Below are 43,882 nucleotides of genomic sequence, written 5' to 3'. Positions count from 1 at the left end.
CGTATACGGCCACGCTCGCGATCCCGGCATCCCGACAGGCCCGGGCCACGCGGACAGCGATTTCGCCACGGTTGGCGATGAGCACCTTGCGCACGGCGACTCCTCGGTTCGAGTTGGGTTGTCAGGGGCTGGCGGTCAGTCGATGCCGCGCACGATGTGGTCCTCGCTCTCCTGATCGTCGTCACCGGCGAGCAGGAGCGGCGGAGCGGAGGGGGCCACCTCCTGCGGGGTGTCGACACAGGAAGGGTTCGTGTGCTCGAGAACAGGGTTCATCGTTCCTCCGTGCTCCGCTGGATTTTTCCGTGTGAGGAATGTCTCCGGGGTGGCCGCCCGCGTTACCTGACGCCGGTGTGCCCGAGTATCCGTCGGTCGTGCCGGGGTGCGCCGAGCGGCCCCGGAAACATTTCCGGCGCCGGGCCGTAATCGCGGTGTTCCCGGTGGCGGTGAAAGATGTGTGAGGTCACCCGCCCTTCCGCGGGCGGGTCAGCGGTACCGCCGGCGATGCTCGATCGGCATCATAGAAAAAGCCGGGCCACTGACGGGAATTACGGCGATGGGATGTACCTGCCCCATAGTGGATCTCATCCTCTTCGGTCGGACGGGGGCCGTCAAGGGTGCCCGACAAAGTCCTGATCGCGCTGTTGAAATAACCGCCGGAGCTGAAACGTGACCGCCTGGACTAAGGGCTGCTTGAGCCATGCTCTGGCCATGTGAGACACCAGTGGACAATCCGGACATTCGGGCGGGCCGAGCCACCCTCCGTTTTGGCCAAATCGCCGGTTGAGCATTGAAAGGAAACCAAGGTGTCTTGAGACTGGTGATGCGTACACAGGGATCAGAAGTGGCTGACCGCCGTCGATGTCGGGCTGCCGAGGGAATGTGAATCGTGCAGCTCGCCGGCTGGTGCTGCCAAAAAGAGGGGGAGGGGTTCGGTGTTCGTCCACGTCTGCGCCGCTCGTCCCTCTACGGCTTCCCTTGCTTTCTCGGGGCACCCGCTTAGCGCAAGAATTCTCATTTCTTGACTGATCCTTAGTCGCAATCCAGGGTGTGTATAACGGGGAGGTAAGTTAAATGCGTGTGCTCGTTGCGCGAGGTGACGACTCAAATTCTCATGTAGGAACTCTGAAGCGATACGGGCATGAGATTATCCTGGCCCGCTCGGCGCAACAGGCGTTAGCCATGCACACGCAGGCGGACTTCATCATTCTCGATCTGCGGCTGACCGATGCCGACGGACTCGAGGTCTGCCGGGAGATCCGCCGGGTCAGCGACACGCCCATGATCGTGGTGGCCGAGCAGGGCGACGAACTCGAGCGGGTCCTCGGCCTGAAGGCGGGAGCGGACGACTGCGTCGACCGCGGGTGCGGCATCCGCGAACTGGTGGCGCGGATGGAAGCCGTCACCCGGCGCAGCAGAGCGCGCCACACGCCCTCCGGCAGCGTCGCGTACGGGCCGCTGCGCATCGACCAGTCGTCCCGCGCGGCCTGGCTCGCCGGGAAGCCGATCAATCTGACCCGCAAGGAGTTCGACCTGCTGCTCACGCTCGCCTCCCGGCCCGGGGTCGTGCTCACCCGCAAGGAGCTGATGTCCCGTGTGTGGAACGACCGTTGGGCCCGGGGACGGACGATCGACACGCACATCAACAGCCTCCGCGGCAAACTCGGCTCCAGCGACTGGATCGTGACGGTCCGTGGGGTGGGCTTCCGGTTCGGCGAGTCCGCCGCCGAGCCGGAGCCTTCGGCCGAGATGGTGCAGGCCGGGCACTACCGCGCCGCTCCGCAGGTCGTGCCGCCGGCCCGGGCGGTCTGACCCGCACGCCCCCCTCCTACGGGGCGGCCCGGCGGCCGCGCTCGGCCAGGGACTGCCGGGCATCGCCGACGTGGTAGAGCGTCCGGCCGGACCTGCTGCGGCGGCGCCACCCCTTCTCGCTCGCCAGCCGGTAGACGGTGCCCCGTGGTGCCTGCCACAGCCGGGCGATGTCCGTCGCGGACAGCCACAACGGGGTGGTCGCCGCGGCGGGCCGGGGCGCGTCGCCGTCCGCGTCGGCCGGTTCGGCGCCCGGGGTGAGCCACTCGTGGAGCGCCCGGCGATGGCCGGGCGTTTCGGTGCAGACGACCTCCGGAGGCTTCCCCGGGTCCCGCGCGACCCAGGCCACCAGGACGCCACCGCACCCCGCCACCGTGCATCCGCCGACCGACATGCCCCGCTTGGGCGGCGCGTCCACCACGCGGGCCGCCGCCCGCATCAGCCCCGCCACCTCCTCGGCGAGGTCGACGACGGCCTCGTGCCCGCGGAGCCAGTCCAGGTGGCGCAGCAGGAAGCCCGCGAGGGCCCGCACCTCGCGCCGCGGTGTGGCGGTGCGGCGCTGCTCGGCCACCACACCACTCCAGGAGGCGAGGACCCGGGTGATCGCCGCGCGTGCCTCCACGGCCCCCGTGTTGAGCGGCATGCCGGGCATCGCCCTGCCGGAGGTGCGCTCCTCCCAGCGCCGGGTGCGGGAGCCGTCGAGGACGCGCCCGCACTCCTCATGGATGTCGGGAAGTGCCACCAGTGCACGTGCCAGCGCCGCCGCGCAGTCGGCACACAGCCGTTCGCTCCGTGTTCCCCCGGCCGTTCCGGCCGTTGTCCCGCCCCGGCTCTGTCCGCAATGGAGGCCCGGGCAAAGGCCCCGTCCACCCATGGCTCGCCCCGTGCTCTCCTGTCGCATCCGTGACTCCCTTCGAGGGGTTTCTCCGCACGCCGAGAATCGTGCCCACCCGATCTCTGCTGGTGAACGGACGTGTGAGAGGCCTGACGGGGGCCGGCACAAGATTTTTCGCGGCCGGCACGGCTTAACGGTCGCTGCGTGAAGAGCGCATGCTTCCCTGACAGAGCACGGCGGCGCCGCTTACAGGGAATTGACAGTCACGGATGCGGAACGCCGCGGAGCGGGAGCGATCCGGAAGGGGTCCGCCGAGGCTCAGTCGCCCGACGTCAGCCGGTGGTCGAGGACCCGCTCCAGCAGCGCCGTCAGCTCTTTGCGCTCGCCGGGCTGCAGCGGGGCCAGGAGGCTGTCCTGCGCCTCGGCCAGGGCGCGCTCGATGCGCTGGAGCTGCTGTACGCCGACCGGCGTGATGGTGATGGTGTTGCGCCGCCGGTCCGCGGCGTCCACAGCGCGTACCACGTAGCCGCCGCCGACGAGTTCGTTGACCGCCTCCACGATGTAGCTGCGGTCGATCCCGCAGCGCCGGCCCAGCTCGGCCTGGCTGAGCGGGCCGAACTCGTCCAGCGTCGCCAGCAGCGCGAAGTGGTACCGCCGGGCGTCGGCGGAGGCCAGCGCCCGGGAGACCAGGCGGGCGGTGTGCGTGGCGATCTGGGTGACGAGCCAGCTGGGCGTGGTCCGCAGCCGGGCCGGAGTCTGGGAGATCGCCTTCGTGGTCACGGCACGATGCTACCAGCAGCGATGGCATATCTGTTGGCCAGGCCCACGAATGTGTTACGTTGGCCAGGTCAACGAATTGAGGGGCGCGGCCGGTCCCGTCCGCGTCGTCCGTCCCATCCTTCGCCCTGCCTTGGGAGCGAGTTCATGATTCTGGTCACCGGCGCCACCGGCAATGTCGGCCGCAATGTCGTACTGCAGTTGTTGGAAGCGGGCGAGACGGTCAGGGCGCTCACTCGTAACCCGGAGAAGGCCGCACTCCCCGACGAGGTGGAGGTGGTCGCCGGCGACATCGCCGACCCGAAGAGCCTGCCGTCCGCTCTGAAAGGCGTGGACCGGGTCTTCCTGTTCCCCGTCTTCGGGCAGTTGGACGGGTTCCTGGGGGTCGCCGGGGAGGCCGGTCTGGAGCACATCGCGATGCTGTCGTCGTCCGCCATCGAATTCGACGACCCGGGGTTCATCGGCCAGGTGCACCTGGAGTGCGAGCAGGCCGTGACGGGGTCCGGCATCCCGCGCACCTTCGTCCGGTCCGGTCTGTTCATGCTCAACGACCGCGGCTGGGCACCGCAGATCCGTGAGTCGGGCGTGGTGCGCACGGCGTACGGCACGGCCGCGGCGGCCCTCGTCGACGAGCGGGACATCGCGGCGGTCGCGGTCGCCTCGCTGCTCAAGCCGAACGACGGCAGCGTGCACACCCTCACCGGCCCCGAGTCCCTGACCCAGATCGACCGGGTCCGGATCATCGGCGAGGTGCTCGGCAAGCCGGTGCGGTTCGAGGAGCTGCCCCGCGAGGAGGCCCTGAGCCACCTCGTCCGGCAGATGCCGCCGGACGCCGCCGAGTTCCTCCTGGACCAGCTCGCCTCCTGGCAGGGCGTCACCGCCGAGGTGCTGCCCACCGTCGAGCAGGTCACCGGCCGTCCCGCGCACACGTACGCCCAGTGGGTCGAGCACCACGTGGCCGACTTCTCCTGACACTGTCCTCGTTCCTCGGCCCTCGGTCGCCGGCTGTTGCCGGGTCGCGCGGCGAGAGCGCGGCGCGGAAATCGCGGGGTGCGGGGCGGGTGGATTCATTCCCTCGTCCCGTGCACCGCGTTTTCCCATGCCTGGAAAACGCCGACCCGGAATTCCAGGCCGGTGATTTCCGCGAGCCCGGGTGCCTTTCGAGCGGCTCGGACCAGAAACGTGTGACGGGCGGTGAGAAAACTCCGCTGCCCGGACGGACGTGGCGCCCGTCCGGGCAGCGGAGGAAACAGCGGGCGGAGGAATGCCGTCCGCGCCGGGTCAGGAGAGATCGGCCGGCGGAATGTTGTGGTTGATCCGGAACAGGTTTCCGGGGTCGTACGCCGCCTTGATCCGGCGCAGGCGCGCGTAGTCCTCCGGGGCGTAGCCGCGGGCGACGTCCTCGACCGCGCTGTCACTGCTGAACATGAAGGTCGGCAGCAACCGTCCCGTGTCCCACGGGGCCAGGGCGTCGAGCACTCCCTGCTCGGCCTTGCGGGACCGTTCGGCGGCCTCCGTCTCCGGCGGCGCCGGCATGCTCATGAACAGGTGGCAGCCGGCTTCGGGCGTTCCGAGAGCACTGGGTACGGCTCCGGGCCGGGCCAGCGCGCCGCCCAGGTGACGGATCTCCACACCGCCCGGCGGCAGGTGACCGTGGTCGTGACCGGCCGCCTCCAGCAGGGTCTGCACCCCGTCCGCGTCGAGGTCCCGCAGCAGCGCCGTACGGGCCCAGGCCGGGGTCGGGTGGACCGGGTCGTGGTAGATCTCGCCGACCCGGGTGTACGCCATCTCCTCGACGGCGTCCCGGTCGGGGCCGAGCGCGCGCAGCGGCGCGACGAGCCGCTCTCCCTGCTCGGGTGTGCCGGTGAAGGCGATCCGCACGTGGATCACGAACTTCCCGCGGTTGGGTTCCGGCACCGCGGGCAGGTCCGGGAAGCGCAGCAGGATGACGGAGGAGGTCATCTCCTCGGGCTGCTCGCCCAGCCAGTCGAAGTAGGCGGGCAGCACCTCGGCGGCACGGCTGCCGGGGAAGAAGAGGCCGCCGCCGTAGACCCGGGTCACCGGTAGCAGGTCGATCTCCGCGGCCGTGACCACGCCGAAGTTGCCCCGGCCGCCGCGCACCGCCCAGAACAGGTCCGGCTCGGTGTCGGGGGTGACCGTGCACACCGTGCCCTCCGCCGTGACCAGGTCGAACGAGCGCACCCGGTGCGTGGCGAAGCCGTAGGTGCGGCCCAGCACGGGCAGGCCGCCACCGGTCAGGTAACCCATGACGCCGACCGCGGGCGCGGAGCCGTTGAGCGGGGCGAGGCCCGACTTCGCGCCCTCCGCCACCACGTCGCCCCAGGCCAGGCCGGCACCGATCCGTGCGGTGCGGGCCGTGGCGTCGACCGACAGCTCCCTCATCCGCCGGGTGCTGACGACCACCGCGCCGTCGGCCGGGACGGAGACGCCGTGTCCGGTGCCGACGACGGCGACCGGGGCGCCGATCCCGGAGGCGTAGCGCACGGCGGCGGCCACGTCCGCCGGCGACTCGGCCAGCACCACCGCGGACGGCGCGTGGGTCACCGTCCGGTTCCAGCCCGAGTGCGCCTCCTGGAATTCTTCGTCCTCGGGGAATAACGTCCGTCCGGTCAGCTCGAAGGGCAGTCTTCCGGGGGAATGGGTAGGCACGTCGAACCCTTTCGTCTATGCCGTGGAATATCAGCCCCGCAGACGTGCCCGGTCTGCGGGCGACGAACTGGGCTCGATCGTTGATCGTACTGTCTCGCCGCTGGTTCGAGAAAGAGCGCCGGACGGTTTTCCGCCCACATTCCGGGGGTGCTCAACCGATCGTCCGGTGGAGCAGGCACTCCTCCAGAAAGGCGAGCATTCTCAGGTGGTAGGCCCGGGCGCCCCAGCCGAGGCTGACGTTGTGACCGGCGTCCGGCTGCCGGTCGATGCTGACGGGTGCGTGGCGCAGCAGGCCGCCGAGCTCGGACAGTGCCGGTGGATCGTGCCGCCACCGGTGCTCGTGCTCGGCGAAGGTGAACCGGACGGGTACCCGCACGTCCGGGGCCAGCCGCTCCAGCACCCCGGGCCAGGCGGGCAGTTCGGCCGCCTCGCGCGACGGCATCGCGCCGCTGAACGACTGCGCCAGGGTGAACGTGCGCGGGGGGTAGAGCCTCAGCGGACCCCAGTTGTTGTCACGCAGCCTGCGCCGCCACTGGCCCGGCCCACCCGGGCCGGGGTGGTCGGTGAACCGGTGGCCGCAGCCCGACACCGCGAGCCCGGCCAGCGGCAGTTCGTGGTGCCTGGCCGCGAGGGTGAGAGCCACCTTGCCGCCGTAGGAGTGGGCGAGGACGAACGGATTCGTTCCGGTGGGCCGGGAGGCGAGGAAGCCGGTCAGTGCCCCGCTCAGCACGGCCGCCTGCTCCACCAGCGGCAGCCCGTCGGGCAGCTGCGCGGCGGAGAGGCCGTAGCCCGGCCGGTCGACGGCGAGCACGGTCAGGCCGAGTTCGGCTCCGAGTGTGAGCAGGGACAGGCCGGGTGCGGCGGTCTGGTGGAAGTACGGAGCGCGCATGCCGCCGCCGTGCACGGCCACGACGACGGCCCGCGGCACCGTGTGGCGGGGCTCGGACAGCAGAGCGGACAGCCGGAACCTGCCGGACTTCAGGACGATCTTCCGTACCGCGACGGCGGATCGTGGCTCGACGGCGGCCGGCGCCGACTCGCGACGGGTGCCGGCGGACGGGGATGTCATGAGCGGAATCCTCCTGGGGCCAAGGGGTGGACGGCTGCCGCCGGACCGCACGGGACCAACACCCGGCACGGGCCGCGGGGGATCACCGCGGCCGGGGCACGGCGGGCCGGTACGGGTGTGCCGCGGACACACCGGCCGGGGCACGGAGAGCCGGGACGGCGCGCGGCGGCCACAAGGGCCGGGGGTATGGCGGCCGGCACAACCGTGCGGGGGTCACACCGGCCGGGGCACGGCGGCCACCATGGGCGTGCGGGCGCCGTGCGCATAGGGGTGACGGGCGCGGCCCTCCCGCAACACCCGTCCCCACCAGCCGAGTTCGTCGAGGAGCAACTGGGCCGCTGCGCTGCTGCCGGCCGGGTCGGTGGGCCGGCCGTCGGCGTCGAAGAGCTGCCCCACGCCGTGGAAGCTGACCGTGTCCCGGACGGGAACCGCGTGCAACTCGCCGAAGACCTGGTGCAGTTGCTCGACCGCCCGCAACCCGCCGGAGCGGCCGCCGTAGGAGACGAAACCGACCGGCTTGGCCTGCCACTCGCTGTCGTGCCAGTCGATCGCCGTCTTCAGAGTGGCCGGAAACGAGCGGTTGTACTCGGGGGTGACCACCACGAACATGTCCGCCCGGTCCAGTCGCGGAGTCAGGCGCGCGAGGACCTCGCAGACCTCCGGCGGCGGCGCCGGCACCGGTTCGGCGGGCAGGGGATGCTCGGCGAGGTCGACGACGTCCGTCTCCAGACCGTCACACCGGCGCGCCTCCGCGGCGAACCAGCGGGCGACGGCCGTGCCGCTCCTCCCCGGCCTGCCGCTGCCGACCAGGACGGCCAGCCGCAAGGGCTTGTACCACATCATCAGCCTTTCCACGACGGGGCGTACGAGCGGGACGGTCACGTGAAGTCGGCGATGTGGTCGGCCGCCCACTCGGCGAAGCCGCGGGCCGGCCGGCCGAGGTACGGCTCCACCGGTGAGATCTCGTGCGGACGGTCGACCAGGGCGGCGAACATGCGCAGCCGTGCCTCGACGGCGGCGGGCGGGACGCCCACCTCGGCCATCTCCCTGCGGGTCTCGTCGTGGCTGATCTCTTCGAACCGCACCGGTTTGCCGATCGCCTCGCCGATGAGCCGGGCCCGGTCCGCGTAGGTGATCGACTCCGGGCCGCTGAACATCGGCTTGGCGCCGAGCAGTTCGTCGGTGAGCAGGGCGCGGGCCGCCAGCTCGGCGATGTCCTGCTCGTGCACCGGCGCCGAGTGGGCCCGGGCGAACGGGCCGCGGACCACGCCGGTGGTGCGGATCGGCCTGCTCCACTCCAGCGCGGTCACCGCCAGACCGCCGGCCGGTTGCAGGGCGGTCCACTCCAGACCGGACTCCTCGATCTGGCGCTCCAGGTCGCGGTGGCGCACGGCGATGGAGTTCTTCGGGTCGTCGTCGCGCGCGGAGTACGAGGACAGCGCGACGATGCGGCGCACGCCGTGTTCCCTGGCCCGGCGGATCACCTCGGCGGGTCCGTCGGGGAACGCCGCCAGCACGAAGAAGACCGACTCGATCCCCTTCATGGGCAGTTCGTCGGTGCGTGCCACTTCCACGCCCTCGGGCAACCGGGCGAGTTCCGGGTTCCGGGTCAGCGCGCGCACGCCGGCCCCGGCCTCGAGGAGGAGGTCGACCAAGGGGCGCCCGACGTGTCCGGTGGCGCCGGTGACCAGTATCACGGGAGTCTCCTGAATGTATGTGTTGGGGAGTTGCAGGTGTCTGTCGACATCGGTTGCGGAACGAGGGGCCGGTGGCGTGCCGGTGCCGGGAGCCTCGGCACGCCACCACTGCGCCTGGTCCTCGACCGGGCCGGGCCTCTCAGCCGGCCAGGCCGCGCGTGTAGTCCAGGCCCGCGGGCTCGAACTGGACGACCGCATGGCTGGCCACCGAGCGGACGTCGCGCCAGAACCGCTGCAGCGGGTGCCGGTCGTCCTGGGCGCGGGTGCCGCCGGCGCGCAGCAGTGCGTCCACCGCCTCGACGAGCAGCTCCAGGGCCAGCGCGCAGTCGCGGCGGCTGCGCTGCACGAGGGCCGGGCCGAGCTTCCCGCCGTCGGCGACCTCGGCCACCCTGAGCAGCAGCAGCTGGGCCGCGTCGATCAGTCCGGCGGCGCGGGCGTAGCCGATCCGGTAGGCCTGCCCGGACGCCTCTCGCGGGCCGGTCGCGGGGACGGCGGTGGCGCCGACCGCCACCCGCAGCGCGCCCAGGGCCGCGCCGAGCGCGGGGGCCACGAACGTCAGGCCGTTGACGGCCAGTGTGGGCAGCGGCGGTCCCGGCACCCCGACCGCCTGGCCCTTCATGGCGTTCTCGCGCAGGCAGGTGCGGTACTCGGGGACGTGCACGCCGTCCAGGACGAGGGTGTGGCTGCCGGTGCCCCGCATGCCCAGCGAGTGCCAGGTGTCGCGGTAGGTGAAATCGGCGCGCGGCACCAGGAAGAACAGCGGCGGCCGGCCGCCCGCGCCGGGAGGTCCGGCGGGGGCGGGACCGGCGAGCAGGGCCCAGTCGGCGTACTCGACACCGCTGACGAACGTCCACTCGCCGGACAGCAGCCAGCCGTCGTCGACCGGTACGGCCGTGCCCAGCGGCTTGTTGACCACGCACACCCGGGCGTCGGGTCCGTCCGCCCAGACCTCGGCCTGCGCCTTCTCGGGCAGGCAGGCGACGTACCGGGCGGCGAAGGCGAACAGCGACGCCAGCCAGCCGGTGGAGGGGCACTCGGCGCCCAGCACCGCGACGGAGCGGACGAGTTCCGTGAAGGTGCCCGGATCGCCGCCCCGGGCGGCCGGCACGAACCAGCGGGCGAACCCGGCGTCGGTGAGGGCCGCGATCACCTCCGGCGCGACACGCCGCTCGGTGTCGGTGAGCCCGGTCCGCGCCGCGGCCAGCACCGCCGCGTCACGGACCGGTTCCGGCGGCCAGACGGGCGCGGCCGCGGGGTCCCGTTCCGGACGGTCCGTCAGCAGGTCGCGTCCCTCGGGGCTCTGCAGCCCGGCGGTGGTCTCGAAGGAGGTGAGGTGGACGACCGCACCGTCGGCGGAGTGCACCGTGGCGGGCCCGGAGCCGGTGTAGGAGCGGTCCGTGCGCACCGCGTCGACGCTGACGGACACATAGCCGGCCATGCCGGTGACGGCCGGGTCGAGGGTCTCGACGAACGAGTACCGGAACCCCCGCTCGGTGGGCTGCCAGGTTCCGCGGCCCGCGCTGAACGGGGTGACGAGCGTGAGGGTCCCGTCGGGCAGGAAGGAGATCGTGAACGGGTCGGTTTGGTCGTCGTGCGTGGCCGTACCCGTCCATACCCCGGCCGGGGCCGAGGGGGCGAGGGCGGGGGCTGCGTGGTCGTGGATGCCTGTGGTCATGCGTCACCATCCCTGGAAAAAAGTACAGGCGGTCATTTATGATCGGGCGTACATTTCTGCGACCGGCGGGCCCTCCCGCGAGGGGCGGGAGCGGCCGGCGCCGGACGAGTTGGAGGAGTCGTGTCCGTGGAGAACCAGTCCGTGGCGGCCGCCGAGGCGGCCCCGGCGGACCCCGGCGGGCGTCAGGGCTTAGCCCTGACGGTCCTCGCCACAGCCCAGGTCATGATCATTCTGGACAGCACGATCATGAACATCGCGCTGCCCAGCATCCAGCGCGACCTCGGTGTCAGCAGCAGCGCCCTGGCCTGGATCGTCACCGCCTACACGCTGTCCTTCGGCGGTCTGCTGCTGATCGGAGGGCGCGCCGGCGACATCTACGGGCGCCTGCGGACGTTCCGGCTGGGCATCGTCGTGTTCACCCTGGCGTCCCTCGCCGGCGGCCTCGCACCGAACGAGGGCGTGCTCATCGCCGCCCGCGCCGCCCAGGGCCTCGGTGGCGCCCTGGTCTCCCCGGCCGTCGTCGCGCTGATCGCTGCGACCTTCGCCGAAGGGCCCGCGCGCAACCGGGCCATGGGGGTCTACGGCTCGATGAACGGCGTCGGCTCCACCCTGGGCCTGCTGCTCGGCGGGGTGCTCACCGCCTACCTCGACTGGCGGTGGGTGCTGCTCGTCAACGTCCCCGTCGGCGTGGCCGTCGTCCTGGGCACCCGACTGCTGGCCGACCCCGGCCGGCACGCCGGCCGGCTCGACGTGCCCGGCGCGGTCACCGGAACGCTCGGCCTGACCTCGCTGGTGTACGGGCTGACCCGGGGCGGCGAACAGGGCTGGGGCGACGCCGCAACCGTCGCGTCGCTCGTCACCGCCGTCGCACTGCTCGCCCTCTTCCTGCTCGTCCAGGCGCGCAGCGACCATCCGATGATGCCGCTGAGGCTGCTGCGCGACCGCAACCGCAGCGGCGGCTACGCCGCCATGCTGCTCGTCGGCGCGGGCATGTTCGCGATGTACTACTTCCTCACGCTGTACATGCAGCAGGTCCTCGGGTTCTCCGCCATGCGCACCGGACTCGCCTACCTCCCGCTGAGCCTCGGCATGTTCGTGTCCGGCGGCTTCCTCGCCCCGCGCCTGGTGGGCCGGCTGCCCACCCGCGCCGTCACCGGCCCGGGCCTGGGCTTGAGCACCCTGGGCGTGCTGTGGTTCAGCACCCTGACGCCGGACTCGGCGTACCTCACCCATCTCGCCCCGGCCATGCTGATGACCTCGGTCGGGCTCGGCCTGTGCTTCATGCCGCTGACGGTCCGCATCGTCAGCGGAGTCGCCCCGCAGGAGACCGGCATCGCCTCCGGGCTCCTCACCACGGGCAGCCAGGTCGGCGGCGCCCTCGGGCTGGCCTTCCTGCCGGGGATCGCGGCGACCGCGGCCGACGATCGGCTGGCCGGTGCCCCGGACGCGCTCCTCAGGGCGCTGGCCTCGCACGACCAGGGACTGCTGGACCGGGCGGCCGCCGCCCTCACCCACGGCTACGGCACCGCGTTCCGCACCGTCGCCGCCCTGTACGCCGTGGCCCTGGTGACGGTGGTGGTCGCGGTCACGGCCAAGGGGCCACGGGCCGGGGCCCGGCCGAAGGAAGCCACGGAGCGCGCGGACGCATAGCCGGCCCGCACGCACGTGCCAGCGAACGTTCCCGGACAAGGAGGCAGCGCATTGATCCCCAGCGTCTACGAGACACCGCAGCACAAACCGACGGCGAGCACCCCGGCGGTCGTGCCGCGGCCCGACGGCAAGGGTGAGCGGACTCGTCACCGCATCCTGCTCGCGGCCCGCCGCACCTTCGGGCAGTACGGCTACGAGCGGGCGACCATCCGCATGATCGCCGATGCCGCGGACGCCCACAAGTCGTCGGTGATGCAGTACTTCGGAACCAAGGAGCAACTGTTCCGGGAGGCGGTCCGGTTCGAGATCCCGATCGGCGAACTGACCACGCCCGACCCCGTGGAGAGCGCCGAGAACTATCTGCGCGCGATGCTCGGCCGGTGGGCGGCCACCCCGGACAGCCCGATGGCGGTCCTGGTCCGCACCAGCATGACCAGCGAGGTGGCGGCGGAGGAACTGCGCCGAGTGGTCACCGAACAGTCCGTCGACGCCATCGCCCAGCACATCGACGAACCCGACGCGCGGATCCGGGCGGGCCTGTTCTCGGTGATCATGTTCAGCATTGCCAGCGGCCGCTATCTGCTGCGCGTCCCGGACGTCAGCGAGCCGGACCTGGAGGACATCGTCAGGGTGGCCGCGCCCGCCATCCGCGCCCTGATCGCCGCCGAACCCACACCGACGGTCCCCGACGCGGCGGTGGGGCGGGAGCACAACGCGAACGGATGAGAGGGAGCCCGGTCCGCGTCCCCGGGGCACGGCCGCCGGCCATCGCCCGGGGAACGCGGATCCGACGCCGGTGTTCCGCAGCGGCCCTCGCACGGGGCACCCGTGAGGCGAGGACGGCGAAACGCGGGGCACCCGTGACGCGAGGACGGGGAAGAGTGTCACGCGTGCGGCGCCGCTTCCCCGTCGAGGACGCCCAGCCGGGCCAAGCGCTCCAGCGCCGCCTGCCACGTGGCCCAGCAGTCCTGCCGCTCGCCGGGGAGCACGGAGACGACCTCGCTGCGGCCGGAGCGCACGGACGGGTGCCGACGGGCCGGAGCGGACAGGGAGACGCCCGGTCCCGTCTCGACCAACGTGTGGTCGGCCGAGTCCAGCAGCCGCGTCAGGGCCTGCCAGTACAGCACCGGCTCGGCCATCTGGCCGGCCCAGAACGCCGGGTCCACCGCCTCGCGTGCGGTGACGGTACGCCCGGTGCGCGCCGAGCGGATCGGTATGCGCGGCGGATGCAGCGGTTCGGCGGCCAGCGCCTCTTCGAAGGCCAGCGCCGCCTCGCGCAGGACGGGGGAGTGCCAGGGCTCCGTCGCCCGCACCCGCCGGGCCACCAGACCCGCTCCGCGCAGCGCCTGCTCGGTCCGTGCCAGGGACGGCTCCGGACCGGCCAGGACCGTCTGCGCGGGCGCGTTGACCGCGCCGACCGCCACTCCGCGGTGCTCGCCGGCCACGTCGAGCCAGGGCCGTATCCTCTCCGGCGCGGCGGCGACGGCCAGCATCCCGCCGGCGGGCGCGGCGGACAGCGACCGTGAGCGGGCCAGCAGGATGCGGGCCGCGCTCGGCAGGTCGAACACCCCGGCCAGGGCGGCGGCCGCCAGCTCGCCGATGCTGTGCCCGAGCAGTACCGCCGGACGCAGACCCTGGTCCTGGAGCACCCGGCCGACGCCGTAGCCGATGGCGAACAGCAGCGGCTGGGCCCGCCGGCCGTCGTCCACCGGAAGCACGGGCGAATCACCGAACCAGTCCTCGCGGATCCGGGCGCCCTGTTCACCCATCAGGTCCAGAACCTCGTCCACGACGAGGCGGAAGCGCGGCTCTCGCCGGTACAGCGGTATTGCCATGCGCGGGTACTGCGCCCCTTGCCCGGGGAGCAGAAGCGCGACGCGGCGTTCGGCCATGAGGGTCTCCGTCACAGGTCTGTTGGGAAAGCGGAAAAGCGGTCTGCACGAGAGGGACGCGGGCCCGCGAGGGGGCCCGCGTCCGGGACGGCCTTCAGTGCCGCCAACTGCGCGGCGAGCCGAATGCGGGCCGCCGCTCCGGCCGTTGCCAGCGGACGGCGGGACGGTGCGCCCGCTCCTGCTCTCCGCCCGCCCGGGTCAGCGCCAGCAGCACCACCAGGACCGCGGCGATCTCCTCGTCGGCGGGCCGGCCGCGCTCGACGCGCAGCACGTCCCCGAACGACGTCGACATGGTGAACTCCCTTCGCTCGCACGGCTTCCGGCGATCGTGGGCACGGGAGGCGCGCACGCACCGCCGGCGGGTCACTGCGGCGGATTGCCGTGCTTGCGGTGCGGCAGCTCCGCGTGCTTGGTGCGCAGCATGCTCAGCGAGGCGATCAGGATCCGCCGGGTCTCGGACGGGTCGATGACCTCGTCGATCAGGCCGCGTTCGGCGGCGTAGTACGGGTGCATCAGTTCGGCCCGGTACTCCTTGACCCGGCGGGCGCGCACCGTCTCCGGATCGTCCGCCTCGGCGATCTGCCGCCGGAAGATGACGTTGGCCGCCCCTTCCGCGCCCATCACCGCGATCTCGTTGGTCGGCCAGGCGTAGGTGAGGTCGGCCCCGATGGACTGCGAGTCCATGACGATGTACGCGCCGCCGTAGGCCTTGCGCAGCACCAGCGAGATGCGGGGCGTGGTCGCGTTGCAGTAGGCGTACAGGAGTTTGGCGCCGTGCCGGATGATGCCGCCGTGCTCCTGGTCGACGCCGGGCAGGAACCCGGGGACGTCGAGCAGGGTGACGATCGGGACGTTGAAGGCGTCGCACAGCTGGACGAACCGGGCGGCCTTCTCCGAGGCGCTGATGTCCAGGACACCGGCGAGCACCTGCGGCTGGTTGGCGACGATGCCGACGACCTGGCCGTCCAGCCGGGCGAGCGCGCAGATGATGTTGCGCGCCCAGTGGTCGTGGACCTCCAGGAGATCGCCGTCGTCGACGATCTCCTCGATCACGCCCCGCATGTCGTACGGCCGGTTGCCGTCCTCCGGCACGAGCCGGAGCAGCGCTTCCGTGGGCCGGCCGGGCGAGTCCGACGGTACGGTCACCGGGGGCAGTTCGCGGTTGTTGGACGGCAGCAGCGACAGCAGGTAGCGGACCTCGGCCAGGCAGGTCTCCTCGTCGTCATGGACGAAGTGCGCGACCCCGGACGTCCCGGCGTGCACGTCGGCACCGCCCAGGCCGTTGTGGCTGATCTCCTCGCCGGTCACCGCCTTGACCACGTCCGGGCCGGTGATGAACATCTGCGAGGTGCCGCGCACCATGAAAACGAAGTCCGTCAGGGCCGGCGAATAGGCCGCGCCCCCCGCGCAGGGGCCGAGCATCACACTGATCTGCGGGATGACGCCGCTCGCCCGGGTGTTGCGCTGGAAGATGCCGCCGTAACCGGCGAGCGCCGAGACACCCTCCTGGATACGGGCGCCGGCCCCGTCGTTCAGCGAGACCAGCGGGGCACCGGCCGCGATGGCCATGTCCATGATCTTGTGGATCTTGGTGGCGTGGGCCTCGCCCAGCGCACCGCCGAAGATCCGGAAGTCGTGCGCGTAGACGAAGACCGTGCGTCCGTCCACCGTGCCCCAGCCGGTGACCACACCGTCGGTGTACGGCTTCTTCGCCTCCAGCCCGAAACCGGTCGCCCGATGCCGGCGCAGGGACTCGACCTCGTGGAACGAGCCCTTGTCCAGCAGCAGATCGATCCGCTCGCGAGCAGTTAGCTTCCCCTTGGACCGCTGAGCCTGCGTGGCCTGCTCGCTCGGCCCGCGCAGCACCTCTTCCCGTAACGCGTTCAGCTCCTCCAGGCGGGAGAACATCAGGCCGCTCCCTCGGACGCCGCCGGCCGCACCAGGGCACTCACGGTGGTCTTCACCTGCTGCGCGTCGGTGGTGCGCAACGTCGCCACACCCGGCACGATCCGCGTGCACAGGCCGCTGAGCGCCTTGCCCTGGCCCACCTCGACGAACCGGTCCACGCCGGCGGCCGACATGCGCCGCACCGCGTCCGTCCACAGCACCCGTCCGGTGAGCTGGGCCCGCAGGAACTCCCTGGCCTCGTCCCCGCTGGTGACCAGGGCTCCGCCCGTGCCCGAGTACAGCGGTACGACCGGGTCGCAGAACTCGACGTCCGCCAGCACCGCGGCGAACTCCGGGGCCACCCGGCCCATCAGGCTGCAGTGCGCCGGCCCGCCGATCCGCAGCACGACGACCCGGTCGGCACCCGCCTCGCCGACCAGCTCCACGAGCCGGTCGACACCCTCCACCTGACCGGAGACGACGACCTGGGTGGGATCGTTGTGGTTGGCGATCTCCACCACGCAGTCCGTCTCGCCGGCCGCCCGCGCGCACAGCTGCTCCACCTGAGCCAGACTCAGGCCCAGCACGGCCGCCATCCGGCCCGGCACGGACTCGGTGACCGACGCCATCAACTCGCCACGCACCTGCACCACGCGCAGCGCGTCCTTCCAGTCCAGGACACCCGCGCACACCAGCGCGGCGAACTCGCCCAGGCTGTGCCCGGCCACCGCGTCCGGAGCGGCCCCGTGCGACCGCAGCACATCGAGCGCGGCCACGCTGGTCAGCAGCATGGCCGGCTGGGTGACGCGCATGTCGGCCAGTGCCTCGGCCGGGCCCTCGAAGCACAGCGCCGAGATCGGCATGCCGAGCAGTTCCTCGGCGGGCCCGTAGTAGGTGTCGGTCAGATACGGCCACTGCTTGGCGAGGTCGAGTCCCATCCCGACCCGCTGCGAGCCCTGACCCGGGAAAACGAAAGCGGTCCTGCCCATACTGGGCCCTCCTTGCGTGAACGGCACGGTCGAGCGCGGACGGTCCGGGGTCACAGGAGCGTGCCGCCCGTGGCGTCGATGAAGGCGCCCGTGATCCAGCGAGAGGCGTCGGAGGCGAGGAAGGCGACCACGTCCGCGATGTCCGTGGGCTCGCCCACGCGGCCGAACGCGGACAACTGGGCCATGAACTCCACGGCCTGCGGATTGTCGAAGATCTCGCCGCCGTTGTTCGTCACCCCCGGGGCCACGCTGTTGACGGTGATGCCGCGCCCGGCCAGGTGCTTGGCGTAGTGCCGGGCCAGTGTCTCCACGGCGCCCTTGGTCATCGCGTACGCGATCTCCTCGGGGTTGGCGAACCGGGTGAGCCCCGAGGTGATGTTGATGATCCGGCCGCCGTCACGCATGGTGCGCAGCGCCCGCTGGATGACGAAGAACGGAGCCTTGGCGTTGACCGCCATGAGCCGGTCGAAGATCTCGGGGGTGGTGTCCTCCGGGGAGACGCCACCCATGATTCCGGCGTTGTTGACCACGATGTCCAGCTCGACACCGCCGGTGTGCTCCTTGAGCCCTTCCTCGACGCCGTCGAACAGGGCGTCCACGTCACCGGCCGCTCCGAGCGGCGCCCGGACCGCGAAGGCCCGGCCGCCGGCGGCCCGGATGCCGTTCACGGTGTCCTCCGCCGCCTCCTTGGCACGGGCATAGTGCACGACGACCAGCGCGCGCTCGGCGGCCAGCCGCTCGGCGACCGCCCGGCCGATACCGCGGCTGGACCCCGTCACCAGGGCGGTCCTGTTCTCCAGCGTTCCCATCTTCTGCCTCCTGGATCGTGGGGCGAGTACCGATGTGACGGTCGGTGCGGGGGCCGTGCGCCCGGCAGCCGGAGCCGCCTGCGCACCGCCCGGAGTCGTACGCCGTCCCGCGCGGGCCACGGCGTCCGGCGTGCGGGGCGAGCCGAACCAGCGGTGCAGCGCGCCGACGGCGGCCTCGTGACCCTCCGGGCGGGCCCAGACCACATGCCCGTCGGGCCGTACCAGGACGGCGCCGAGCCGGGCCGGTTCGCTGTCCGGGGCCGCGGTGGCCACGACCACCCGCACCCGGTCGGCCCACAGCGCGGCCTGTGCGCGCAGCCGGGCATGGCCGGGCGCGTCGGGGTCGACGTCGAGCAGCAGCCCGCGGCCCGGGCGCAGCAGCTCCGCCGTCGTGGTCACCGCGCCCGGGCCGGTGACCAGCTCCGCCGGCGCCAGCCGGGCCCCGGACCAGGGCCGGTCGGACGGTCCGGCGGCGGGGCGCAGGTCCACGCCGCTGATCCGGCCCGCGAGGTGCCGTACGGCACCGTCGTGGCGCAGGAGTTCGGCGAGGACCGCGCGCAGGTCGGCGACCTCGTCGCCGCCGAGCAGGACCGCCGACTGCGCCGCGATGTTGCCGAGGACCTGCCGGCCGACGGCGTGCCGTTCGTCGTGGTAGGTGTCGAGCAGCCCGGCGGCGGCCCGGCCGGTCACCTCGGCGGCGAGCTTCCAGCCCAGGTTCATCGCGTCCTGCAGGCCCAGGTTGAGGGCCTGGCCGCCGACCGGCATCTGTACGTGCGCGGCGTCCCCGGCGAGCAGGACCCGTCCGGCGCGGTAGCGGGCGGCCTGCCGCCGGGCGTCGCCGAAGGCGTTCAGCCACAGGGGGGTGCCGGCGCCGATGTCCTCGCCGGTGACCTCCCGCCACGCGGCGGCGACCTCGGCGAACTCCGGGGCCGCGGCCCTGTGCACGGCGGGCCGGCCGAACCGGTGCACCATGACCCGGGTCACGCCGTCGGGCCGGCGGCCCGCGATGGCCAGCCCGGCCGGGAACCGCTCGAAGCGGCGGTCCGGGACGTCGATGCCGGCCACGTCCGCGCGCAGCAGCTCCCGGGTGGCGTCGGCGCCGGGGAACTCGACCCCGGCCAGCCGCCGCACCGCACTGTCCTCGCCGTCACACCCGACCAGGTAGGAGGCGCTGATCCGCAGCGTGCGCCCCTCGGCGGTGCGCGCGACGGCCAGCACCCGGTCGTCGTCCTGCACCAGCCCGACCAGTTCGTGTCCTGACCTGACCTCGGCGCCCAGCGCGGACGCCCACTCCCTGAGCACCTCGCAGGTGCGGGTCTGCGGCACCTTCCACTGGCCCGCGTACGGGCTCTCGACACCGCCCAGGTCCATCGGGATGCCACCGAAGTGGCCCCGCGGATCCCGTGGCGGAGTCGGACCGATGCGTTCCAGCAGGCCGCGCTGGTCGAACAGTTCCATGGTCCGGGCGTGCAGGGTGGTGGCGCGCGACTCCTGCGACGGCTCGGTCAGCCGTTCCAAAACCATCACCTCGGCGCCGCCGAGCCGCAGTTCACCGGCGAGCAGCAGGCCCACCGGGCCCGCGCCCACCACGACGACCTGCGTGTCCAGCGGCGCGTCCGGGTTCGTCCGCACGTCGTTCATCCCCGCCCTCCGTCCACCGCGGCCACCCGCCGGCCCTCGTCGGTCGTGCCGCGGCGCCGGGCCTCCCGGCGGGCCGCGTGGTCCCGCGCCTCGTGCCAGGTCGCACGGGCACGCAGCAACTGCCGGTACCGGGCGACCTCGCCCCGCCGGTCGACGGCCAGCACGCCGGTGAGCCGGTCGCCCGTGCCCAGCAGGGCGACGAAACGGCGCGCGGCCGGGTCCCCGACGATCTCGACCCGCTCCGCCTCGGGGATCCCGAGGAACTGGATCCGCACCCCGTACCAGTCCGACCAGAAGTAGGGCACCGCCGCATACTCCTCGCGCGCCTGGCCCAGTGCGTTGCGGGCCGCGACGGCACCCTGCTCGGCCGCGTTGGTCCAGTGCTCGAGGCGCATGGACCGGCCGAACAGCGGGTTGTGCCAGCGCAGCACGTCACCGGCCGCGTACACGCCGGGTACGCCGGTGGCGAGGTCGCTCCCGCACACCACGCCGTCGCCGAGCGTGACTCCGCTGCCGCGCAGCCACTCGACGGCCGGTTCCGCGCCGATACCGACGACGACCAGGTCGGCCGGCAGCGCGGTGCCGTCCCGCAGGACCACGCGCTCCACCCGCCCGGCGCCCTCGACGCGCTCGACGGCGCTCCCGAAGCGGACGCGACTGCCCGCGTCGGTGTGCAACTCGGTCAGCAGACACCCGAGTTCGGGTCCGACCGAACGGCTCAGCGGCGAGCGCTCCGCGTCCAGCAGCGTCACCTCGGCACCGAGCGCCCGAGCCGCCGACGCCACCTCCGCGCCGATGAACCCGGCGCCCACCACCACGACCCGGCGGGCCGTGCCCAGCTCGCCGCGCAGGGCCCGCGCGTCGTCCACCGTCCGCAGCGTGTGCACGCCGGCGAGCGGCACGGCCCCGGGCAGCCTGCGGGCGCGGACACCGGTGGCGACGACCAGCCGGTCGTACGGCACCGCGCTGTCGCCGACGCGGACGGTGCGGGCCGAGGCGTCCAGCTCGGTGGCGGGAGCGCCCAGCAGCAGCCGTACACCCAACTCATCGGTGTACGAGGCCGGTTCGCGGTAGTGCGGGACCGGTGACCCGGCGAAGGCGGCCGGGGCGGCCAGGAAGGACTTGGAGAGTACCGTGCGGTCGTAGGGCAGGTGCGGTTCCGCGCCGACGAGGGTGATCTCGCCGCCGAACCCGGCCGCCCGTGCGGCCTCCACGGCCCGCAGCCCGGCCAGCGACGCGCCCACCACGACCAGCCGGCCGGGCCCGCTCACCGTGCGCTCCGGGCGACCGGCGCGCGCAGGACGCGCAGCAGGACCGCCGGACGCAGCAGCGCCGTGCCCGGGTCCACCAGGGACAGCACCCGGATCAGGGCGTGGCTGACGTGGGCGTCCCGCGAGGCGGCCCGTTGCACCCGGCCGATGTAGGCCTGCGTGATACGGGTGCGCGGCGAGCGCCGACCGGGCACGCCCGGGAACCGCAGGTCGTTGATGGCGTTCGTGTCCCAGACCGGACCGACCACCCGCCGGCCCACGTCCCGCAGATAGGGCAGCGGCGCCGGGTGGCCGTCGCGGCGCAGGTGGTCGCGCAGCACCTCGGCGCCCAGTGCGGCCACCGTCATGCCCTGGGCGTAGACCGGGTTGAAGCTGCACAGCCCGTCCCCGGCGACCAGCAGCCGGTCCGGGAACCGCGCCATCCGCTCGTAGCGCCGCCGCACGCTCACCGGGAAGCGGTGGGCGACCGGGTCGTCCAGCGGTTCGGCCACCTGCGTCAGCTCGTGGAGGTCCGGCACCGGAAGCGACTTCAGGTACGCCTCGAACCCGGCGGGGTCGACGGGCGGGAGGTCGCCCAGGATGCCGTTGACCGTCACCTGGATCCGCCCGTCCTCGATGTGCGCGCAGATCCCGCCCCGCGGATTGTCCGGGGACGCGACCACCACGACGGCCCGGCCGTGGTGCTCGGCGCCCGGCCGCAGCCGGTACTGGCGGGTGGCATAGCCCACGCCGGTCTCCAGCCGGTCGGTGGCGACCTCGGGGTAGCCCAGTTCGGTCAGCCAGACCGGGGTACGGCTGCCGCGCCCCATGGCGTCGACCACCAGGTCCGCGGCGATCTCCCGCTCGGTGCCCTCCGCGCGGTCACGCACCACCGCTCCGGTGACCCGCCCCTTGTCCGGCGTGGTCGTCAGACCGGTCACGTCGTGTCCGTCGGCGATCACCACCCCCGGCAGGGCCCGGACCCGCTCCCGGATGTGTGCCTCCAGGAACGGCCGGCTGGCCGCCAGCGTCACCAGATCGCTGCGGGTCTTGCGCAGCGACAGTCCGCCGAAGTACCAGTCGCCCCCGGCGACCGTGTCGTTGACCCGGGCCCCGGCCGCGGTCATTCCGGCGGCCAGGCCGGGGAACAGCGACTCCAGGATCCGCAGACCCCTGGGTTGCAGACCGTGGATCTGCCGGCCCTGGGGAACGCCGCGCCGGGCGGCGGTCCCCTCCAGCGCGTCACGGTCGACGACGGTCACCCGCGGATACCTGTCGGCCAGCACCCGCGCGGTCAGCAGTCCCGCGAAACCTCCGCCCAGGACCAGGGCGTGGTCGCCGGTGTGCCGTGCCATCGCCCTCACCTCCCTGCTCCGTGTGTCGTCTCGGCGGTGTCCATCCCGGTCACTCGCTCCGGACCCGCAGGGCGCCGATCGGGCACACCCGCGCGGCGCTCGCGGCGTCCGTTTCGTGCTCTGCCGGTACGGCCGCGGAGGCGTCGAAGAGGACGACGAGGTCCCCCTCGTCGTCCAGCCGGAAAAGCTCCGGCGCAGCCTCTTCGCACAGGCCGTGGCCCTCGCACCGGGCGAGGTCGACGGACAGCTTCATGTGTGTGCGCTCCTAGTCGTCGATGCCTGGTTGCCGCGGTTGCCCTCAGGAGTGCAGGACCACCGGGAGGGACTCGATGCCCCGGATGGTGTTGTGCAGCCGCCACACCGGGCGGCCGACCTCGATGCGCCGCACCTTGCGCAGCAGCGCGTCCATGAGCGAGTGGCCCTCCAGGCGGGACAGCGCCTGGCCCACGCAGCCGTGGATGCCGTGCCCGAAGCCGAGATGCTCGGCCGCCTCGGGCCGGGTGATGTCGAACGTCTCCGGGGAGTGCCAGTGCCGTTCGTCCCGGTTGGCCGACCCGTACAGCAGCTGCACCCGGGTGCCCGCGGACAGCGGGACGCCGCCCAGCTCGCGGTCGACGGTGAGCATCCGGGTGAAACCGCGCAGCGGGGACTCCACGCGGACGATCTCGTTGAAGGCGTTCGGCGCCAGCGAAGGATCGGAGCGCAGCAGTTCCCACTGGCCGGCGTGGGCGCCGAACAGCCACAGCATGCTCGCCAGCGCGCTGACGGAGGTGTCCATCGAGGGCGCGAGGAAGTCGCCGAGCAGAGCGGGCAGCAACTCGTCGGCGATCTTCCCGGCCTGCGCGTCGGCGACCAGCTGGGCACCCCAGGTGCCCGGCCGCAGATTGCCCGGCACGGACATCCGGTGCAGGAACTCGCCCATCTCCTGCAGGAGCGGGAAGCCCGCGGCGGTCCGTTCGTTGAGCGGACCGAAGGCGTTGAAGCCGGCCGAGGCCCAGTCGAGGAGCCGTTCGCGGCCCTCGTCGAGGGGCCAGCCCAGCAGGTCCGGCACGATGGCGAGCGGGAAGGCCTGCCCGAAGTCCCGCACCGCGTCGAACTCGCCCCGGGCGACCAGCTCGTCGACGAGCCTGTCGGCCCAGTCCTGGATGTAGGTGTGGAACTCGCGCAGCGCCTTCGGCGTCAGATGCCGGGCGACCAGGCCGCGCACCAGGTCGTGGTAGGGCGGGTCGCTGGTGAGGCTGCTGCCGTGCTGCGCCTTGTTGAGCTGTTCGGTGATGCCGACGCCCTCACCGGAGATGAAGGCCTCGTGGTCGTGCAGGGCGTCGTACACCTCCTGGTAGCGGGCGACGGCGTACACCTCGTACTGGTCCAGGCGCACCACCGGGCCCAGCTCGCGCAGCCTCCGGTAGGAGTCGTAGGGATCCAGGATCGACTCGTCCGTGTACAGGTCGATGTCGGAGCTGGGGATGTCTGTGGTCAGCACGGGGACTCCTCGAGTCCGGGGCGGGACGGGTGGCGGCGGGCCTCGGCGTACGCCTTGGCGTGGCCGAGAGTGGCGCGGCTGTTGCCGCTGAGCGCGGTGCGCACGAACTCCTGGGCCTGCGCGAGGCCGGCCTCGGGACCCAGGACGGCGGTGATGTTGGCCGTGTTGACGGCGACCGTGTGCTGGGAGGTGACCTGCACGCCGCCCGCGTTCTCCGCCAGCAGCCAGTAGCCGGTGTGCAGGGTCATCAGGGCGGGCAGCACCGACTGCTTGTAGACGATGCGGTGGTGCGGGAAGCACACCCGGACCGACTTCGTCGTGTGGGTGGAACCGTCCTTGGTGCGGGTGTCCATCTCCAGGGTCTGCAGGCCCGGCGACGGCTCCTGCAACCGCACGGCGGCCACGTGCGGCAGCCGCTCGGTCCACAGCCCGGCCTCGTTGAGGAAGTCGTAGACGTCCTTGGCGGAGCCGTCGACCTGCACGCTGTCCTCGAACGACACCAGCGCGCCGTCGGCGGTGACCAGCTCCAGGCTCTCCTTCAGCGCGGCCAGTTCGGAGCGCGAGTTGCGGTCCACGGCCTCGTCGATCCAGGCCAGGCCGGCCGGATCGTCGTCGACGGCCCGGTAGTCGTGCAGCAGCCGGATGCGCGAGGTGCTCGCGGAGAGGGGCTCGATGATCCAGCTGCCGCCCATGGAGGCCACCGGCGCGGCCGACAGCTCCTGGCGGAAGTCGATCCGCAGCTCGTCGGGCCGGATCGTCCGGCGTGACGTCCAGTTCTTCGGTTCGCCGTTGGCGGTGGCCCAGATGCGGATGCGTTCCTCGGCGCCGTCGCGTTCGATCGTCTCGGCGTGCACGGTCGGCGGGAAGACCTGCGGCCAGGTGTCCACGTGTGACAGGAACCGGTAGACGGCACTCGCTTCGGCGAGCACGGTGATCTCGTGCTCGACCGTCTTCGGGGACTGCTGCGCCATGGATGACTCCTTGGTGGTTGGCGCCGGCGGGCGGTCAGAAGTTGCCGAGACCACCGCAGACGTTGAGCGCCTGCGCGGTGATGGAGGCGGCGGTGTCGGTGGCCAGATAGCCGACGAGCCCCGCGACCTCCTCGGGCGTGGAGTAGCGGCCGAGCGGGATCTTGGCCTGGAAGCGCTCCAGGATGGCGTCCTCGGTGGTCTCCCAGGCCGCCGCGTACCCCTGCCGCACGCGCTGGGCCATCGGCGTCTCGACGTAGCCGGGGCACACCGCGTTGACCGTGATGCCGGTGGGCGCGAGCTCGTTGCCGAGCGCCTTGGTGAAACCGACCACGGCGTGCTTCGAGGCGGAGTACGGCGCCGCGAGGACGACGCCCTGCTTGCCCGCGGTGGAGGCGATGTTGATGATCCGGCCCCGCGCCTTGTGCCGCATGCCGCCGGTGGTCAGCACCTCCCGGGTCATGCGGAAGACGCTGTGCAGATTGGTGTCGACGACGTCGAACCACAGCTCGTCGGTGAGGTCGGCGGTGACGCCGCCGCCGCTGCGGCCGGCGTTGTTGACCAGGACGTCCACCGTCCCGAACGTGTCGACGGCGGCCTGCACGAAGGCGTGGACGTCGTCGGCGGACCGCACGTCGCAGGCGCGGCCGTCGACGGTCAGCCCCTCCTCGCCCAGCTGCTTGACGGTCGCCGCCACGGACTCCGCGCCACGGGCGCACAGGAAGACGCGGTGCCCCTGCTCGCCGAGCGCTCTGGCGACGGCCAGACCGATGCCGCTGGTGGCACCGGTGACCAGGGCCACTCGCTGATCTGTGGACATGAACCCTCCGGGGGGGGAAGAAGTAGGGGAGTACGCCGGAGGGCGGCCGGTGGGCACCGGCCGCCCTCCACCGTGGGGTGCCTCAGGCGGTGCGCAGCGTCAGCAGCTGCCTGTTGAGTGCGTCGACCAGCTGACGCGGCGTCTCGGCGTCGACGAAGACGGTGTCCTCCAGCTCGATGCCGTACTCGCGCCCGATGCGGGCACCGGTCTCCAGCAGGGCGAGCGAGTCGTAGCCGAGGTCGCCGAAGGTGACGTCGTCGATGTCGCCGTCCAGGTCGACGTCCTCGCCGGCACCCTCGCGCAGGATGCGTCGCAGGACGTCCATGGTGAACTCGTGTGCGGACACGTGCCGTTCCTCTCTGTGGTCTGGCGTGGGAAGAGTGGGCCGCAGGCCCGGGCGGCTCAGTCGGCGGCCCGGACCACCATGGCCGAGTTGAACCCGCCGTAACCGCGGGCGATGACCAGTGCGGTGCGCACGGCGGCCGACCGGGGCGCCCCGGTCACCAGGTCCAGCTCGTGCGCGGGATCCGGGGTCACGTTGACGGTCGGCGGGATCAGCCCGTCCCGGACGGCCAGCAGCGCGGCGGTGACGTCCAGGGACGCGGCCCCCGAGTAGAGCCGCCCGGTCATCGTCTTGGGCGCGGTGACGGGGACGCCGAAGGCGCCGAACACCTCGCGGAGCGCCTCGGCCTCCTGGCGGTCCAGCTCGGGTACGCCCGCCGCGTCGGCGAACACCACGTCGATGTCGCGGGCTTCGGCGCCCGCCTCCGCCAGCGCCAGGCGGATCGCCCGGCTCAGCGCCGGTGGCCGGTCGCTGCCCGGACGCGGGTCGGTCGTGGCGGCGTACCCCGCGATCTCCCCGTACACGTGGGCGCCGCGCTCACGGGCGTGCTCGGCGTCCTCCAGGACCACCAGGGCGCCGCCCTCTCCGGCCACGAAGCCGTCGGCGTCGCGGTCGAAGGGGAGATAGGCGCGGCCGGGATCGGTGCGGGTGCTCATCCGCCCGGCGGCCATCTGCGCCACCCAGCCCCAGGGGCACAGGGAGCTGTCGATGCCGCCGGAGACGATCAGCGTCGTGCCCTTGCGGATCTGCCGGCGGCCCTGCGCGATCGCGTCCAGGCCGCCGGCCTGGTCGGAGACGACCACGCCGCTCGGCCCGCGCATGCCGTTGCGGATCGAGATCTGGCCGGTGTTGACGGCGTAGAACCAGGCGTAGGACTGGTAGGCGCTGACGTACTTGCTGCCCTTGCTCCACAGGTTCTCCAGCTCGCGCTGGCCGAACTCGAAGCCGCCGGAGGAGGCCGCCGTGATCACCCCGGCCTCGAAGTCGGGCAGGTCACCCGGTTTGACGTCGGCGTCGGCGAGCGCCCAGTCGGCGGCCACCAGCGCGAGCCGGGTCATGTGGTCGGTCTGCGGGACCAGACGGCTCGGCAGGTGCTCCCTGGAGCTGAAGCCGGGCACCTCCCCGGCCAGCCTGGCCGGGTAGCCGGAGGCGTCGAACCGGCTGACCGGCCGGATGCCGCTGACACCCTGACGGGTGGCGGCCCACCAGGCGTCGGTGCCGAGTCCGTTGGGTGCGGTGACGCCCACGCCTGTGACGACGACGGACCGGGTCATGCTGCCCTCCTGTCGGGCCGGGCGAGGACCATCGCGCTCTGGAAGCCGCCGAACCCGCTGCCCACGGTGAGCACCGAGTCGGTACGCCACTCGCGGGCGTGCAACGGCACGTAGTCCAGATCGAGTTCCGGGTCGGGGTGGTGCAGATTGGCCGTCGGGGGCACCACGTTGTGCTCCATGGCCAGGGCGGAGGCGGCGATCTCGATCGAGCCGATCGCACCCAGCGAGTGCCCGATCATCGACTTGATGGAGCTGACCGGCACCCGGTAGGCGTGCTCGCCGAGGGTGGTCTTGAAGGCCGCGGTCTCGTGCCGGTCGTTCTGCCTGGTGCCCGAGCCGTGCGCGTTGACGTAGTCGATGTCCGACGGGTCGAGCCGGGCCTGGTCCAGGGCCACCCGGATGGCCTCGGCCATCTCCGCCCCGTCGGCGCGCAGACCCGTCATGTGGTACGCGTTGCAGCGCGACGCGTACCCGCAGATCTCCGCGTAGATGTGCGCCCCGCGCCGCCGGGCGCTCTCCAGCTCCTCCAGGACGAACCCGGCCGCCCCCTCGCCCAGCACGAACCCGGTGCGGGTGGCGTCGTAGGGCCGGGAGGCGTGCTCGGGGTCGTCGTTGTACGTCGACGTCGCCTTGATCGCGTCGAAGCAGGCGACGGTGATGGGGGAGATCGGGGCCTCCGTCGCGCCGGTGACCGCGATGTCCGCGCTGCCCTCGCGGATCAGCTCGACGGCGTAGCCCACGGCGTCGATGCCGGAGGTGCAGCCGGTCGAGACGACCGTGGCGGGGCCCTCGGCACCCACCGCCCAGGCAACCTCGGTGGCGATGGAGGAGGGGACCAGATGGTTGTACAGGTGCGGCGGGGCGTAGGTGTGGTCGACGAGACCGAGCCGGCCGTCGTCGCTGACCACCCGGTACTCGTTCTCCAGGCTGATGGTGGCGCCGACCGCGCTGCCGATGGCGACCGCCACCCGCGCCGGGTCCGCGGCCGCGAAGTCGAGGTCGCTGTCGGCCACCGCCTCGCGGGCGGTGACCACGGCGAACTGCGCTACCCGGTCCATGCGGCGCAACTCCTGCGGCTGCAGACCGTGCTGGCCGGGGAAGAAGTCCACTTCGGCCGCGACCCGGGAGCGGTATCCCGCCGGGTCGAAGCACGAGAGCGTACGGGTGGCCGTACGCCCCGCGGTCAGCAGGGCCCAGAAGTCCTTCGCGCTGGTGCCGCCCGGTGCCACCACACCGATGCCGGTGATGACGACGCGTCGGGTCACTTGGATTCAGCCTCCTTCGGCTTCCACAGGTAGAAGCGCTCGGCCATCGCGTCGGACGGCGTCTGCCATGCGGGGTCGTACGGGTCGATGAACGGGCGCAGATCGGCACTGATCCGCTTGAAGCGAGGATCGGTCTTGGCCGCCTCGATGGTGTCTCCGCCGCCGTCGTGGTCGAAGTCCTGCAGATGGAAGTACAGGCCCTGGTAGGCGAACAGCTGACGGCGCCGCGTGCCCATCAGGTGCGGCATCTCCGTGTCGTCGAACTCCCGGAAGAGCCGGGCGACCTCGGCCCGCGACTCGGGGGCCATACGGGCCACGATGAGGGTGCTGTGCATCCGTGTCCTCTTCTCTGTCGGTCTCTGTCGGGTGCTTGACGGGCGGTACGCTCCAGCGCCTCAGCGCGGCAGGCCGAACCACCGGTACAGGGAGCGCGGCAGGTCGCCGTCCCCCGGTGAGGTCCAGGCGACATGGCCGTCGGGGCGCAGCAGCAGGGCGCCGACGCCGGTCAGCGGGCCGCCCTGGGCCGGTTCGTGCGGCCGGCCGGTGAACACGTCGACCCGCCCGTGCCAGGCCGAGGCCACCCGCCGTACGCCGGGGTCGTCGTCCAGGTCGAGCAGGACGCCGCGGCCGGCCCGCAGCAGCTCGGCGGTGGTGGTCTTGTCGCCGCCCTCCGCCACCAGCTCCTGGAAGGGGAGGCGGCGGCCGAGCAGCGGGTGGTCGCCGGGGCCCACGTCGTAGCGGATCTCCAGACCGGTGACCATCTCGGCGAGATGGAGGCTCACCTCGGGCAGCTCGATGAGTTCCCCGAGCAGGTCGCGCAGCGGCTGCACCTCGTGCCCGCCCAGGAAGAGCAGGCCCTGTGCCCGTGTGTTCATCATCAGTCGCTCGCCCACCGGATGCCGCTCCCGGTGGTAGGTGTCGAGCAGTCCGGGCGGGGCCCAGCCGCCGATCGCCGCGGCCAGCTTCCAGCCGAGGTTGACGGCGTCCTGGATGCCGACGTTCATGCCCTGGCCGCCGGCCGGCAGATGAATGTGGGCGGCGTCGCCCGCCAGCATGACCCGACCGCGCCGGTAGGCGCTGGTCAGCCGGCTGGCATCGCTGAACGAGCTGGCCCACACCGGCGTCGCGTGGCCGATGTCCTGTCCGGTCAGCCGCTGCCAGGCGGCCGCGACGTCGGGGAACTCCGCGGGCCGCTCCCGCACCGGAGCACCGTGCTCCTTCACGATCAGCCGGTGCACGCCGTCACCGAGCGGCGCCGCCATGGCGACCCCGCCCGGCAGCCGCTCACCGAAGGGGCGGGCCTCGATCCGGCAGCCGGAGACGTCGGCGAGGAGCATTTCGTACGTTCCCGCGGTGCCCGGGAAATCGAATCCGGCGAGTTTCCGGATCGTGCTGCTTCCACCGTCGCAGCCCACGACATAGGAGGCGCGTAGTTTCTGCGGACCGTCCGGACCGGAAACCCGGACGTCGACGCCGTACGAATCCTGCTCGATTCCGGTGACCCGGTGCCCGCGACGGATGTCGGCGCCCAGTCCGGCGGCCCATCGGCCGAGCACTTCCTCCGTCTCGGACTGCTTTATCCCGTGCGAGGTGTGGTGCGGGCTGTCGAGCGGACCGAAATCCACGAGGAGTCCGCCGAAGTGCCCCATGGGGCTGGTCTGAATGTCGCCGAACCGGTCGAGCAGCCCGCGCTCGTCCAGGATCTCCATCGTCCGCACGGTGAAGCCGAGCGCACGTGACTGCCTGGTGGGTTCCCGCAGTTGCTCCAGTACGACGACGGGCGCCCCGGCCAGCCGTAGCTCGCCCGCGAGCATCAGCCCGACGGGGCCGGCGCCCACGATGATCACCGCGGTGTCCATGACTACCGCCTCTCTTCAGTGGTCGACACTTCCGCGGAACGCTTTTCCGGAAGGCAAGAGGAAAGGCCCCCGGGACAAACCCGTGGGCCTTTGCGTTGTGGAATGGGGGTGGTCGGCGCGTCCGCCAAAAAGAGTCTCCGAAGGTGTTCCCCGAAACGGGCCTCGAAGACAGCGCACCGGACTCTGATGAAGAGTCTCTTCGCCGCAGGTCGCGGGCGCAAGATCAGTATCTGCAGAAATGCGCCAAGCTCGTGTCAGGCGATTCTCCGAACGTCAGGAGAATGCAAGAAGCCCGTCAGGCAAGGCGGGAACCCGCTGGTCACGCGGGTCGACGGGGGCCGGCCGCCGTCTTCCTGCGGTGCGGCCGGGTGCCGGGGACGCGGCCGGGGAGCGGTCGACGGCCTGGATTCCGGCGCCGGGCCCTTCCCGTACCCGTGTCGGCACAGGGCGGAAGGGCCCGGCGGCAGCCGTCGCTCAGATGTCCCGGAAGATCTCGATCTGGGCGCCGACCGAGTTGAGGCGTTCGGCGAGGTCCTCGTAACCGCGGTTGATGACGTACACGTTGCGCAGTACCGACGTGCCCTCCGCCGCCATCATGGCGAGCAGGACGACCACGGCGGGGCGCAGGGCCGGCGGGCACATCATCTCGGCGGCGCGCCAGCGGGTCGGGCCCTCGACCAGGACCCGGTGCGGGTCGAGGAGTTGGAGGCGCCCGCCGAGGCGGTTGAGATCGGTGAGGTAGATCGCGCGGTTGTCGTAGACCCAGTCGTGGATGAGGGTCTGGCCCGAGGCGACCGCCGCGATGGCCGCGAAGAACGGGACGTTGTCGATGTTCAGGCCCGGGAAGGGCATCGGGTGGATCTTGTCGATCGGCGCCTCGAGCTTGGACGGGCGGACCGTGAGGTCGATCAGGCGGGTGCGGCCGTTGTCCGCGAAGTACTCGGGGCTGCGGTCGTGGTCGAGGCCCATCTCCTCCAGGACCGCCAGCTCGATCTCCAGGAACTCGATCGGCACCCGGCGCACCGTCAGCTCCGACTCGGTCACGACGGCGGCGGCCAGCAGGCTCATCGCCTCGACCGGGTCCTCGGAGGGGGAGTAGTCGACGTCGGCGTCGATGTTGGGCACGCCGTGCACGGTCAGCGTGGTGGTGCCGATGCCCTCGACCTTGACGCCGAGCGCCTCCAGGAAGAAGCACAGGTCCTGGACCATGTAGTTGGAGGAGGCGTTGCGGATGACCGTCACGCCGTCGTGGCGGGCCGCCGCGAGAAGGGCGTTCTCCGTCACGGTGTCGCCGCGCTCGGTCAGCACGATCGGACGGTCGGGGCGGACCGCGCGGTCCACCTGTGCGTGGTACTGGCCCTCGGTGGCGGCGATGTCCAGACCGAACCGGCGCAGCGCGATCATGTGCGGCTCGATGGTCCGCGTGCCCAGGTCGCAGCCGCCGGCGTACGGCAGCTTGAAGTGGTCCATGCGGTGCAGCAGCGGACCGAGGAACATGATGATGGAGCGGGTGCGTACGGCGGCGTCCGCGTCGATCGCCGCCATCTCCAGCTCGGCGGGCGGCACCAGTTCCAGGTCGACGCCGTCGTTGATCCAGCGGGTGCGCACGCCGATGGAGTTCAGCACCTCCAGAAGGCGGTAGACCTCCTCGATCCGGGCGACCCGGCGCAGCACCGTGCGCCCCTTGTTGAGCAGCGAGGCGCACAGCAGGGCCACGCAGGCGTTCTTGCTCGTCTTCACGTCGATGGCACCGGACAGCCGGCGACCGCCGACCACACGCAGATGCATCGGCCCCGCATAGCCCAGCGACACGATCTCGCTGTCCAGGGCCTCACCGATTCGGGCGATCATCTCAAGGCTGATGTTCTGATTCCCACGCTCGATGCGGTTGACGGCGCTCTGGCTGGTGCCGAGCGCCTCCGCGAGCTGTGTCTGTGTCCAGCCGCGGTGTTGCCGGGCGTCACGGATGAGCTTGCCGATGCGTACGAGGTAGTCGTCTGACATGAGGCCGAGGTTATCTCAGATATGAGATGGCGCCTGTTGGGGGGTCCGTTCGGGTGATGCCCCGTCAACGGCTCCTGCGCGTACGGGTCCGGCGCCACCCGAATGGTCCAGGCAAATCCATAGATGTCGTAGTACGTCCGGTACTGCTGTGGGTGTGTCGCGGTCCGTGCTTGCCGCCGCCGGTGGTGATGGACCAGGAGTGCCGGTTGATGTTCAGCCGCACTCCCGGAAGGATGCGGAAACTCTTGCGGAACGTGAGTGCCATCGTGCCCCCTCCGGGTGAGTGCCGGGTGGCCCCCGGCGTTCACCGGATACCCCGGACGGGCCGGGTGATGGCAGGGCGGCCGCGCCGGACCGGGAGTGCGGCGGGCGGGCGGGGGCCCGGCTCGGCGTGCGGCGTTGGGGCCGGGCCCGGCGTGCGGCGCGGGGCCGGGCCCGGCGTGCGGCCGGCGTGGCGGGGCTCAGCCCGGCGTGCACCCGGTGGCGAACAGGGAGTTGCCGTTCGCCGTCACCGCCGAGCACACGACCGAGAGGTTGTTCACCACGAAGGTCCGCGGGCCGGTGGGCAGCTGGGCGTTCGAGGTCGCCGTGTCGACGGTGAAGTGGTACGGCGCCCCGCTGTCGGTGAAGCCGCACGCCGAGACCGAGGCGATGAGGTTCGGGAAGAGGTAGCCGCTGCCGGCCGGCAGGAGCGCGATCGACGTCGAGGTCGGACAGTGCGCGGAGGTCGAGGCGGGCGTGGCGGCGGCGGAGCCCCGGGCGGTGGACGCCGACGCGGCCGGTGCGGGGCTCTGGGCGGTGAACGCCACCGACGCCTGTGCGGGGGCCAGGGGGGTGAACGCCGCCGCGGCCGTCAGTGCCGCGCCGGTCGGCGCCAGGCGGCGTAACGGATGTCTCATGGGTGTGCCTCCGGATGTCGGTCGGATGCGTCGACTCGCAGCCTCCCGGCCGCCGACTCCCGGGGCCAGACCGGATCCGGTCAGGCGCGGGGGCGGCACTGTGAGCCGCGCCACCGCGTTTCCGTGCGGCCGGGGCGGGTCCAGGCATGACCATTCTGCGGCCATGTACTAGAGTTATCTCGACATCGAGATATCTGCCGAGGCGCACCGCGGTCGCCACGCCAGTAAGGCTTACCTAACTTAGCCTTACCTCAGCGGTTCGGCCAAGCCGGCGTGGCGGCACGATTGACGGTGGTACGCGCACATCAATGAAGGAGACTGTCGTGTCGGCGAACAGCTTCGACGCCCGCAGCACGCTGCAGGTGGGCGACGAGTCGTACGAGATCTTCCGGCTGGACAAGGTGGAGGGCTCGGCCCGGCTGCCGTACAGCCTCAAGGTCCTGCTGGAGAACCTGCTCCGCACGGAGGACGGCGCGAACATCACCGCCGACCACATCCGCGCCCTCGGCACCTGGGACTCGCAGGCCCAGCCCAGCCAGGAGATCCAGTTCACGCCGGCCCGCGTGATCATGCAGGACTTCACCGGCGTGCCCTGCGTCGTGGACCTCGCGACCATGCGTGAGGCCGTGAAGGAGCTGGGCGGCGACCCCGCCAAGATCAACCCGCTGGCGCCGGCCGAGCTGGTCATCGACCACTCCGTCATCGCCGACAAGTTCGGCACCAACGACGCCTTCAAGCAGAACGTCGAGCTGGAGTACGGCCGCAACAAGGAGCGCTACCAGTTCCTGCGCTGGGGCCAGACCGCGTTCGACGAGTTCAAGGTGGTCCCCCCGGGCACCGGCATCGTCCACCAGGTGAACATCGAGCACCTGGCCCGTGTCGTGATGGTCCGCGACGGCAAGGCCTACCCGGACACCCTGGTCGGCACCGACTCGCACACCACCATGGTCAACGGCCTCGGCGTGCTCGGCTGGGGCGTCGGCGGCATCGAGGCCGAGGCCGCCATGCTCGGCCAGCCGGTCTCCATGCTCATCCCGCGCGTCGTCGGCTTCAAGCTCACCGGCGAGCTGCAGCCCGGCACCACCGCCACCGACCTCGTGCTCACCATCACCGAGATGCTCCGCAAGCACGGTGTGGTCGGCAAGTTCGTCGAGTTCTACGGCGAGGGCGTCGCCGCCACCTCGCTGGCCAACCGCGCCACCATCGGCAACATGTCGCCGGAGTTCGGCTCCACCGCCGCGATCTTCCCGATCGACGACGAGACCCTGAACTACCTGCGCCTGACCGGCCGTTCGGCCCAGCAGGTCGCGCTCGTCGAGGCCTACGCCAAGGAGCAGGGCCTCTGGCTGGACCCGAAGGCCGAGCCGGACTTCTCCGAGAAGCTCGAGCTGGACCTGTCCACGGTCGTCCCGTCCATCGCCGGCCCGAAGCGCCCGCAGGACCGCATCGTCCTCGCGAACGCCGCCGAGCAGTTCAAGCAGGACGTCCGCAACTACGTCGACAGCGTGGACGAGGCGGGCCAGGAGTCCTTCCCGGCCTCCGACGCCCCGGCCGTCCACCCGAACGGCGCGCCCAGCAACCCGGTCCAGGTCACCGCCCCCGACGGCACGACCTACGAGCTGGACCACGGTGCGGTGACGGTCGCGGCCATCACCTCCTGCACCAACACCTCCAACCCGTACGTCATGGTCGCCGCCGCCCTGGTGGCCAAGAAGGCGGTCGAGAAGGGCCTGACCCGCAAGCCGTGGGTCAAGACCACCCTCGCCCCGGGCTCGAAGGTCGTCACCGACTACTTCGAGAAGGCGGGCCTGACGCCCTACCTCGACAAGGTCGGCTTCAACCTCGTCGGCTACGGCTGCACCACCTGCATCGGCAACTCCGGCCCGCTGCCGGAGGAGGTCTCCAAGGCCGTCAACGACCACGACCTCGCGGTCACCTCGGTCCTCTCCGGCAACCGGAACTTCGAGGGCCGGATCAATCCCGACGTCAAGATGAACTACCTGGCGTCCCCGCCGCTGGTCGTCGCGTACGCCCTCGCGGGTTCCATGAAGGTGGACATCACCCGGGACGCCCTGGGCGTCGACAAGGACGGCAACCCGGTCCACCTGAAGGACATCTGGCCCTCCGAGGCCGAGGTCAACGAGGTCGTCGCCAACGCCATCGGCGAGGACATGTTCGCCAAGTCCTACGAGGACGTCTTCGCCGGTGACGCCCAGTGGCAGTCGCTCCCGGTGCCGACCGGCAACACCTTCGAGTGGGACGCCGAGTCGACCTACGTCCGCAAGCCCCCGTACTTCGAGGGCATGGCCCACGAGCCGTCCCCGGTCACCGACATCACCGGCGCCCGGGTGCTCGCCAAGCTGGGCGACTCGGTGACCACCGACCACATCTCCCCGGCCGGTGCGATCAAGGCCGACACCCCGGCGGGCAAGTACCTCACCGAGCACGGTGTGGAGCGTCGTGACTTCAACTCCTACGGCTCGCGCCGAGGCAACCACGAGGTCATGATCCGCGGCACGTTCGCCAACATCCGGCTGCGCAACCAGATCGCGCCGGGCACCGAGGGCGGCTACACCCGCGACTTCACCCAGGCGGACGGTCCGGTGTCGTTCATCTACGACGCCTCGCGCAACTACATCGAGCAGGACATCCCGCTGGTCGTCCTGGCCGGCAAGGAGTACGGCTCCGGCTCGTCCCGCGACTGGGCGGCCAAGGGCACCGCGCTGCTCGGCGTCAAGGCCGTCATCGCCGAGTCCTACGAGCGCATCCACCGCTCCAACCTGATCGGCATGGGCGTGCTCCCGCTGCAGTACCCGGAGGGCCACTCCGCCTCCTCCCTCGGCCTGACCGGCGAGGAGACCTTCTCCTTCACCGGCGTCGAGGAGCTGAACAACGGCACCACGCCGCGCACGGTCAAGGTCACCACCGACACCGGCGTCGAGTTCGACGCGGTCGTCCGCATCGACACCCCCGGTGAGGCCGACTACTACCGCAACGGCGGCATCATGCAGTACGTGCTGCGCAGCCTGATCCGCAAGTAAGCGGTCGAGCGAGCGGTACGGCACGGCCGTCGAGGGCCGCATCCCCGGTGCCGGGTGCGGCCCTCCGCCATGCCCGGCGCCGCCGCGTCGTTCACTCCGCGGCGAGGAGTCCGCCGAGGTCCGGTACGGCGAGTTCGGCCCAGATGACCTTGCCGTGCGGGGTGTACCGGGTGCCCCAGCGTTCGGCCAGCTGCGAGACCAGGAACAGGCCCCGGCCGCCCTCGTCGGTCGTCGCTGCGTACCGCAGATGCGGCGAGGTGCTGCTGCCGTCGGCCACCTCGCAGGTGAGCGTGCGATCAAGGATCAGCCGCACATGGATCGGGTCGGAGCCGTAGCGGATGGCGTTGGTGATCAGCTCGCTCAGCACGAGTTCCATGCCGAAGCCCAGCTCGGACAGGTTCCACTCCTCGAGCTTCTCGGACACGGCCAGCCGCATCCCCGACACGGCCGCCGGGTCGCGCGGCACGTCCCAGTCGGCGACGCTCCCGGCCGGCAGGGCCCGGGTGCGGGCGATGAGCAGGGCGACGTCGTCCTTGGGACGCTCGGGCAGCAGTTCCTCCAGCACCACCCGGCAGCTCTCCTCGGGCGGCCGGCCGGGGTGTCCCGCCAGCGCCCGGCGCAGCAGCTCCATCCCCTCGTCCAGGTCACGCCTGCGGTCCTCGATGAGGCCGTCGGTGTACAGGACGAGCTGGCTGCCCTCGGCCAGCTCCAGCTCGGCCGTCTGGAACGGCAGGCCGCCCAGACCCAGCGGTGGCCCGGTCGGCACGTCGGGGAACTCGACACTGCCGTCCGGGTGCACCAGCGCGGGCGCCAGATGCCCGGCCCGGGCCATGACGCAGCGGCGCGCGATGGGGTCGTAGATCGCGTACAGGCAGGTGGCGCCCACGATCTCCCTGGCCGTCTCCGGGCACGACTCGTCCTGGTCGATGCGGCCGACCAGCTCGTCCAGATGGCTGAGCAGTTCGTCGGGCGGCAGATCGAGCGTGGAGAAGTTGTGCACCGCGGTCCGCAGCCGGCCCATCGTCGCCGCGGCGTGCAGGCCGTGTCCGACCACGTCGCCGACGGCCAGGGCCACCCGGCTGCCCGGCAGCGGGATGACGTCGAACCAGTCGCCGCTCACACCCGACTGGGCGGGCAGATAGCGATAGCCGACGTCGAGCGCGCTCTGCTCGGGCAGGGCCCGCGGCAGCAGACTGCGCTGGAGGGTGACCGCCAGCGCGTGTTCACGGGTGTACCGGCGGGCGTTGTCGATGCTGACCGCGGCGCGCGCCACCAGCTCGTCCGCCAGGGAAAGCTCCTCCTCGTCGAAGGGCTCCCGTTTGGAGCGCCAGAAGTTCGCCATGCCCAGCACGACACCGCGGGCCTGGATCGGGGCGGCGATCAGCGAGTGGATGCCGAAGTCCACGATCTGCCGGGTGCGCTCCGGATCCTGCACCAGCCAGCCCTCGGCGTTCGACAGATCGGTGACCAGCTCGGAGCGGCCGGAGTCGTAGCCGCGCGCCTGGGGCGTGGACGGCAGGAAGTCGATCAGCCGGCCCCGCTCGTACAACGGGGTGTCGTCCCGGATGCCGCTCACGGCGACGCGCCGGATGTCCGTCGCCGTGGGAGCCGGTTCCTCGCCGTGCAGGACGGCGTCGGCCAGGTCCACGGTGACGAAGTCGGCGAACCGCGGCACGGCGACCCTCGCCAGCTCGTCGGCCGTACGGACGACGTCGAGGGTGGTGCCGATGCCGAGCCCGGCGTCGTAGAGCAGCTCCAGCCGCTCCCGTGCGACCTCCGCGCGGCCCGACACGGCCTGCAGCTCGGTGGAGTCCCGGAGGGTCACCACGGTCCCCCTGGGGCCTCCCACGCCGTCCGTGGGCCGCTGGTTGACCGCCAGCAGGCGCCCGCCGGCGAAGTGCACCTCGTCGCTGGCCTCGCGCCCCGAGACGAGCAGCTCCACCGTGGCGGGGTCGAGGGCCGACAGTTCCCGCACATGGCGCCCCTCCGCCTCGGGGGGCAGCTCCAGCAGGCGCCTGGCCTCGTCGTTGGCGAGCAGCAGCCGCCCGTCGTCGTCGACGATGAGCACGCCCTCCCGCACCGAGTGCAGCACCGTGTCGTGGTGCTCGTACATACGGGTCATCTCGGCCGGGGCCAGGCTGTGGGTCTGCCGCCGCAGCCGCCTGCCCACCAGGGCGGTCCCGCAGGTCGACACCGCGAGCGCACCGGCACCGGCGGCCAGGATGATCGGCAGCTGCCGGTTCACCTGGCTGGACACGTTCTTCACCTTCATGCCGGCGGAGACGAGGGCGGTCACCCGGCCGCGGGCGTCCTCGACCGGGACGGTCGCCTGGACCTCGTGGCCGAGGGGGCCCTGGACGCTCTCCGTGTAGACCTTTCCGGCCAGCGACGGCCCGATGTTGCCGACGAAGCGCTGCCCTATCTTGCTCGGGATGGGGTGGGTGTAGCGGGTGCCCTCGGTGTCCATGACCACGATGAAGTCGACGCCCGCGGTCCTGCGCCCCGCCTCGGTGAGGGGCTGGAGCGTCTTGGACGGGTCGGGCGTGCGCAGGGCCTGCATGAGGCCGGGGGAGTGCGCGAAGGTCTCCGCCACGGCTATGGAGCGGCGCTTGGCCTCCGTGGTGGTGTCACGTTCCGACTGCAGGACGAGGGCGATGACGCCGCAGATGACGAGCAGCACCACCAGCGCCACCTGGAGGAGCAGGACCTGCCCGGCGACGCTGCGCGGGCTCCTGCCGACCACGGCACGCCATGCCATACGCCTGAATCGGGCGAATCGGTCCGACATGCGGCATTTGTAGCACCGGTACATGTCTGTGACTACGCCGGTCCGGGAGATGGACGCATGTTTTGCCACCTCATATACCCCTGGTGACATCTCGGGCCGCAGGAGTCACACAGGCACCACGGTTCGGGTGTCCTCGGCGAAGAGTTCCGCCGCCGCGGGGGTGGGTGCTCGGGGCGGACCCGGACCGGTCGTGACCGGGTCCGCGGGCCGGGCGGGTGAGGGGGGTGGAGGAAACCCGCCCGGGAGGAGGCGGCCTGGCATCGGGACTGCGTGGCTTGTGCGGCCCGATGAGAGCGCGACAACGTTGTCTTATGGTCTGTACATGACTCTACCGCCTCAAAGGACAACGATGTCAACCCACTTGTGCTAGTCCGCCCGGGTGATATCCGGCGCGCGGCCGCCCCGGCGCACGCGGTCTTCCGTGGTACGGGTGGCGCACGCTACTGTCCCTGCGGCTTGTGCGACCGGTGGTGCGCGACCCGTCCGTCAGAGGAAGGGCCGCGTCATGCGATTCCGACCCATGTCCCTGCTGCTGGCCGCGCTGCTCGCGACCGGCGGCGCCGCCACCCCCGCCCTCGCGGCGGCCGCCGCAGCACCCCCCGGTCTCGTCGAGGACCCCACGCCGTACGTCGATCCCCTGATCGGCACCAGGAACGGCGGCGACGTCTTCCCGGGCGCCGTCGTGCCCTTCGGCATGCTCTCCTGGAGCCCGGAGAACACCCGGGGAGACGCCACGAGAACCGCGGCGCCCGGCGGGTACCAGTACGACGCCACGCGCATCCGAGGCTTCAGCCTGACCCACATGTCCGGCACCGGCTGCGCGGGCGGCGGGGGCGACGTCCCCTTCTTCCCCTACGCCGGCGAGGTCACCTCCTCCCCGGCGAGCGACACCGGGGACGCCGTCTACGCCTCGGACTTCCGCCACGCGGACGAGACCGCCGGGCCCGGCCACTACAAGGTGGGCCTGGCCTCCGGCGTCACCGCCGACCTCACCGCCACCGCCCGCACCGGCGCGGCCCGCTTCACCTTCCCCGCCGGCGAACCCGCCTCCCTGCTGGTGCGCACCGCCAACTCCGAGGTGGGCTCGGAGGACTCGACGATCAGCATCGACCCGGACACCCGCACGATCTCCGGCTCCGTCACCTCGGGCAACTTCTGCGGCTACCTCGACCCCGAGGGCCGACGCGCCTACTACACGCTGCACTTCACCGCCCGCTTCGACCGCGGCTTCAGGACCACCGGGACCTGGCGGGACGACCGGCTCGACCCCGGTTCCACGCAGGCGTCCGGCGGCACCGGCGGCTTCTCGCACGGCGGGCGGCCCGTGGCCGGCAAGGGGGCCGGCGGATACGTGGAGTTCGCGCCCGGCCAGGGGCCGGTGAACGTCAAGGTGGGCATCTCCTACGTCAGCCGGGCGGCCGCCGCGGCCAACCTCGCCGCCGAGAACCCCCGGGGCCGCTCCTTCGACGCCGTCGCGGAGGCGGCGCGCCGGGCCTGGCGCGAGCGTCTCGGCGCGGTCCGGGTCGGCGGCGGCACGGACGCCGAGCGCACCACCTTCTACACCGCCCTCTACCACTCGCTGCTGCACCCGAACGTCATCAGCGACGCCGACGGCCGCTACCGCGGCGCCGACGGCCGCGTGCACACGGTCGGCCGCCGGCAGCACGCGCAGTACGGCACCTTCTCCGGCTGGGACGTCTACCGCGACCAGGTGCAGCTGCTGACCCTGCTCGACCCGCGCACCGGTTCCGACATCGCTCAGTCGCTCTACGAACTCGCCCGCCAGAACGGCGGGGTCTGGGACCGCTGGCTGCACGGCGCGAGCGGCACCCACGTGATGAACGGCGACCCCTCGGCGGCCGCCCTGGCCGGCATCCGCGCCTTCGGTGGCACCGGCTTCGACCTCGAGGGCGCCCTGCGCTCGCTGGTGCGGGCGGCGACCGTGCCGACGGAGCAGGACCTGTCCCCGGCGGGCAAGCCCGTGCTCTCGGTGGGCCAGCGCCCCTCGCTCGACAAGTACCTCGGGCTGCACTACATGCCGAGCGTCTCCAACGCCTGGGGCGGCGCCGCGGAGACCCTGGAGATGTCCACGGCGGACTTCGCCGTCTCGCAACTCGCCCGCGCCGCAGGGGAGAAGGAGACCGCGGCGGCGTTCGCCCGCCGGGCCCAGTGGTGGCAGAACAACTTCGACGTCGCGGCCCACCCGAGCGGCGGCTACATCGCCAACCGCAAGGCCGACGGCAGCTGGGTCACCGGCTTCACACCCGGCACCGGCAACGGTTTCGTGGAGGGCACGGCCGCCCAGTACACCTGGATGGTCCAGCACGACCCGGCCGGGCTGTTCGCCGCGATGGGCGGCCGGGACGCGGCCGTCGCCCGGCTCGACGACTTCTTCCACGACGCCGACGGCGGCTGGGCCTTCACCGGCAACGGCGGCACCAAGTCCGAGCTGGACAACGAGCCGTCGATCAACGTGCCCTACCTGTACGACTACGCGGGCGCCCCGTACAAGACGCAGGCGACCGTCCGCGCTGCGATGCGGCAGCTGTGGACCACCGAGCCCGGTGGCATCCCCGGCAACGACGACCTCGGCGCGATGTCGGCCTGGTACGTCTTCTCCGCCCTCGGCATGTACCCGCAGGTGCCCTCCCGGGCCGAACTTGTCCTGGCCTCACCGCTGTTCCAGCGCGTGGAGATCCACCGGCCGCGGGGCAACGACATCTCGATCCGCGCGGCCGGAGCCGCGGGCGACGCGCCCTACGTGCAGTCCCTGAAGGTGGACGGCCGCGCCGGCGACCGGCCCTGGCTGCCCGCGTCCTTCGTCCGGGACGGCGGCCGCCTCGACTACACCCTGTCCGGCACCCCGAACCGCACCTGGGGCGCGGGCAGCCCGCCGCCGTCCTTCCGCGAGGGCGAACAGCCCTACCAGGTGGGCGTCGGGCCCACCGCCGCCACCCTCGCACCGGGCGAGAGCACGAAGATCGCCATCCGGGCCCTGTCGATGAACGGCGGCACCGGACCGCAGGTGCGCTTCCGGGTGGAGACCCCGGCCGGTGTCACCGCAACGCCCGCGGAGGGCACCGTGACCGACGGCGCCCAGGAGATCACCCTCACCGCCGCGCCGGACGCCGCCCAGGGCTTCGCCGACGTCAGGGTCGCGGTCACGTCGGACGGCACCTCCTACCGCCAGCCCGTCTCGCTCACCGTGGCCACGCCGGGCAGCCTGCTCGCCGCCTACGACAACACCGGCGCCTCGGACGACCAGGGCGAGCACGACGAGGCCGACTACGACGGCGGCGGCTGGAGCTACTCCCGCCAGGCCCTCGCCGCCGCCGGCCTCACCCCGGGCGGCCGGGGCACGGTCGGCGGCCTCGCCTTCACCTGGCCCGACTCGCCCGCCGGCCGCCCCGACAACGCCTCGGCCAACGGCCAGAGCATCGACCTGACCGCCCCCGCCGGCACGCTGTCCTTCCTCGGCAGCGCCGTCAACGGCAACCAGCAGGCCAAGGCCACCGTCACCTACACCGACGGCACGACCGGCACGGTCGACCTGTCCTTCACGGACTGGACCGTCGGCGGCGGGGGCGGCACCGTCCAGTACGGCAACGAGGTCGTCGCCAAAACCGCGTACCGCAATGTCGCGGGCGCCGGCAAGGACCCGGTGGCGACCTACCTGTTCGCCACCAGGCCCGTCACCGCCCCCGACGGCAAGAAGATCGCGAGCGTCCGCCTTCCGCGCAACGCGGACCTGCACGTGTTCACCCTCGCCACGAACTGAACCGAGTCGGTGAACCCGAGCCGGTGAAGCGGAGCCGGTGAACCCCGGACGGTGCACCCGAGCCGGTGCACCCGAGCCGGTGCACCCGAGCCGGTGCACCCGAGCCGGTGCACCGGAGCCGGCGAACCCGAGCCGGTGAACCGACGGCCGTGCGCCCGGGGCGCTGAAACCAGGGCGAAGGGGCGGGCCCCGCGGGACCCGCCCCTTCGCCGTGCCCGGAGTGCGTCAGGCCAGCAGTTCCACCTCCGCCAGCGTCGACTCGCCGTCCAGGACCAGCCGGTACCTGGTGAAGGTGCCGGGGGCGGCGATGGTGAAGGCCCGCGTCTGGCGGTCCCAGGTGAACGTCTCGCCGGAGCGGTGGTCCAGCGTCTTCCAGGACGAGCCGTCGGCGGAGCCCTGCAGGGTCCAGCCGGCCGGCGCCCTGGTGTGGTCCGCCGCCGAGGTCAGCGTGTACTGCAGCGGCTTCACCGCACCGCCGGCCGGCAGCTCCACCGAGGTGACCGTCGCGCTCGTCGCCGACGTGTCGTCGAACAGCGCGCCGTCACCGACGAGGACGTCCGTGCGCGGGGTCGGCACCTTGTCGTCCCGCGTGACGGAGACCGGGGCCGCGTTCTCGCCCGTGCCCCAGGTGGAGGGTTCGGCGCCCATCCGGAACTCCAGCACCCCGCCCTTGGACAGCAGTGAATGCGGCAGCGACGTGGACTTCCAGGGACGCCCGTCGAACGTCACGCCCTGGACGTAGACGTTCTTCGCGCTGTTCCGCGGAGCCTTGACCACCAGGTCCCGGCCGTTCTCCAGGTGCACGGTGACCTTCTTGAACAGCGGGGAGCCGATGGAGTACTCACCGCTGCCCATGACCAGCGGGTAGAAGCCGAGGGCGGAGAAGAGGTACCAGCCCGACTGCTCGCCGTTGTCCTCGTCGCCGTGGTAGCCCTGCCCGATCTCGCTGCCCGTGTAGAGGCGGGAGAGCGCCTCGCGCACGTACGCCTGTGCCTTCCAGGGCTCGCCCGCCGCGTCGTACATGTAGATGGCGTGGTGCGCGACCTGGTTGGAGTGGCCGTACATGCCCATCCGGACGTCCCGGGCCTCGGTCATCTCGTGGATGACACCGCCGTAGGAGCCGACGTAGTCCGGGGAGGCCGTCTCCGGAGTGCCGAAGTACTCGTCGAGCTTGTCCCCCAGTGCCTGCCGGCCGCCGTAGAGGTTGGCCAGGCCCCGGCTGTCCTGCGGGGCGGTGAAGGCGTAGCCCCAGCCGTTGGTCTCCGTGTAGTCGTAGCCCCACACGCGCGGGTCGTACTTCGAGGAGTCCACGCGCCAGTTCCCCTTGGCGTCCCGGCCCTGGAAGAAGCCCGCCTTGG

Annotated in this window: 36 protein-coding genes (1 of these 36 running past the window's edge); 6 read left to right on the top strand and 30 right to left on the bottom strand. The window is 72.1% G+C overall.

The window, feature by feature from the left end:
* On the bottom strand, nucleotides 1-94 hold a 94-nt coding region (locus ACGFT2_RS22220), incomplete at its 3' end, for a biotin carboxylase N-terminal domain-containing protein (protein WP_280842533.1).
* Between the two features lie 41 nt (nucleotides 95-135).
* Nucleotides 136-273, bottom strand: coding sequence for a hypothetical protein (locus ACGFT2_RS22215; RefSeq protein WP_393280945.1), 138 nt, complete (start codon nucleotides 271-273; stop codon nucleotides 136-138).
* A gap of 798 nt (nucleotides 274-1,071) precedes the next feature.
* On the opposite strand from ACGFT2_RS22215, the gene ACGFT2_RS22210 reads away from it, so the two are divergent.
* Nucleotides 1,072-1,809 carry a response regulator transcription factor gene (locus tag ACGFT2_RS22210; RefSeq protein WP_393280942.1) on the top strand — a complete coding sequence of 246 codons (738 nt, stop codon included), beginning with the start codon at nucleotides 1,072-1,074 and terminating at the stop codon, nucleotides 1,807-1,809.
* Nucleotides 1,810-1,825: 16 nt separating this feature from the next.
* Here ACGFT2_RS22210 and ACGFT2_RS22205 read toward each other — a convergent pair whose 3' ends face one another.
* Nucleotides 1,826-2,548, bottom strand: coding sequence for a hypothetical protein (locus ACGFT2_RS22205; RefSeq protein WP_393280939.1), 723 nt, complete (start codon nucleotides 2,546-2,548; stop codon nucleotides 1,826-1,828).
* 411 nt (nucleotides 2,549-2,959) lie between these two features.
* On the bottom strand, nucleotides 2,960-3,421 hold the full coding sequence (locus tag ACGFT2_RS22200) for a MarR family winged helix-turn-helix transcriptional regulator (RefSeq protein ID WP_393280936.1): 462 nt from the start codon (nucleotides 3,419-3,421) through the stop codon (nucleotides 2,960-2,962).
* A 144-nt stretch (nucleotides 3,422-3,565) separates the two neighbouring features.
* On the opposite strand from ACGFT2_RS22200, the gene ACGFT2_RS22195 reads away from it, so the two are divergent.
* The gene (locus tag ACGFT2_RS22195; protein ID WP_393280933.1) at nucleotides 3,566-4,390 is read left to right on the top strand and encodes an NmrA family NAD(P)-binding protein; all 825 of its coding nucleotides are present in this window, start codon (nucleotides 3,566-3,568) and stop codon (nucleotides 4,388-4,390) included.
* Between the two features lie 309 nt (nucleotides 4,391-4,699).
* Here the strand turns inward: ACGFT2_RS22195 and ACGFT2_RS22190 are convergent, their stop codons facing one another.
* The 5 genes from ACGFT2_RS22190 to ACGFT2_RS22170 all read right to left on the bottom strand — a co-directional run bounded on the left by ACGFT2_RS22190 (nucleotide 4,700) and on the right by ACGFT2_RS22170 (nucleotide 10,529).
* Complete coding sequence (locus ACGFT2_RS22190; RefSeq protein WP_393280930.1) at nucleotides 4,700-6,088, bottom strand: FAD-binding oxidoreductase; 1,389 nt, start codon at nucleotides 6,086-6,088, stop codon at nucleotides 4,700-4,702.
* A 151-nt stretch (nucleotides 6,089-6,239) separates the two neighbouring features.
* On the bottom strand, nucleotides 6,240-7,157 hold the full coding sequence (locus tag ACGFT2_RS22185; protein ID WP_393280927.1) for an alpha/beta hydrolase: 918 nt from the start codon (nucleotides 7,155-7,157) through the stop codon (nucleotides 6,240-6,242).
* Between the two features lie 213 nt (nucleotides 7,158-7,370).
* A complete protein-coding gene (locus ACGFT2_RS22180) occupies nucleotides 7,371-8,000 on the bottom strand; it encodes an NADPH-dependent FMN reductase (protein ID WP_393280924.1) in 630 nt (209 codons plus the stop codon).
* Between the two features lie 35 nt (nucleotides 8,001-8,035).
* Entirely contained in the window at nucleotides 8,036-8,854 is an 819-nt protein-coding gene (locus tag ACGFT2_RS22175) for an NAD(P)H-binding protein (protein WP_393280922.1), read from the bottom strand.
* A gap of 139 nt (nucleotides 8,855-8,993) precedes the next feature.
* Nucleotides 8,994-10,529, bottom strand: coding sequence for an acyl-CoA dehydrogenase (locus tag ACGFT2_RS22170; protein ID WP_393280919.1), 1,536 nt, complete (start codon nucleotides 10,527-10,529; stop codon nucleotides 8,994-8,996).
* Nucleotides 10,530-10,655: 126 nt separating this feature from the next.
* Between ACGFT2_RS22170 and ACGFT2_RS22165 the strand changes: the two genes are divergently transcribed.
* Together ACGFT2_RS22165 and ACGFT2_RS22160 are read left to right on the top strand one after the other, a co-directional pair.
* Nucleotides 10,656-12,179, top strand: coding sequence for an MFS transporter (locus tag ACGFT2_RS22165; RefSeq protein WP_393280916.1), 1,524 nt, complete (start codon nucleotides 10,656-10,658; stop codon nucleotides 12,177-12,179).
* Nucleotides 12,180-12,230: 51 nt separating this feature from the next.
* The gene (locus tag ACGFT2_RS22160; RefSeq protein ID WP_393280914.1) at nucleotides 12,231-12,905 is read left to right on the top strand and encodes a TetR family transcriptional regulator; all 675 of its coding nucleotides are present in this window, start codon (nucleotides 12,231-12,233) and stop codon (nucleotides 12,903-12,905) included.
* A gap of 158 nt (nucleotides 12,906-13,063) precedes the next feature.
* On the opposite strand, the gene ACGFT2_RS22155 is transcribed toward ACGFT2_RS22160, so the two are convergent.
* The 19 genes from ACGFT2_RS22155 to ACGFT2_RS22065 all read right to left on the bottom strand — a co-directional run bounded on the left by ACGFT2_RS22155 (nucleotide 13,064) and on the right by ACGFT2_RS22065 (nucleotide 32,917).
* A complete protein-coding gene (locus tag ACGFT2_RS22155) occupies nucleotides 13,064-14,071 on the bottom strand; it encodes an acyltransferase domain-containing protein (protein ID WP_393280912.1) in 1,008 nt (335 codons plus the stop codon).
* A gap of 94 nt (nucleotides 14,072-14,165) precedes the next feature.
* On the bottom strand, nucleotides 14,166-14,363 hold the full coding sequence (locus tag ACGFT2_RS22150; RefSeq protein ID WP_393280909.1) for an acyl-CoA carboxylase epsilon subunit: 198 nt from the start codon (nucleotides 14,361-14,363) through the stop codon (nucleotides 14,166-14,168).
* Nucleotides 14,364-14,434: 71 nt separating this feature from the next.
* Entirely contained in the window at nucleotides 14,435-15,979 is a 1,545-nt protein-coding gene (locus tag ACGFT2_RS22145; RefSeq protein ID WP_393280906.1) for an acyl-CoA carboxylase subunit beta, read from the bottom strand.
* The gene (gene fabD, locus ACGFT2_RS22140; protein WP_393280903.1) at nucleotides 15,979-16,947 is read right to left on the bottom strand and encodes an ACP S-malonyltransferase; all 969 of its coding nucleotides are present in this window, start codon (nucleotides 16,945-16,947) and stop codon (nucleotides 15,979-15,981) included. The genes ACGFT2_RS22145 and fabD overlap by 1 nt, the downstream gene beginning before the upstream one ends.
* A 50-nt stretch (nucleotides 16,948-16,997) precedes the next feature.
* Nucleotides 16,998-19,397 carry an SDR family oxidoreductase gene (locus tag ACGFT2_RS22135; protein ID WP_393280900.1) on the bottom strand — a complete coding sequence of 800 codons (2,400 nt, stop codon included), beginning with the start codon at nucleotides 19,395-19,397 and terminating at the stop codon, nucleotides 16,998-17,000.
* Nucleotides 19,394-20,668 carry an NAD(P)/FAD-dependent oxidoreductase gene (locus ACGFT2_RS22130; protein WP_393280897.1) on the bottom strand — a complete coding sequence of 425 codons (1,275 nt, stop codon included), beginning with the start codon at nucleotides 20,666-20,668 and terminating at the stop codon, nucleotides 19,394-19,396. The genes ACGFT2_RS22135 and ACGFT2_RS22130 overlap by 4 nt, the downstream gene beginning before the upstream one ends.
* Nucleotides 20,665-22,002 carry an FAD-dependent oxidoreductase gene (locus ACGFT2_RS22125; protein ID WP_393280894.1) on the bottom strand — a complete coding sequence of 446 codons (1,338 nt, stop codon included), beginning with the start codon at nucleotides 22,000-22,002 and terminating at the stop codon, nucleotides 20,665-20,667. Before ACGFT2_RS22125 ends, ACGFT2_RS22130 begins: the two co-directional genes overlap by 4 nt.
* A 49-nt stretch (nucleotides 22,003-22,051) precedes the next feature.
* A complete protein-coding gene (locus tag ACGFT2_RS22120) occupies nucleotides 22,052-22,255 on the bottom strand; it encodes a ferredoxin (protein ID WP_393280891.1) in 204 nt (67 codons plus the stop codon).
* A 45-nt stretch (nucleotides 22,256-22,300) separates the two neighbouring features.
* Nucleotides 22,301-23,485, bottom strand: coding sequence for a cytochrome P450 (locus ACGFT2_RS22115; protein WP_393280888.1), 1,185 nt, complete (start codon nucleotides 23,483-23,485; stop codon nucleotides 22,301-22,303).
* On the bottom strand, nucleotides 23,479-24,456 hold the full coding sequence (locus tag ACGFT2_RS22110; RefSeq protein ID WP_393280885.1) for an aromatase/cyclase: 978 nt from the start codon (nucleotides 24,454-24,456) through the stop codon (nucleotides 23,479-23,481). The genes ACGFT2_RS22115 and ACGFT2_RS22110 overlap by 7 nt, the downstream gene beginning before the upstream one ends.
* Nucleotides 24,457-24,490: 34 nt before the next feature.
* Nucleotides 24,491-25,273 carry a 3-oxoacyl-ACP reductase FabG gene (fabG, locus tag ACGFT2_RS22105; RefSeq protein WP_393280882.1) on the bottom strand — a complete coding sequence of 261 codons (783 nt, stop codon included), beginning with the start codon at nucleotides 25,271-25,273 and terminating at the stop codon, nucleotides 24,491-24,493.
* A gap of 82 nt (nucleotides 25,274-25,355) precedes the next feature.
* Complete coding sequence (locus tag ACGFT2_RS22100) at nucleotides 25,356-25,619, bottom strand: acyl carrier protein (RefSeq protein ID WP_393280879.1); 264 nt, start codon at nucleotides 25,617-25,619, stop codon at nucleotides 25,356-25,358.
* A gap of 56 nt (nucleotides 25,620-25,675) precedes the next feature.
* Nucleotides 25,676-26,890: a ketosynthase chain-length factor gene (locus ACGFT2_RS22095; protein ID WP_393280876.1), complete on the bottom strand. Its 1,215-nt coding sequence runs from the start codon at nucleotides 26,888-26,890 to the stop codon at nucleotides 25,676-25,678.
* Nucleotides 26,887-28,155: a beta-ketoacyl-[acyl-carrier-protein] synthase family protein gene (locus tag ACGFT2_RS22090; RefSeq protein WP_393280874.1), complete on the bottom strand. Its 1,269-nt coding sequence runs from the start codon at nucleotides 28,153-28,155 to the stop codon at nucleotides 26,887-26,889. The genes ACGFT2_RS22095 and ACGFT2_RS22090 overlap by 4 nt, the downstream gene beginning before the upstream one ends.
* On the bottom strand, nucleotides 28,152-28,490 hold the full coding sequence (locus tag ACGFT2_RS22085) for a TcmI family type II polyketide cyclase (RefSeq protein WP_393280871.1): 339 nt from the start codon (nucleotides 28,488-28,490) through the stop codon (nucleotides 28,152-28,154). Before ACGFT2_RS22085 ends, ACGFT2_RS22090 begins: the two co-directional genes overlap by 4 nt.
* Nucleotides 28,491-28,550: 60 nt before the next feature.
* Nucleotides 28,551-30,014, bottom strand: a complete 1,464-nt coding sequence (locus ACGFT2_RS22080; protein WP_393280868.1) for an FAD-dependent monooxygenase — start codon at nucleotides 30,012-30,014, stop codon at nucleotides 28,551-28,553.
* Between the two features lie 474 nt (nucleotides 30,015-30,488).
* Nucleotides 30,489-32,018 carry a helix-turn-helix domain-containing protein gene (locus ACGFT2_RS22075; protein WP_393280864.1) on the bottom strand — a complete coding sequence of 510 codons (1,530 nt, stop codon included), beginning with the start codon at nucleotides 32,016-32,018 and terminating at the stop codon, nucleotides 30,489-30,491.
* A gap of 64 nt (nucleotides 32,019-32,082) precedes the next feature.
* A complete protein-coding gene (locus ACGFT2_RS22070) occupies nucleotides 32,083-32,283 on the bottom strand; it encodes a DUF4236 domain-containing protein (RefSeq protein WP_393280861.1) in 201 nt (66 codons plus the stop codon).
* Between the two features lie 196 nt (nucleotides 32,284-32,479).
* Nucleotides 32,480-32,917: a hypothetical protein gene (locus ACGFT2_RS22065; RefSeq protein WP_393280859.1), complete on the bottom strand. Its 438-nt coding sequence runs from the start codon at nucleotides 32,915-32,917 to the stop codon at nucleotides 32,480-32,482.
* 323 nt (nucleotides 32,918-33,240) lie between these two features.
* Here ACGFT2_RS22065 and acnA point away from each other — a divergent pair, with 323 nt between their 5' ends.
* Nucleotides 33,241-35,958, top strand: coding sequence for an aconitate hydratase AcnA (gene acnA / locus ACGFT2_RS22060; RefSeq protein WP_393280856.1), 2,718 nt, complete (start codon nucleotides 33,241-33,243; stop codon nucleotides 35,956-35,958).
* A 91-nt stretch (nucleotides 35,959-36,049) separates the two neighbouring features.
* Here acnA and ACGFT2_RS22055 read toward each other — a convergent pair whose 3' ends face one another.
* Nucleotides 36,050-38,746 (bottom strand): SpoIIE family protein phosphatase, encoded by a 2,697-nt coding sequence (locus ACGFT2_RS22055; protein WP_393280854.1) that lies wholly within the window; start codon nucleotides 38,744-38,746, stop codon nucleotides 36,050-36,052.
* Nucleotides 38,747-39,251: 505 nt separating this feature from the next.
* Between ACGFT2_RS22055 and ACGFT2_RS22050 the strand changes: the two genes are divergently transcribed.
* Nucleotides 39,252-42,524, top strand: coding sequence for a GH92 family glycosyl hydrolase (locus tag ACGFT2_RS22050; protein ID WP_393280851.1), 3,273 nt, complete (start codon nucleotides 39,252-39,254; stop codon nucleotides 42,522-42,524).
* Between the two features lie 225 nt (nucleotides 42,525-42,749).
* Here the strand turns inward: ACGFT2_RS22050 and ACGFT2_RS22045 are convergent, their stop codons facing one another.
* Nucleotides 42,750-43,882 carry the 3' end of a GH92 family glycosyl hydrolase gene (locus ACGFT2_RS22045; RefSeq protein ID WP_393280848.1) on the bottom strand. 2,671 nt of this gene lie beyond the right edge of the window, so the window shows 1,133 of its 3,804 coding nt (coding positions 2,672-3,804); its start codon lies beyond the right edge, outside the window — the gene reads right to left on this strand; its stop codon occupies nucleotides 42,750-42,752.

It is taken from the genome of Streptomyces sp. NPDC048514, from assembly GCF_043199955.1.
GTDB lineage: Bacteria > Actinomycetota > Actinomycetes > Streptomycetales > Streptomycetaceae > Streptomyces.
The sequence above is the reverse complement of the archived record's forward strand: the minus strand, read 5'-3'. Positions and strand labels throughout refer to the sequence as shown.

Excerpts from the sequence above, each read along its gene's own strand:
- ACGFT2_RS22170 (WP_393280919.1), bottom strand. The coding sequence starts at position 10,529 with ATGACCACAGGCATCCACGACCACGCAGCCCCCGCCCTCGCCCCCTCG.
- ACGFT2_RS22065 (WP_393280859.1), bottom strand. The coding sequence starts at position 32,917 with ATGAGACATCCGTTACGCCGCCTGGCGCCGACCGGCGCGGCACTGACG.
- ACGFT2_RS22155 (WP_393280912.1), bottom strand. The coding sequence starts at position 14,071 with ATGGCCGAACGCCGCGTCGCGCTTCTGCTCCCCGGGCAAGGGGCGCAG.
- ACGFT2_RS22085 (WP_393280871.1), bottom strand. The coding sequence starts at position 28,490 with ATGCACAGCACCCTCATCGTGGCCCGTATGGCCCCCGAGTCGCGGGCC.
- ACGFT2_RS22075 (WP_393280864.1), bottom strand. The coding sequence starts at position 32,018 with ATGTCAGACGACTACCTCGTACGCATCGGCAAGCTCATCCGTGACGCC.
- ACGFT2_RS22185 (WP_393280927.1), bottom strand. The coding sequence starts at position 7,157 with ATGACATCCCCGTCCGCCGGCACCCGTCGCGAGTCGGCGCCGGCCGCC.
- ACGFT2_RS22055 (WP_393280854.1), bottom strand. The coding sequence starts at position 38,746 with ATGTCGGACCGATTCGCCCGATTCAGGCGTATGGCATGGCGTGCCGTG.
- ACGFT2_RS22050 (WP_393280851.1), top strand. The coding sequence starts at position 39,252 with ATGCGATTCCGACCCATGTCCCTGCTGCTGGCCGCGCTGCTCGCGACC.
- ACGFT2_RS22145 (WP_393280906.1), bottom strand. The coding sequence starts at position 15,979 with ATGTTCTCCCGCCTGGAGGAGCTGAACGCGTTACGGGAAGAGGTGCTG.
- ACGFT2_RS22120 (WP_393280891.1), bottom strand. The coding sequence starts at position 22,255 with ATGAAGCTGTCCGTCGACCTCGCCCGGTGCGAGGGCCACGGCCTGTGC.
- ACGFT2_RS22080 (WP_393280868.1), bottom strand. The coding sequence starts at position 30,014 with ATGGACACCGCGGTGATCATCGTGGGCGCCGGCCCCGTCGGGCTGATG.
- fabG (WP_393280882.1), bottom strand. The coding sequence starts at position 25,273 with ATGTCCACAGATCAGCGAGTGGCCCTGGTCACCGGTGCCACCAGCGGC.
- ACGFT2_RS22095 (WP_393280876.1), bottom strand. The coding sequence starts at position 26,890 with ATGACCCGGTCCGTCGTCGTCACAGGCGTGGGCGTCACCGCACCCAAC.
- ACGFT2_RS22110 (WP_393280885.1), bottom strand. The coding sequence starts at position 24,456 with ATGGCGCAGCAGTCCCCGAAGACGGTCGAGCACGAGATCACCGTGCTC.
- ACGFT2_RS22180 (WP_393280924.1), bottom strand. The coding sequence starts at position 8,000 with ATGATGTGGTACAAGCCCTTGCGGCTGGCCGTCCTGGTCGGCAGCGGC.
- ACGFT2_RS22210 (WP_393280942.1), top strand. The coding sequence starts at position 1,072 with ATGCGTGTGCTCGTTGCGCGAGGTGACGACTCAAATTCTCATGTAGGA.
- ACGFT2_RS22215 (WP_393280945.1), bottom strand. The coding sequence starts at position 273 with ATGAACCCTGTTCTCGAGCACACGAACCCTTCCTGTGTCGACACCCCG.
- ACGFT2_RS22125 (WP_393280894.1), bottom strand. The coding sequence starts at position 22,002 with ATGGCACGGCACACCGGCGACCACGCCCTGGTCCTGGGCGGAGGTTTC.
- ACGFT2_RS22070 (WP_393280861.1), bottom strand. The coding sequence starts at position 32,283 with ATGGCACTCACGTTCCGCAAGAGTTTCCGCATCCTTCCGGGAGTGCGG.
- ACGFT2_RS22150 (WP_393280909.1), bottom strand. The coding sequence starts at position 14,363 with ATGTCGACGTCGTTCGGGGACGTGCTGCGCGTCGAGCGCGGCCGGCCC.
- ACGFT2_RS22195 (WP_393280933.1), top strand. The coding sequence starts at position 3,566 with ATGATTCTGGTCACCGGCGCCACCGGCAATGTCGGCCGCAATGTCGTA.
- fabD (WP_393280903.1), bottom strand. The coding sequence starts at position 16,947 with ATGGGCAGGACCGCTTTCGTTTTCCCGGGTCAGGGCTCGCAGCGGGTC.
- ACGFT2_RS22135 (WP_393280900.1), bottom strand. The coding sequence starts at position 19,397 with ATGAACGACGTGCGGACGAACCCGGACGCGCCGCTGGACACGCAGGTC.